This is a genomic window from Sphingopyxis sp., assembly GCF_965227415.1.
In the GTDB taxonomy this organism is placed as follows: domain Bacteria; phylum Pseudomonadota; class Alphaproteobacteria; order Sphingomonadales; family Sphingomonadaceae; genus Sphingopyxis.
Window position 1 is genome coordinate 4,039,724 of the sequence record NZ_OZ245749.1, and the last position, 56,275, is coordinate 4,095,998.

The 56,275-nt window shown below is 63.7% G+C and carries 55 protein-coding genes and 1 pseudogene (2 of these 56 cut by a window edge); 26 read left to right on the plus strand and 30 right to left on the minus strand.

Annotated features, from left to right (window positions below):
* A pseudogene (locus ACO055_RS19545) lies at window positions 1–395 on the minus strand (IS110 family transposase) (it extends 902 nt beyond the left edge of the window).
* Window positions 396–539: 144 nt separating this feature from the next.
* Here ACO055_RS19545 and ACO055_RS19550 point away from each other — a divergent pair.
* The 5 genes from ACO055_RS19550 (at window position 540) to ACO055_RS19570 (ending at window position 7,563) form a co-directional block, all read left to right on the plus strand.
* Window positions 540–1,619: a hypothetical protein gene (locus ACO055_RS19550; protein ID WP_422060512.1), complete on the plus strand. Its 1,080-nt coding sequence runs from the start codon at window positions 540–542 to the stop codon at window positions 1,617–1,619.
* A 73-nt stretch (window positions 1,620–1,692) separates the two neighbouring features.
* Window positions 1,693–3,063, plus strand: a complete 1,371-nt coding sequence (locus ACO055_RS19555) for a TolC family outer membrane protein (protein ID WP_422060513.1) — start codon at window positions 1,693–1,695, stop codon at window positions 3,061–3,063.
* On the plus strand, window positions 3,060–5,240 hold the full coding sequence (locus tag ACO055_RS19560) for a type I secretion system permease/ATPase (protein ID WP_422060514.1): 2,181 nt from the start codon (window positions 3,060–3,062) through the stop codon (window positions 5,238–5,240). Before ACO055_RS19555 ends, ACO055_RS19560 begins: the two co-directional genes overlap by 4 nt.
* Window positions 5,237–6,292 carry a cell wall hydrolase gene (locus tag ACO055_RS19565; protein ID WP_422060515.1) on the plus strand — a complete coding sequence of 352 codons (1,056 nt, stop codon included), beginning with the start codon at window positions 5,237–5,239 and terminating at the stop codon, window positions 6,290–6,292. The genes ACO055_RS19560 and ACO055_RS19565 overlap by 4 nt, the downstream gene beginning before the upstream one ends.
* Window positions 6,289–7,563 (plus strand): HlyD family type I secretion periplasmic adaptor subunit, encoded by a 1,275-nt coding sequence (locus ACO055_RS19570; protein WP_422060516.1) that lies wholly within the window; start codon window positions 6,289–6,291, stop codon window positions 7,561–7,563. Before ACO055_RS19565 ends, ACO055_RS19570 begins: the two co-directional genes overlap by 4 nt.
* A 133-nt stretch (window positions 7,564–7,696) precedes the next feature.
* On the opposite strand, the gene ACO055_RS19575 is transcribed toward ACO055_RS19570, so the two are convergent.
* Together ACO055_RS19575 and ACO055_RS19580 are read right to left on the minus strand one after the other, a co-directional pair.
* Window positions 7,697–8,410 carry a LuxR C-terminal-related transcriptional regulator gene (locus tag ACO055_RS19575; protein ID WP_422060517.1) on the minus strand — a complete coding sequence of 238 codons (714 nt, stop codon included), beginning with the start codon at window positions 8,408–8,410 and terminating at the stop codon, window positions 7,697–7,699.
* A gap of 583 nt (window positions 8,411–8,993) precedes the next feature.
* A complete protein-coding gene (locus ACO055_RS19580) occupies window positions 8,994–9,791 on the minus strand; it encodes a transglutaminase-like cysteine peptidase (RefSeq protein ID WP_422060518.1) in 798 nt (265 codons plus the stop codon).
* A gap of 190 nt (window positions 9,792–9,981) precedes the next feature.
* Here ACO055_RS19580 and ACO055_RS19585 point away from each other — a divergent pair, with 190 nt between their 5' ends.
* The gene (locus tag ACO055_RS19585; protein ID WP_422060519.1) at window positions 9,982–10,239 is read left to right on the plus strand and encodes a hypothetical protein; all 258 of its coding nucleotides are present in this window, start codon (window positions 9,982–9,984) and stop codon (window positions 10,237–10,239) included.
* A 44-nt stretch (window positions 10,240–10,283) separates the two neighbouring features.
* Here the strand turns inward: ACO055_RS19585 and guaA are convergent, their stop codons facing one another.
* A complete protein-coding gene (gene guaA / locus ACO055_RS19590; RefSeq protein ID WP_422060520.1) occupies window positions 10,284–11,855 on the minus strand; it encodes a glutamine-hydrolyzing GMP synthase in 1,572 nt (523 codons plus the stop codon).
* A gap of 195 nt (window positions 11,856–12,050) precedes the next feature.
* On the opposite strand from guaA, the gene ACO055_RS19595 reads away from it, so the two are divergent.
* Window positions 12,051–14,507, plus strand: coding sequence for an ABC transporter ATP-binding protein (locus ACO055_RS19595; RefSeq protein ID WP_422060521.1), 2,457 nt, complete (start codon window positions 12,051–12,053; stop codon window positions 14,505–14,507).
* On the opposite strand, the gene ACO055_RS19600 is transcribed toward ACO055_RS19595, so the two are convergent.
* The 6 genes from ACO055_RS19600 to ACO055_RS19625 all read right to left on the minus strand — a co-directional run bounded on the left by ACO055_RS19600 (window position 14,504) and on the right by ACO055_RS19625 (window position 21,136).
* On the minus strand, window positions 14,504–15,553 hold the full coding sequence (locus ACO055_RS19600; RefSeq protein WP_422060522.1) for a glycosyltransferase family 4 protein: 1,050 nt from the start codon (window positions 15,551–15,553) through the stop codon (window positions 14,504–14,506). The two genes, ACO055_RS19595 and ACO055_RS19600, sit on opposite strands and share 4 nt — an antisense overlap.
* On the minus strand, window positions 15,550–16,437 hold the full coding sequence (locus ACO055_RS19605; protein WP_422060523.1) for a UDP-2,3-diacylglucosamine diphosphatase: 888 nt from the start codon (window positions 16,435–16,437) through the stop codon (window positions 15,550–15,552). The genes ACO055_RS19600 and ACO055_RS19605 overlap by 4 nt, the downstream gene beginning before the upstream one ends.
* A 228-nt stretch (window positions 16,438–16,665) precedes the next feature.
* Window positions 16,666–18,105 carry an aldehyde dehydrogenase family protein gene (locus ACO055_RS19610; RefSeq protein ID WP_422060524.1) on the minus strand — a complete coding sequence of 480 codons (1,440 nt, stop codon included), beginning with the start codon at window positions 18,103–18,105 and terminating at the stop codon, window positions 16,666–16,668.
* 111 nt (window positions 18,106–18,216) lie between these two features.
* Window positions 18,217–19,863 carry an acetolactate synthase large subunit gene (locus tag ACO055_RS19615; protein WP_422060525.1) on the minus strand — a complete coding sequence of 549 codons (1,647 nt, stop codon included), beginning with the start codon at window positions 19,861–19,863 and terminating at the stop codon, window positions 18,217–18,219.
* Window positions 19,864–20,054: 191 nt separating this feature from the next.
* Entirely contained in the window at window positions 20,055–20,585 is a 531-nt protein-coding gene (locus ACO055_RS19620; RefSeq protein WP_422060526.1) for a hypothetical protein, read from the minus strand.
* The gene (locus ACO055_RS19625) at window positions 20,582–21,136 is read right to left on the minus strand and encodes a hypothetical protein (protein WP_422060527.1); all 555 of its coding nucleotides are present in this window, start codon (window positions 21,134–21,136) and stop codon (window positions 20,582–20,584) included. Before ACO055_RS19625 ends, ACO055_RS19620 begins: the two co-directional genes overlap by 4 nt.
* A gap of 122 nt (window positions 21,137–21,258) precedes the next feature.
* On the opposite strand from ACO055_RS19625, the gene ACO055_RS19630 reads away from it, so the two are divergent.
* Window positions 21,259–21,699, plus strand: a complete 441-nt coding sequence (locus ACO055_RS19630; protein ID WP_422060528.1) for a hypothetical protein — start codon at window positions 21,259–21,261, stop codon at window positions 21,697–21,699.
* A 53-nt stretch (window positions 21,700–21,752) separates the two neighbouring features.
* Here ACO055_RS19630 and cobT read toward each other — a convergent pair whose 3' ends face one another.
* Window positions 21,753–23,576 (minus strand): cobaltochelatase subunit CobT, encoded by a 1,824-nt coding sequence (gene cobT, locus ACO055_RS19635; protein WP_422060529.1) that lies wholly within the window; start codon window positions 23,574–23,576, stop codon window positions 21,753–21,755.
* Between the two features lie 364 nt (window positions 23,577–23,940).
* On the opposite strand from cobT, the gene ACO055_RS19640 reads away from it, so the two are divergent.
* Both ACO055_RS19640 and ACO055_RS19645 read left to right on the plus strand, forming a co-directional pair.
* Window positions 23,941–25,134: an MFS transporter gene (locus tag ACO055_RS19640; RefSeq protein WP_422060530.1), complete on the plus strand. Its 1,194-nt coding sequence runs from the start codon at window positions 23,941–23,943 to the stop codon at window positions 25,132–25,134.
* A complete protein-coding gene (locus tag ACO055_RS19645) occupies window positions 25,131–25,265 on the plus strand; it encodes a hypothetical protein (protein WP_422060531.1) in 135 nt (44 codons plus the stop codon). The genes ACO055_RS19640 and ACO055_RS19645 overlap by 4 nt, the downstream gene beginning before the upstream one ends.
* On the opposite strand, the gene ACO055_RS19650 is transcribed toward ACO055_RS19645, so the two are convergent.
* From ACO055_RS19650 to ACO055_RS19665, 4 genes are all read right to left on the minus strand, one after another.
* Window positions 25,262–26,443 (minus strand): alpha/beta hydrolase, encoded by a 1,182-nt coding sequence (locus tag ACO055_RS19650; protein WP_422060532.1) that lies wholly within the window; start codon window positions 26,441–26,443, stop codon window positions 25,262–25,264. The genes ACO055_RS19645 and ACO055_RS19650 overlap by 4 nt on opposite strands.
* Window positions 26,440–27,429: a cobaltochelatase subunit CobS gene (gene cobS, locus ACO055_RS19655; RefSeq protein WP_422060533.1), complete on the minus strand. Its 990-nt coding sequence runs from the start codon at window positions 27,427–27,429 to the stop codon at window positions 26,440–26,442. Before cobS ends, ACO055_RS19650 begins: the two co-directional genes overlap by 4 nt.
* A gap of 177 nt (window positions 27,430–27,606) precedes the next feature.
* Complete coding sequence (locus ACO055_RS19660) at window positions 27,607–28,044, minus strand: nuclear transport factor 2 family protein (protein WP_422060534.1); 438 nt, start codon at window positions 28,042–28,044, stop codon at window positions 27,607–27,609.
* A 10-nt stretch (window positions 28,045–28,054) separates the two neighbouring features.
* Window positions 28,055–28,546, minus strand: coding sequence for a J domain-containing protein (locus tag ACO055_RS19665; RefSeq protein ID WP_422060535.1), 492 nt, complete (start codon window positions 28,544–28,546; stop codon window positions 28,055–28,057).
* A 165-nt stretch (window positions 28,547–28,711) separates the two neighbouring features.
* Here ACO055_RS19665 and ACO055_RS19670 point away from each other — a divergent pair, with 165 nt between their 5' ends.
* From ACO055_RS19670 to ACO055_RS19700, 7 genes are all read left to right on the plus strand, one after another.
* Window positions 28,712–28,993: a BolA family protein gene (locus ACO055_RS19670; protein ID WP_422060536.1), complete on the plus strand. Its 282-nt coding sequence runs from the start codon at window positions 28,712–28,714 to the stop codon at window positions 28,991–28,993.
* Entirely contained in the window at window positions 28,993–29,361 is a 369-nt protein-coding gene (locus ACO055_RS19675; protein ID WP_422060537.1) for a cupin domain-containing protein, read from the plus strand. Before ACO055_RS19670 ends, ACO055_RS19675 begins: the two co-directional genes overlap by 1 nt.
* A complete protein-coding gene (locus tag ACO055_RS19680) occupies window positions 29,361–30,245 on the plus strand; it encodes a pirin family protein (protein WP_422060538.1) in 885 nt (294 codons plus the stop codon). The genes ACO055_RS19675 and ACO055_RS19680 overlap by 1 nt, the downstream gene beginning before the upstream one ends.
* A gap of 510 nt (window positions 30,246–30,755) precedes the next feature.
* Window positions 30,756–31,679 carry an alpha/beta fold hydrolase gene (locus ACO055_RS19685; RefSeq protein WP_422060539.1) on the plus strand — a complete coding sequence of 308 codons (924 nt, stop codon included), beginning with the start codon at window positions 30,756–30,758 and terminating at the stop codon, window positions 31,677–31,679.
* Between the two features lie 237 nt (window positions 31,680–31,916).
* Complete coding sequence (locus ACO055_RS19690) at window positions 31,917–32,687, plus strand: helix-turn-helix domain-containing protein (protein WP_422060540.1); 771 nt, start codon at window positions 31,917–31,919, stop codon at window positions 32,685–32,687.
* Window positions 32,684–33,904, plus strand: coding sequence for a low temperature requirement protein A (locus tag ACO055_RS19695; RefSeq protein ID WP_422060541.1), 1,221 nt, complete (start codon window positions 32,684–32,686; stop codon window positions 33,902–33,904). The genes ACO055_RS19690 and ACO055_RS19695 overlap by 4 nt, the downstream gene beginning before the upstream one ends.
* A 23-nt stretch (window positions 33,905–33,927) precedes the next feature.
* Window positions 33,928–34,179, plus strand: coding sequence for a hypothetical protein (locus ACO055_RS19700; protein ID WP_422060542.1), 252 nt, complete (start codon window positions 33,928–33,930; stop codon window positions 34,177–34,179).
* A gap of 3 nt (window positions 34,180–34,182) precedes the next feature.
* Here ACO055_RS19700 and ACO055_RS19705 read toward each other — a convergent pair whose 3' ends face one another.
* Window positions 34,183–34,611, minus strand: coding sequence for a hypothetical protein (locus ACO055_RS19705; RefSeq protein ID WP_422060543.1), 429 nt, complete (start codon window positions 34,609–34,611; stop codon window positions 34,183–34,185).
* Here ACO055_RS19705 and ACO055_RS19710 point away from each other — a divergent pair.
* On the plus strand, window positions 34,610–35,767 hold the full coding sequence (locus ACO055_RS19710; RefSeq protein ID WP_422060544.1) for a serine hydrolase domain-containing protein: 1,158 nt from the start codon (window positions 34,610–34,612) through the stop codon (window positions 35,765–35,767). The genes ACO055_RS19705 and ACO055_RS19710 overlap by 2 nt on opposite strands.
* On the opposite strand, the gene ACO055_RS19715 is transcribed toward ACO055_RS19710, so the two are convergent.
* Both ACO055_RS19715 and pdxH read right to left on the minus strand, forming a co-directional pair.
* Window positions 35,762–36,586, minus strand: coding sequence for a PhzF family phenazine biosynthesis protein (locus ACO055_RS19715; RefSeq protein WP_422060545.1), 825 nt, complete (start codon window positions 36,584–36,586; stop codon window positions 35,762–35,764). The genes ACO055_RS19710 and ACO055_RS19715 overlap by 6 nt on opposite strands.
* Window positions 36,583–37,161 (minus strand): pyridoxamine 5'-phosphate oxidase, encoded by a 579-nt coding sequence (gene pdxH, locus ACO055_RS19720; RefSeq protein ID WP_422062499.1) that lies wholly within the window; start codon window positions 37,159–37,161, stop codon window positions 36,583–36,585. Before pdxH ends, ACO055_RS19715 begins: the two co-directional genes overlap by 4 nt.
* Window positions 37,162–37,325: 164 nt before the next feature.
* On the opposite strand from pdxH, the gene ACO055_RS19725 reads away from it, so the two are divergent.
* The 5 genes from ACO055_RS19725 to ACO055_RS19745 all read left to right on the plus strand — a co-directional run bounded on the left by ACO055_RS19725 (window position 37,326) and on the right by ACO055_RS19745 (window position 42,710).
* Window positions 37,326–38,270: a DnaJ C-terminal domain-containing protein gene (locus tag ACO055_RS19725; protein ID WP_422060546.1), complete on the plus strand. Its 945-nt coding sequence runs from the start codon at window positions 37,326–37,328 to the stop codon at window positions 38,268–38,270.
* A 3-nt stretch (window positions 38,271–38,273) separates the two neighbouring features.
* Window positions 38,274–39,356, plus strand: a complete 1,083-nt coding sequence (locus ACO055_RS19730) for a YihY/virulence factor BrkB family protein (RefSeq protein ID WP_422060547.1) — start codon at window positions 38,274–38,276, stop codon at window positions 39,354–39,356.
* Window positions 39,353–40,180 carry an SDR family oxidoreductase gene (locus tag ACO055_RS19735; RefSeq protein WP_422060548.1) on the plus strand — a complete coding sequence of 276 codons (828 nt, stop codon included), beginning with the start codon at window positions 39,353–39,355 and terminating at the stop codon, window positions 40,178–40,180. The genes ACO055_RS19730 and ACO055_RS19735 overlap by 4 nt, the downstream gene beginning before the upstream one ends.
* A 36-nt stretch (window positions 40,181–40,216) precedes the next feature.
* Window positions 40,217–41,293, plus strand: a complete 1,077-nt coding sequence (gene aroC / locus ACO055_RS19740) for a chorismate synthase (RefSeq protein WP_422060549.1) — start codon at window positions 40,217–40,219, stop codon at window positions 41,291–41,293.
* A gap of 67 nt (window positions 41,294–41,360) precedes the next feature.
* Window positions 41,361–42,710, plus strand: a complete 1,350-nt coding sequence (locus ACO055_RS19745) for a dicarboxylate/amino acid:cation symporter (protein WP_422060550.1) — start codon at window positions 41,361–41,363, stop codon at window positions 42,708–42,710.
* Between the two features lie 9 nt (window positions 42,711–42,719).
* On the opposite strand, the gene ACO055_RS19750 is transcribed toward ACO055_RS19745, so the two are convergent.
* A complete protein-coding gene (locus tag ACO055_RS19750; protein WP_422060551.1) occupies window positions 42,720–43,574 on the minus strand; it encodes a hypothetical protein in 855 nt (284 codons plus the stop codon).
* 173 nt (window positions 43,575–43,747) lie between these two features.
* Between ACO055_RS19750 and ACO055_RS19755 the strand changes: the two genes are divergently transcribed.
* Together ACO055_RS19755 and ACO055_RS19760 are read left to right on the plus strand one after the other, a co-directional pair.
* A complete protein-coding gene (locus ACO055_RS19755) occupies window positions 43,748–45,142 on the plus strand; it encodes a cytochrome P450 (RefSeq protein WP_422062500.1) in 1,395 nt (464 codons plus the stop codon).
* 70 nt (window positions 45,143–45,212) lie between these two features.
* Entirely contained in the window at window positions 45,213–45,929 is a 717-nt protein-coding gene (locus ACO055_RS19760; protein WP_422060552.1) for an extensin family protein, read from the plus strand.
* A gap of 10 nt (window positions 45,930–45,939) precedes the next feature.
* Here the strand turns inward: ACO055_RS19760 and mddA are convergent, their stop codons facing one another.
* The 11 genes from mddA to ACO055_RS19815 form a co-directional block, all read right to left on the minus strand.
* A complete protein-coding gene (gene mddA, locus ACO055_RS19765) occupies window positions 45,940–46,674 on the minus strand; it encodes a methanethiol S-methyltransferase (RefSeq protein WP_422060553.1) in 735 nt (244 codons plus the stop codon).
* Window positions 46,675–46,731: 57 nt separating this feature from the next.
* Window positions 46,732–47,088, minus strand: a complete 357-nt coding sequence (locus tag ACO055_RS19770; RefSeq protein ID WP_422060554.1) for a HesB/IscA family protein — start codon at window positions 47,086–47,088, stop codon at window positions 46,732–46,734.
* Window positions 47,088–47,582, minus strand: a complete 495-nt coding sequence (locus tag ACO055_RS19775) for an SUF system Fe-S cluster assembly protein (protein WP_422060555.1) — start codon at window positions 47,580–47,582, stop codon at window positions 47,088–47,090. The genes ACO055_RS19770 and ACO055_RS19775 overlap by 1 nt, the downstream gene beginning before the upstream one ends.
* Window positions 47,579–48,760 (minus strand): aminotransferase class V-fold PLP-dependent enzyme, encoded by a 1,182-nt coding sequence (locus ACO055_RS19780; RefSeq protein WP_422060556.1) that lies wholly within the window; start codon window positions 48,758–48,760, stop codon window positions 47,579–47,581. Before ACO055_RS19780 ends, ACO055_RS19775 begins: the two co-directional genes overlap by 4 nt.
* Window positions 48,757–49,488, minus strand: coding sequence for a SufD family Fe-S cluster assembly protein (locus ACO055_RS19785; RefSeq protein WP_422060557.1), 732 nt, complete (start codon window positions 49,486–49,488; stop codon window positions 48,757–48,759). The genes ACO055_RS19780 and ACO055_RS19785 overlap by 4 nt, the downstream gene beginning before the upstream one ends.
* A gap of 109 nt (window positions 49,489–49,597) precedes the next feature.
* Entirely contained in the window at window positions 49,598–50,341 is a 744-nt protein-coding gene (sufC, locus tag ACO055_RS19790) for a Fe-S cluster assembly ATPase SufC (RefSeq protein ID WP_422060558.1), read from the minus strand.
* Window positions 50,342–50,343: 2 nt separating this feature from the next.
* Window positions 50,344–50,814: an endonuclease domain-containing protein gene (locus ACO055_RS19795; RefSeq protein ID WP_422060559.1), complete on the minus strand. Its 471-nt coding sequence runs from the start codon at window positions 50,812–50,814 to the stop codon at window positions 50,344–50,346.
* Window positions 50,811–52,298, minus strand: a complete 1,488-nt coding sequence (gene sufB, locus ACO055_RS19800; RefSeq protein ID WP_422060560.1) for a Fe-S cluster assembly protein SufB — start codon at window positions 52,296–52,298, stop codon at window positions 50,811–50,813. Before sufB ends, ACO055_RS19795 begins: the two co-directional genes overlap by 4 nt.
* 4 nt (window positions 52,299–52,302) lie before the next feature.
* Window positions 52,303–52,794 (minus strand): SUF system Fe-S cluster assembly regulator, encoded by a 492-nt coding sequence (locus ACO055_RS19805; protein WP_422060561.1) that lies wholly within the window; start codon window positions 52,792–52,794, stop codon window positions 52,303–52,305.
* 282 nt (window positions 52,795–53,076) lie between these two features.
* A complete protein-coding gene (locus ACO055_RS19810) occupies window positions 53,077–53,952 on the minus strand; it encodes a helix-turn-helix domain-containing protein (protein WP_422060562.1) in 876 nt (291 codons plus the stop codon).
* An 88-nt stretch (window positions 53,953–54,040) separates the two neighbouring features.
* Window positions 54,041–55,864, minus strand: coding sequence for a DUF885 domain-containing protein (locus ACO055_RS19815; RefSeq protein WP_422060563.1), 1,824 nt, complete (start codon window positions 55,862–55,864; stop codon window positions 54,041–54,043).
* A 68-nt stretch (window positions 55,865–55,932) separates the two neighbouring features.
* Here ACO055_RS19815 and ACO055_RS19820 point away from each other — a divergent pair, with 68 nt between their 5' ends.
* A protein-coding gene (locus ACO055_RS19820) for a quinone-dependent dihydroorotate dehydrogenase (RefSeq protein WP_422060564.1) crosses the window boundary here: on the plus strand, window positions 55,933–56,275 show its 5' end (the start). It continues 728 nt past the right edge of the window; the window shows 343 of its 1,071 coding nt (coding positions 1–343); the start codon lies at window positions 55,933–55,935; its stop codon lies beyond the right edge, outside the window.

The following is a 56,275-nucleotide window of genomic DNA, read 5'->3' on the forward strand; positions in this document are numbered from 1 at the left end:
AGCGGATCGACATAGCGCTGGGTCGCGCCGATCTTCAGCATGTGCAGGATGACTTGCGCGTCCTTGGAATCATTCTTGTCCCAGCCATTGTGCAGCGCTTCGCGTGTCCGGGCCAAGGCGACCGACGAAATCAGGCGCAGTTCGCACCCGGCGGACAGCAATCGATGCGCCAACGTGCGGTGATAGTTGCCGGTTGCTTCAAAGCCGACGATCACGGGCCTACCGATGGTCGTCAGATCGTCCGCCAGCCGGTCATAGTCCGCCTTCGTCGCCATTACGGTCATGCGGCGCCGGCGGCCGCCCTCCGGTCGTTCGAGAAGAACCTCCTGGCGATGCTTGGACATATCGATAGCTACCAGCACGGCGTCGGGTGGAGTAGAATGAAACTTGGTCATGATCGGTCAGCCTCCAAAGGGTTGTGTCGACAACATCTCTTTAGAGACCTGCTGGCTGGTCATGACTGCCTTGATGAAGCCGGCGGGCGCTACGCGCCCTTGTCTCCATCAAGGCATCGCGGCCCTTCGAAAGGCTGCTTCCCAATGTGCTACGGGACCGAGCTTGTGTTCGGCAAGCCCGGCGTCACTGATCTGCAGGGCTTGGCCGCTGCCTATGACAGCAATGGCGATGGCAAGCTCGACGCATCGGACAAGGATTTTGCGAAGTTCGGCATCTGGCACGATGCGAACGGCAACGGGGTGACCGATCCCGGCGAGTTCCGCTCGCTCATCGACGAAGGCATCGTCAGTATCGCTCTGGTCTCGGACGGCAAGGCTTACACCGCCGCGAATGGCGAGGTGCAGGTGCGGGGCGAGGCCATCTATACCCGCGCCGACGGCAGCACGGGAAAGCTCGCCGACGCGGCCTTTGCGACCAACTTCGCGTCCGAGCAGCAGAGAGCGGCGGCCGCAGCGGGATCGACGGGCCTTTCGGCGGCGATGCTGGCCGCGGGGCTGATCGCGGCGCCGCTCGCCGCCGAGCCGGTCAGCCCGTCGCCGGCAAAGGAAGTGCCGGTCTTCGCCGCTGCGATGACGGCGACGGCCGAAACGCATCCTGCGTCTGATATCCATCAATCGGATCGTGCGAGCGTGCTGACCCACGAGCTTTGGACCAGCCCCGCCGAAGCTCGGATTTCCGAAAATAGCGATGAGCATGGTCGCTTCCATGACGAACGCTCTGTCACCGATCATGCAAGCGGTCTCGAGGCCCCGGATTCCGACCGGTCGCTGGTCAGCCTCGCCGATGCTGACAACAAGGATCCCGCCCAGACACCTGCGCCAGCGCTGGGCGACGCTCACAGCGTTGATCAGGTCCAGATGGTGTTGCCCGAGCAGGCGGCTCCCGATCCGGCGGATACGCGGACGGCAGATTCGGCTGTCGGGACCGTCCATGTTTCGTCGCTTGCAACCGCAGCGCTCCAAGGTCCCGAAGTCGACCTGGATGCATTGCTGGGGCCGCAGCCCGAGGCGCGGCCGCTGCCGCAGATTGCCCTTTTGGGAGACGCCGGAAGCGGAGCTTTCGGGGAGATGAGCGGCCCAATGGGGCATGCCTTCATGATCGGTCTCGCCGATCAGCATGTCGCGGCACAGCTCGAGCAGGCGGCTGCCGCTGGCCACGCCTGAAAACGCGCCGCTAGCCGGCGAATGAAGAAGAAGCAGGGGGTAGAAGATGTCGAAGAAGCGTACCGCAATCCTGTTGCTGAGCGCGGCGGCGCTCGTCGTGATTGCCCGCCCTGCCGGAGCGCAGCGCCTCGAGCTCAAGTCGGCGGTCGAAAGTGCGATGCAGACAAACCCCGAGATCAACCAGGCGGTCGAGAACCGAACAGCGATCGAGTTTGAACGCGAGCAGGCGCAGCGCCTGTTCATGCCGCGTGTATCGGTTGAAGGATCGGCGGGCGTTCGCCGTCTTGAAAACGGCACGCGCCGGTCCCTCGGGATCGCGGACGACAAGCTCTTTCCGGTCGAAGCTGCGCTGAGGCTCGAGCAGACGCTCTTCGACGGAGGCGTGAAGCGGCAGGAAGTGAAACGGCAGGCCGCGCGCACCGATGGCGCCGCTTTCCGCGTTGAAGAGCGCTCGCAGTTCATCGCGCTTCAGGTGACCCGTCAGTATCTCGACTATCTGCTTCAGCAGCGGATCGTTGCGGCGTCGGAAGACAACATCGGTTTTCACAGCAAGCTTGTCACCGATCTGCGTGAGGGTGTCGCGAAGGGTTCGCTCAGTATCGCCGATCAGCAACAGGCCGAGGAGCGTCAACAGGCTGCGCAATCGCGCCTGACCGAGGCCAATCTCGATCTTGTCAACACGTCGGCCTCGTTCCGGACGTTGACGGGTCTGGACCTGGTGGACGGCGCAGCGCTGCCCCCCTCGCTGGCGAGCGCCATTCCGGCGACGCTAGAGGAAGCGCTGGCGCGCGCCCGCGAACGCAATCCGCGCATTCGGGAGGCAGAGGCCGATCTCGATGCCGCGCACGCGCTGGTGTCCAAGGCCAAGGCCGAGATGGTGCCGACGGTGTCGCTTGAGGGCAATGCGCGGATCGGTGACGATATCGATGGCTTCAAGGGCCAGACGAACGACCTGCAAGCGGGCGTCGTCATGCGCTGGGACGTCTTCAACGGCGGCGCAAAACGCTCGAAAGTCCAGGAGATGAATCGCCGCGAGCGCGAAGCTCGTTTCCGGCTCGATCAGATGACCCGCGAAGCCGAAGAGGATGTCCGGATCGCCTGGAACACCTGGGATGCGCAGGGCAGGCTGGTCAAGGAACTTGAAGAGCAGAGCCGCGTCTCGAACGAGCTGCTGCGGTCCTACCAGGCCCAGTTCAACGTCGGGCGTCGCTCACTGCTCGATGTCCTCGATGCGCAGAACACGCGCTACAATGTGCAGGTGCGTACCGAGACAGCGAAATTCGCGCAATTCTATGCGGAATTCAAACTGCTCGCTGCGTTGAACGACCTGCTGTACGCGATGGAGGTGACGCCGCCGAAGGCCGCAACGGCGAATTCCCGCGAGCGTTTCAATGTCAAACCCACGCCCGAGATGAACCCGGAATCGATCCGGGAACCTTCATGAATTTTCCATCGCATCCTCTCCGCTCGCGTCGCGCGCAGCCGCCGACCGCGAGCTTCGAGGCCTGGACGGCCGATCCGGCACCCGGCGACGAACTGCTCGGCGCGGTGGCGCGGATCGCAGAAATGTTCGAGCGTCCCTTTTCCGAAGCGCGGGTCAAAAAGGGCCTCGCTCTCGACGAGGATGGTCATCTTCCGGTAGATCAGCTCGACCATGCACTCGAAGCGGTCGGGCTGCGCTGTCACCTTGTTCGCCGCTCGCTTGCGGGCTGGAACGACCAGGATGTGCCGGCGATCCTGTTTCTGACCGACGACCGTCCGGTCATCGTGACGAGCATCGATGCCGAGCATTGCACCGTGCGCCTGCCGGCGGGCAGCCGCGATATCGAAATCGAGCGCGGTCATCTCGAATCGGCCTATTCGGGCACCGGCGTCATCGTGCGTCACGATCCCGAAAGCGAAGCCGCGCGCGAGCGTCCGTGGGACGAAGCGCCGCAGCGCCACTGGTTCTGGAGCGAGGTCCGCAAGGAGCGCGGCCCCTATGCGTGGGTCATGTTCGCTTCGCTGCTGATCAATCTTCTCGCCTTCGCGATGCCGTTGTTCACGATGAACGTTTACGACCGCATCATTCCCAACAAGGCTGCGTCGAGCCTGTGGGTCATGGCGCTGGGGGCGGTGTTCGCGATTGCCGTCGAATATTCGCTGCGGCTTGCGCGAACCGGACTGATCGACGAGGTCGGGCGCGGGATCGATGCGCGGCTATCGCAGCGCCTGCTCGACAAGGTGCTGAACCTGCCGCTGGCGACGCAGCGCGGGAGCACGGGCGCGCTTGCGCGGCGCGTTACCGAATATGAGCAGGTTCGCGACTTCTTCGCGTCGACGACCGTCGTGCTCGTAACAGACATTCTGTTCCTGTTCGTCTTCGTCGGCCTGATCGGCGTCATCGGCGGCTGGCTGGCGGTCATCCCGATCATCGCGGCCGCGATCATGCTCGTTCTCGGCTGGCGTCTTCAACGCCGGATGACCGCTGCGGTGTCGGACGCCCAGATCGACGCAAGCCTGCTCCAGACGACACTTATCGAATCGATCGGTAGCCTGGAAACGGTGAAGGCTTGCCGCGCCGAAGGCCGGATGCTCGGCAAGTGGCGGCGGCTGTCAGCATCGAATGCCTATACGCAGGAAGAAATGCGCAAGTTGACGGCAACTGCGGTCAACCTCGCCACGCTGTGTCAGCAGGGCACGAGCATCGCGCTGATCATGGGCGGTTTCTACCTTTTCAATGCCGGCTCGATCTCCATGGGCGCGATCATTGCGGTGGTGATGCTTGCGAGCCGTTCGCTTGCGCCCGTCGGCCAGCTCGCCTTCCTGATGACGCGCGGCCGCCAGGCCTTCGTGACGTTGAACAGTCTGCAGCTCCTGATGGACCAGGACGATGAACGCGACAAAGGCGCACATTCGATCGCGCCCGAGGTTCGCCAAGGTGCGTTGCAGCTCGAGCAAGTGGGGTTTCGCTACCCCGATACAGACCGCGAGTCGCTCGCCGACATCAATCTCGTCATCGCGCCGGGTGAGCGGGTGGGCCTGATCGGCCGCGTTGCTTCGGGCAAGTCGACGCTTGGCCGCCTCCTTTGCGGTCTCTATGACCCGGCCGCCGGCAGCTATCGCATCGACGGGCTCGAAAGCCGCCAATATGATCCGCATGACCTGCGTTCGACGCTCCGCTTCGTCGGGCAGGATGCCGAGCTGTTCAGCGGCACCGTGCGCGAGAATCTGCTCGTTGGCGCGAGCGATGTGAGCGATGCCGACGTGATCGACGCCGTCCAGCGTTCGGGCGCCGACGTCTTCCTGGGCCGCGATGCGACCGGTTTCGATTTTCACATCGGCGAACGTGGCGCGCGGCTGTCGGGGGGGCAACGAAGCTTTCTGGTTCTTGCCCGCGCGCTGATGACGCCGGCGCATCTTCTGTTTCTCGACGAGCCGACGGGAGCGATGGACAGCCAGACCGAACAGCTTTTCGTCGAGCGGCTGCGCTCGGCTCTTCCTGCATCGGGCACGCTGATCGTCGCGACGCACCGTATGGCGGTCCTCGGCCTCGTCGACCGCCTGATCGTGATGGATAATGGGCGCATCGTCGCCGACGGGCCGCGCGACGAAATTCTTGCCCATCGGACGATGGCATGAACGTCGCAGCCGCCAGATCCTATCGCCCGGCGCCGCGCGAGGATCATCGCCGTACCGCGCTGTGGCTCGTTGGCATTGCCGTGCTGGTGTCGCTGCTCACGTCGGAAACGATATGGGGACAGGTTCTCGATCTCTTCGGCGCCGAAGATCATGATTATTCGGAGCAGGCCTCGTCCGCGCCCTTCGTCCCCGATGCGCAGATGAAGGAACTCATCGAAATCACCGGCGACAATGCCGAGCTTCCCGCTTATGCGCCCGAAAAGGCGATCCAGCTGAACGAGGCCATTCCCTTCACCCATGGTCCCGTCGCTTCGGCGCGGCCGTTTGCGCCGCCCAATCTTGGCGAAGTGGCCAAGCTCACCGCGCTTCGCTGTCTGACGCAGGCGGTCTATTTTGAAGCCGGGTTTGAACCGATTGCGGGGCGCCGCGCGGTCGCGCAGGTTGTGCTCAACCGCGCCGCGCACCCGGCGTTCCCGAAATCGGTGTGCGGTGTCGTGTATCAGGGCGTGAACCGGCCCGTTTGCCAATTCAGCTTCACATGCGACGGATCGCTCAACCGCAAGCCCAACCCGCGTGCGTGGAAGGAAGCCGAGGATGTCGCGATCGCCGCGCTCAACGGCTATGTCGATACCGCGGTCGGATATTCGACCCATTATCACGCCAACTATGTGTCGCCCTATTGGGCACCGAAGCTGGTCAAGATCACGCAGATCGGCGCTCACATCTTCTATCGCTGGCCCGGCCGCTGGGGCATGCCCGGCGCTTTTTCCGGCCAGTATAGCGGGATGGAGGCCATCCCGGCGATCCTTCCGCGCAGTTCGGTGCGGAAGTCCGGCGCCGACGCAGGCGGTCTCGTGAAGGCTTCGTCGGAGGACGGGATGCGCGCGCTGCAGGATCGCCGCGCAGACAATGATGATGGCGGGCGCATCGACGCCGCCAAGGGCTGGGAGCTTGCACTGCCGCCGGTCGAGGAAAGCAGCCGCGCATCGCGCATGATGGCGTCGCAGCAAGCCGGCGAATATGAGATCAATGGTACGGGGAATGGTTCATGATCAGATCGCGCCCTTATGCAGGGACACGCCGCATCATCCTGTCAGCGGGCGTCGCGCTTTTTGTTTTCACCAGTTGGGCAAGCTTCGCGAAGGTCGATGAAGTCACACGCGGGCAGGGCCGCGTGATCCCGTCCAGCAAGGCACAGATCGTCCAGTCGTCCGAGCCAGCGACGATCCTCGACATCGTCGTGCGAGCGGGCCAACCGGTCCGCAAAGGTCAGCTTCTCGTTCGCCTCGACGACACCGAATCCTCTTCGCAGCTTGGTCAGATTGAAGCGGAAAATCGCTCTCTCGCGGCGCGTGCCGCGCGCCTCGGGCGCGAAGGAGCGGGAGGCGAAAGCGACGGGTGCGGCAGCGTGAGCGGCAAATCGGTCGCCGATTGCAACCAGGAAGCGGCGCTTCAGTCGGCGCGCGCTGCGACGCAGCGAAGCCGCAAGCTCGCGCTTGCGTCGGCCGTAGAGCAGCGCCGGCGCGACTATACCGAAGCCCAGGCGACGATCGCGTCCCTGAAATCGAGCCTTGGCCTTGCGCAAAGCCAGGTCGACATGCTCGAGCCGCTCGCGGCCAAGTCGATCGTGCCCCAAACCGAACTCCTCAGTGCAAAGCGCGAGGCCACCGAAATCAGGGGCAAGCTTGCCGCAGCCGAGCAGAGCGCATCGCGCGCGGCAGCGGCGATCAACGAAGCGATGGCGCAAGTTTCCGAGGCGGGAAATCAGTTTCGCCAGGAAGCGCTCGACGAGCGCAGTCAGTTGATGGCGAAAATGGCGGTGAATTCGGAATCGCTCCGCGGCGCTGCCGGACGCCGCCAGCGCAGCGAAATCCGCTCGCCGGCGAACGGAATCGTGAATGACGTCCAGGTCACCACCGAGGGCGGCTTCGTCCAGGCGGGCCAGAAGATCATGCAGGTCGTTCCGATCGGCGACAAGCTGCTCGTCGAGGCCCGGGTAGCACCGCGCGATATTGCCTTCATCAAGGTCGGTGACCGGGCCAACGTCAAGGTCACGGCCTATGATTTTGCCATATACGGCGGGCTCTCGGGTAAAGTCGTCCAGATTTCGCCCGACAGCATTTATGACGAAGCAGCGAAAGAGGCCTATTTCACCGTCGTCGTCGAGACCGATCTTTCCTATCTCAAGAGCGGGCGCCGGCGCCTCCCGATCACGCCGGGCATGATCTGTGATGTCGAGGTCATAACGGGAAAGAAAAGCGTGTTGAGCTATTTGTTCAAGCCGTTCCTGCGCGCGCGCTCCGAGGCCTTCACCGAGCGCTGACGCAAAAACGCCGCCCGGACGGGCGGCGCTGCTTATCCTTATAACGCGGAACCCGAGCCGGTCTGAGGCTTGCCGCTCAGGCGGCTTGGCGGAGGGGAGAGGGGCGTCGCCTCTCCCGCCCGAAATCGTGCCGTCAGGCGGCCCGGCCGTGTACCGGCGACAGCCTGGGGAGAACCCGCGCCGGCCTCACCTCCCGCAAATTGAGCTGCACCGGTTCACCTAAACCATTTTTCACTCCCCAAGTGGCGGCTTGGGTTCGGTTCTCGACGCCGAGCTTGCGAAGGATCGCTTTCACATGAACCTTGACGGTCGCCTCGCAGATGCTGAACTGCCGCGCGATCACCTTGTTCGCCATGCCAGCCATGATGCTTTCGAGAATCTCGATCTCGCGATCGGAGAGCCCGACCGCCGAAGCGGCGCCCTTCCAGTCGCCCGACGTTGCCGTAGGGATCCAGTTTTTGATGTTCGTGACGAGCTGCGAAGGAAAGACCTTCTCGCCCATCGCGATGAGCCGGATCGACTCCGCTAGCGGAGCGCACGATATTTCCTTGATGATGACACCGTCCGCGCCCAGCTGGAACGCCTCGACGACTTCTTCGAAGGAATAATGATCGAGGAGAAGCGCCATACGCGCTTCGGTTCGTCGCGCGGCGATCTCTCGGCAGGCGTCACGTCCATTGCCGCCTGCGCCATCGATGATGATGACGTGGTCGGGCTTGTCGCTGAGGATTTGCCCCGCTGCATTCAATAAGCCGGATACGTCGGACACGGACGCCTCGATCTCGAAGCTTTCCCCCGACAATATCTGCTTTAGCCCCTCGCGCGCGATTTCATTTTTCGCGAGCATAGAAATGGAAACTACCTTCGACATTCTCCGCCTCCCTGAATTCTCAGTTAAGGCAACCCTGTGAGGTTCGATCGACGGCGACCTTACGCCGATCCTCCTTTCTTTCTGTTAAGTTTTGTTAAGAACCCTGCTTTCAAAACTGATTACTGCAATAATGGTTATACCAGTAGCTTACGGAATCCATGCAGAATCGCACCATTACCTCCTTAGAGGTATCGCGGGATTCTGCCCGCTTGGCCAGCTCCTCCTCCCTCTCGCTAGGTGCGCTTTGGCATATCCGCAAGAATGCAATGACTTAGCGCTAGCACGTTCAGGCCATAAAGTGAAGGTACCGCAATCCTTTGGGGTGAGGGGAAGGACGTCGGAATGTCCCCAACCTGTCATACACTTATAATATTAGGGAAATATGTTAGTTATCTCGTTGCATTTAACCAAGCGGAGCTGAGAATCGGCCTTCCGAGTCGCGACGCTTTCGCAACAGATCGGGGCCGTTCCTTTTGCAACAGGCGTGGCGCATTCAATGCGATCACCGCGCCACTATATCGCCAGTTTTGAACTTTGTCGGTCCGGCGTGGGTAACGGGTCAGACCCCGCTGCCGAGCGGCCAGCTGATGAGCGCAAAGATGGCGCCCGATGCGAGCAGGTTCTCCTGATCCCCATCATATCGGGTCGCCTTGTAAGCGATCCTTGCCGCGCGCGCGGTCATGTCGTTTGTTGCCGCTGGCGCCAGCGGCCGGCTATCCGTCGCGATCCTCGTGAAGCGCTGCGCCGGCGGCGGATCGAGATAACCGTGCACAAAGCTGCGTTCGCCGCTGAACGACATGATCGGCCGCACTGCGATCGGCCGGCTGCCGTCATAGACGCGGTCGGTCATGTTATCGAGCGCAACCCACCCGGTTTCCGTCCGGACCAGGAGCAGCGCGTGATCGGCGCCAAGCGCAAGGTCGCGGAGGAGGACGAGTTTGACGCGGTCGTCGCCGATGCCTGCCGCGCGCAGCATTTGCATCTTGAGGATCGCAAAATCCTCACAGTCGCCGCTGCCGCGCGCAATCGTCTCCGACGCCGTAGCCCAGACATCGCCTTGGCCATAGTTGCGGTCATCGGTGACATAGGTGACGCGGTGGTTAACCCAGCGGTTCACGCGCTCGAGTATTTCGGTCTCTGCAAGGCCGCGGCGCGCGCCGGCCATTTGAAGTTCGATGCGCATCAGGCGGCCCGGCGCAGCGCGGCGTACCCGGTTCCACCGGTTATCGAAGCGCGTATGGTCGATGGCGATTGCCGCAGTCCCGAGCTCTGAAGCGCTGTCGTAACTCTGCTCGATCGCGATCATGGGGCAGGCCGGTTCGGACCCGCTCGGAAAATTGGCCGTTGCGTAGGCCATGATGGGCGCTGCTGAAGGGGCCGGCTCAAGCGGTTTCGCCAGTTCTGCGCCCGATCCTTCCTGGCTCATGCGCATGCGTTCGAGCGCGCTCGGTCGTTGTGGAGCCGCCGCCGGGGTGGCCTCGAGGGTTGCGGAACCCGTGCGAGCCGGCGTCTTTCGGCAGATGTCGCCGAGGAACGATGCCGGCTTTATGTTTGACGCCGGAAGCTCAGCGGTATCGACGGCGCACTGCGCGGCGGTCGGCACGGCCGCGGCAGCGATCATAACGGCCATAAACCATGCGCGGCGGCGGCGTATCGGAAGCGGCGGCAACATCATGAATCCGTCGATGCCAAAGAAGCATAAACATTCCGTCTATTGCGGATCCGATTTCAATACCGGCAACGTTAACCGTCGTACTGGTCTTGCCAGTGATGACGGTTTTTCAGATCTGGTCAGGTCAACCTAGCCGAGCAATCGATATGCTTCATGCCGATTGATCGATTGTCACCGTCACTCCCACTCGATCGTGCCCGGCGGCTTGGACGTATAGTCGTACACCACGCGGTTGATGCCCTTCACCTCGTTGATGATACGCGTCGCGCAGCGGCTCAGAAATGCCGCTTCGAAGGGATAGATGTCGGCCGTCATGCCGTCGGTCGAGGTCACCGCGCGCAGGGCGCAGACCTGATCGTAGGTGCGATAGTCGCCCATCACTCCGACAGTGCGGACAGGGAGCAGCACTGCAAAGGCCTGCCAGATATCGTCATAGAGGCCAGCGGCGCGGATCTCTTCGAGGTAGATGGCGTCGGCCTTGCGCAAGATGTCGCAACTGGCCTTCGTCACTTCGCCGGGAATGCGGATCGCGAGGCCGGGGCCGGGGAAGGGATGGCGGCCGACGAAGATGTCGGGAAGGCCGAGTTCCTTGCCGAGCAGGCGGACTTCGTCCTTGAACAGCTCGCGCAGCGGTTCGACGAGCGCCATCTTCATCCGCTCGGGAAGGCCGCCGACATTGTGGTGGCTCTTGATCGTGACGCTCGGCCCACCGGTAAAGCTGACGCTTTCGATCACGTCGGGGTAAAGCGTGCCTTGCGCAAGGAAGTCGGCGCCGCCCAGCTTTTTGGCTTCTTCGTCAAAGACGTCGATGAAAGTCTTGCCGATGAACTTCCGCTTGGCCTCGGGGTCGGAGACGCCGGCAAGTCCGGTCATGAACCGCTCTTCGGCATCGACCACGACCAGCGGGATATTATAATGATCGCGGAACAAACGCTCGACCTGCTCGCGTTCGTTGAGGCGCAACAGGCCATGATCGACGAACACGCAGGTCAGCTGATGGCCGATCGCCTCGTGAAGCAGTACCGCCGCGACCGCGCTGTCGACCCCGCCCGACAGGCCGCACAAAACCCGTTTGTCGCCGACCCGAGCGCGGATGTCGGCAATCTTGCTCGCGCGAAACTCGGCCATCGTCCAGTCGCCGGCGAGGCCGCAGATCTTGTGGACGAAATTGGACAGCAGCTTGGCGCCGTCGGGGGTGTGGACCACCTCCGGGTGGAACATCGTCGTGTAATAACGCTTCGCCTCGTTCACGCAGATCGCGAAGGGTGCGTTCGGCGACGTCCCGATGATCTCGAAGCCCTCGGGCGCCTCGGTCACGCGGTCGCCGTGGCTCATCCACACGGGATATTTTTGGCCGACGTCCCAGAAACCGTCGAAAAGCGGACTGGGCTTCAGGATCTCGACGTCGGCGCGGCCGAATTCGGCGGCATGACCGCCTTCGACCGTACCGCCAAGCTGGACGCACAAGGTCTGCTGGCCGTAACAGATGGCAAGGATCGGCAGGCCGCTGTCGAGAATGACCTGCGGCGCGCGCGGGCTGCCTTCGTCGGTGACCGACGCGGGGCCTCCCGACAAGATGACGCCCTTGGGCTGCATCCGCGCGAACGCTTCGGCGGCGCTGTTGAACGGGGCGATCTCGCTATAGACCCCCGCTTCGCGGACGCGGCGGGCGATCAGCTGGGTGACCTGGCTGCCGAAGTCGACGATCAGGATCGATTCAGGCGCGGCGGGAGAGTCGGGAGTCGGCATGGCTGGCCGATAAAGAGGCGCGCCGCCGCTGTCCAGCGGTCGATATGGGTCGTTCGTGGAACAAGCATGGTCCCGACACATTGTTGCGACAATTGCGACATAGCTGAACGACAGACAAAAACAGGCGTCAGCGCGCGTTAACGCCCGGCGTGGCAAGAAAAAACCAAGACAGAAAAGAAACAAGGCCTCTCCCCGATGAAAAAATATCGCTTCTCCCTTTCCACGCGTGCGCTGCTGCTGGCGGCGGGCGCTTCGCTTGCAGTGCCCGCGATGGCGGCAACCGAAGCCACTGCGGTTGCGGCTGCCGATACTGCGGGCCAGCCCGCCGAACCTGCCGTATCGGCGTCGGCCTCCGACGACATCTATGACGATGCCGATCAGAACGAGATCATCGTCACGGCGCCGCGCCTCGCGGGCCAGCTCGACACCGACATTGCGGCCGAGGCCGAACTCGATGAGGCGGCGATTGCAAGTTATGGCGTATCGAACCTGTCCGAACTGATCGACGCGCTCGCGCCGCAAACGCGCTCGGGGCGGGGGCGCGGCAGCGGACGTCCGATCATCCTCGTCAACGGCCGCCGCATCGGCGGCTTCGGCGAAGTGCGCAACCTGCCGCCCGAGGCGATCGCAAAGGTCGAGATCTTTCCCGAGGAGGTCGCGCTGCAATATGGCTATTCGGCCGACGAGCGTGTCGTCAACGTCGTGCTCAAGCCGAATTTCCGCCAGCTTGCCGTCGAGGCCGAGGGCGGTATTCCGACACAGGGCGGCCGTTTCCAGAGCGAAATCGACCCGAGCTTCCTGATGATCGGCAAGAACGGCCGCGTGAACCTCAATGCCGGCTGGGAACATGCGACGATGCTGCGCGAGAGCGAGCGCAACCTGCGCTATGATCCGGCGACGAACGACGCGGCCGAGGCGCCTGCACGCAGCCTCCTGCCGGCGACCGACACCTATTCGATCGACGGCACGATCCAGCGCAGCCTCGACAAGGTTACCGACGCATCGCTAAATCTGCGCTTCGACCAGACGGATTCGCTGTCGCTGCTCGGCCCCGGCGCGGGCGGCGTAGCCGACCCGCTGCGCCGCGACAGCCGCACCCAGAATATCGCCGCGACCGCGAGCGTGAACGGCATGCTTGGCGACTGGCGTTGGTCGGCAACGGGCAATTATGGCGATTCGGACCAGCGCATCCTGACCGACCGGCTGGGCACCTCGCGCGACCGCTTCGACAGCAGCAGCGAGAATTTCGGCAGCAACGTCAATCTGTCGGGCAGTCTTGGCGACGGCTGGGCCGGACCGATCCGTGCGTCGGTGACCGGCGGCTACAGCGGGCTGCGTTATGACAGCCGCTCGGAACGCGGCGCGACGATCACGACGACCGAATTGTCGCGCGACCTGCCCAGCGTGTTCGGCTCGCTCAATGTCCCGCTGCTCGATCCCGAATATCATGCCTGGCCGATCCGCCTTTCGGCGAATCTCAGCGCACAGGTCCAAAAGCCGAGCGATTTCGAGACGCTGAAAAGCTGGGGGGCGAGCCTCAACTGGGTGTTGTCGAAGAATTTCTCGATCGTCACCAGTTTCAACAGCGACGAAGCCGCGCCCAGCGTGACGCAGCTCGGCGCGGCGCCGTTGACCACGCCCGACGTCACCTATTACGACTTCGCAACCGGCCAGACCGTCCGCATTACAACGACGAGCGGCGGCAATCCCTTCCTGCTTACCGAGCGCCGCCGTGACCTCAAGATCGGGCTCAACTGGTCGCCGCCGATGCTCGAAGGGCTCGACCTGTCGGTCAATTACAACCGTAACAAAAGCTATGACACGGCGAACAATTTCCCGCTGCTGACGCCCGAGATCGAGGCCGCGTTCCCTGGCCGGGCCATCCGCGACGCGAACGGCGTCCTGATCGCGCTCGACCAGCGCCCGGTGAATTACGACCGCGCCGAAAATTCGCAGATCCGCTGGGGCTTCAACTTCGGCAAGAGCTTCGCGCAGCCGAAGCAGGGCGCCGGCGGCCCGGGCGGTCTTGGCGGCCTCGGCGGCCCCGGTCCCGGTGGGCCGGGCGGCCCGCCTCCCGGTGCCGGTGCCGGTCCGCGTGGGCCGGGTGGTCCCGGCGGCGGCGGAGGGTTTCGTGGTCGCGGTGGTCCCGGTGGCGGCATGTTCGGCCAACCGCAGGGGGGCCGCTGGCAGGTCTCGCTCTACCACACGATCAAGCTGACCGACAAAGTGCTGATCGGTCCCGGAATCCCCGAACTCGATCTGCTCAATGGCTCGGCAACGGGCAGCGGCGGCGGCAGCAACCGCCACCTCGTCGAGCTCGATGGCGGTGTCTTCTACAAGGGCATGGGCGCCCGCGTCAGCGCGAAATATGACAGCGGCAGCACGGTGGTCGGCGGCAGCGCGGGCGATCTGAAATTCGGCGATCTGGCGACCTTCAACCTGCGTTTCTTCATGGACTTCAGCCAGAAGCCCGAGATCACGAAATCCTTGCCGTTCCTGAAGAGCTCGCGCTTGCGTCTGTCGATCGACAATTTGTTCGACGCCCAGCGCAAGATCACCGACGCCAACGGTATCGTCCCGTTGAATTACCAGCCGGGCTATACCGATCCGCTTGGTCGCTACATCGAGCTGGAGTGGCGCAAGGCCTTCTAGGCCAGGCTGGGGGCGCCCGCCGCGACGTCGACCGGCGTTGCGGCGGGGACGAAGGTTAGCGCCCGCAGGAACTGCGCGGTGCACGCGGACCAAGTATAGCACGCGCTCACATCTGCGGCGTCGGCGCGGTCGCATGCAAGCGCGCCGACGATCGCCTTGTCGAGATCGTCGTCGAGCGCTCCTGCGCCGTCGCGTATGATATCGCCGGGGCCGGGGACCGGATAGGCGGCGACCGGCGTGCCGCACGACAGCGCCTCGATGACCACCAGGCCAAAGGTGTCGGTACGGCTCGGAAAAACGAAGACATCCGCGCCGGCATAGGCCGATGCGAGCGTCTCGCCGCCGAGTTTGCCGAGAAACATGGCTTCCGGATAGCGTGTCCGCAGGTCGGCGAGCGCGGGGCCGTCGCCGACGATCACTTTCGTACCGCGCGGTGCCGTGTCCAGAAACGCCTCGATATTCTTTTCGACCGAGACGCGGCCGACATAGAGCTGGATCGGCCGCGCGAAGCCATCGAACGCCGGATGAGGGGCGCGGTCCTTGTGGAACAGACTGTGATCGACGCCGCGTTCCCACATCATCGTCTGCGTCAGGCCCTGTCCGGCGAGCTCGCTGGCGAGGCTGCGCGTTGCGACCATGATATGCTGCGCAGGACGATGGAACCAGCGGATGAAGCGCCAAACGAACGCCGGCGACACCGGCAGCCGCGCTGCGACATATTCGGGAAAGCGGGTGTGATAGGCGGTGGTGAAGGGAAAGCCGTTGTCGAGGCACCAGCGCCGCGCAGCAAGACCAAGCGGACCTTCGGTCGAGATGTGGATGGCATGCGGAGCGAAAGCGCGGATACGTCGGCCGACGGTCCGGCGGCCGGCGAACGCCAACCGAATTTCTCCATATGTGGGGCAGGGGATCGATCGGAAGAGGTTGGGCGAGATCACCTCGACGTCATGCCCGCCCGCCTGCAATTCGGCGATCGTCGCCTGCAACGTCCGCACCACGCCATTCACCTGCGGCTCCCAGGCGTCGGTGACGATCAGGATTTTCATGCAGCGCGCGCGGGGGCGGGGGCAGGCAGTTGGAGCGTGGCCGGCGCCGACCGCGCGGCAACCTCTTCGGCCCAATGCAGGATCTCCATCGTGCCGTCATGATGCTCGACGAGCGCGGTGCAGCCTTCGACCCAATCGCCGTCATTATAGTAAGTGACGCCGTCGATCTCGCGCATCTCGGCGCTGTGGATATGGCCGCAGACGACGCCGTCGACGCCGCGTGCGCGCGCGGCGTGCGCGACGACCTCTTCATAATGGCCGATGAATTGGACCGCGTTCTTGACCTTGTGCTTGGCGACCATCGACAGCGACCAATAGGGCAGGCCCATCTTATTGCGGACCCAGTTCACCACGACATTGCATTTCATCAGCGCGGTGTAGGCAGCGTCGCCGACGAAGGCGAGCCAGCGGTGCGCCAGCATCACCGCGTCGAAATCATCGCCATGGACGACCAGCAACCGCTTTCCGTCGGCGGTCTCGTGGATCGCTTCGCGGCGGATTTCGACGCCGCCGAAATCGAAGCCATCAAAGGGTTTGATCATCTCGTCGTGGTTGCCGGGGACATAGACGACGCGCGTCCCGCGCTTCGCGCGCTTCAGCACCCGCCAGACGACGTCATTATGCTCGGGCGGCCAGAAGTGGCGCTTCTTGAGCCGCCAGCCGTCGATGATGTCGCCGACCAGATACAGCGTCTCGCAATCGACATGGTCGAAAAAGTCGATCAGCATCGCGGCGTTGCAGCCGCGCGTGCCGAGGTGGATGTCGCTGACCCACACGCTGCGGTAATTGCGGCGCTCGCCGATCACACGTTCGGGAATATGCGGATCGGTCGTGAAAGGGTCGGGGAACCGGGCGGGGATCGGCAGGGTCGAAATCGAGGCCATGTCGTACTCCGTAAACAGCTTGCGGCTGCCCACGGCATAGACAGGAGTTTTGTTACAGGGTGGGAATCGAAGCCGCGACAGTTCGGAGAAAGTTTTGCGGCGGTTTGGTGACGATGCGGGCGGCCTTCGTCATTGCGAGCGAAGCGAAGCAATCTCCGGCTATCGACGTATCATGACGCTCGCGGGAGATTGCTTCGCTTCGCGCGCAATGACAAATTTCTTCGGCGACTAAACCCGCCGGATCACCAAATTCCTGATCTCGCTCATATCCTCGATCGCAAAGCGCACGCCCTCGCGGCCAAGGCCCGAATCCTTGACCCCGCCATAAGGCATGTTGTCGACGCGATAGGAGGACACGTCGTTGACGACGATGCCGCCGACGTCGAGATGATCCCACGCCTCGAGCACCTTGTGGATATCGCGCGTGAAGATTCCCGCCTGAAGGCCGAACTTGCTGTCGTTGACCTCTGCCAGGGCGTCTTCCCATTTCGAAAATTTCGACAGGACCACCACCGGGCCAAAGGCTTCTTCGCGGACGACGTCGGTGTCGCCGGGAACATTTTCGAGCAGGGTCGCTTCCATCATGTTGCCGCCGCATCCGCCGCCCGCGAGCAGGGTCGCGCCAGCCGCCACTGCGGCATCGACCCAGCCCTTGAGTCGCTGCGCTTCCTTTTCGGAGATCATCGGGCCGATGAAGGTGTCGCGCAACTTCGGGTCGCCCGATTTCAACGTCTTGACCTTCGCAGCTAACATGTCGCGGAACTGGTCGTAGATATCTTCGTGGATGATCGTGCGCTGCACATGGATGCAGCTTTGTCCCGATTGATAATAGCCGCCGAAGATGATCCGCGCGAGCGCATGGTCGAGGTCGGCATCCTTGTCGACGATCACCGCGGCGTTGCCGCCGAGTTCGAGCACGACTTTCTTCTTGCCCGCCTTGGCCTTCAGATCCCAGCCCACGCCTGGCGAGCCGGTGAACGACAGCAGCTTCAGCCGCTCGTCGGTCGTGAACAGGTCGGCGCCGGCACGGCTTGCAGGCAGGATGCTGAACGCGCCTTCGGGCAGGATGTCGCACTCGGCGAGGACTTCGCCCATGATGATCGCGCCCAGCGGCGTCATCGACGCGGGCTTCATCACGAAGGGACAGCCGATCGCGATCGCCGGCGCGATCTTGTGCGCGGCGAGGTTGAGCGGAAAGTTGAACGGCGAGATGAAACTGCACGGGCCGATCGGCACGCGCTTCCACATCCCCATATAGCCCTTGGCGCGCGCCGAGATGTCGAGCGGCTGGATCTCGCCATAGTTGCGCACCGCTTCCTCGGCGGCGATGCGGAAGGTATCGATCAGGCGGCTCACTTCGCCTTCGCTGTCGGCGATCGGCTTGCCCGCCTCGACGCACAGCGCATAGGCGAGTTCGTCGAACCGCTCGCGAAAGCGTTTGACGCAATGGTTCAGGACATCCTGCTTCTCGAAGCTCGCGAGCCGCGCCATCGGCTCGGCGGCGCGGACGGCCCCCGCGATCGCTTCGTCGATCACGTCGGGCGTTGCGAGCGCGGTGCGGAATGCGACCTCGCCGGTATATTTGTCGATCACCTCGAGATCGGTGTTCGGCTGCACCGCCTTGTTGTTGAGATAGAGCGGATAGACGTCCTTCAACTTCACAATCATTCTCCGACGCAGTCATCCCCGCGAAGGCGGGGACCCAGGGCTATAACGCGCAACGCTGGCGCTGGATCGCTCTGGACCCCGGCCTTCGCCGGGGAACAGGAGCTGAGAGAATTAAAGTTCCTTCGACAGCTTCTTGATGTCGATGTTGAGGATCTGGTCGTTCTCCGAATAATCGACCGGGCAGTCGATCAGGTGCACGCCGGGCGTGTCGCGCGTGTGCGCGAGCAGTTCCTTCAGATGCGCGGCGCTTTCGACGCGGTGGCCGTAGGCGCCATAGCTTTCGGCATATTTGACGAAATCGGGGTTGCCATAGGTCAGGCCCCAATCCTTGAAGCCCATGTTCGCCTGTTTCCAGCGGATCATGCCATAGCTGCTGTCGTTCAGGATCAGCACGGTCAGATTGAGGCCAAGGCGCACCGCGGTCTCCATCTCCTGGCTGTTCATCATGAAGCCGCCGTCGCCGCAGATCGCCATGACCTTGCGGTCGGGATAGACCATCGACGACATCATCGCCGACGGCAGGCCCGCGCCCATCGTCGCGAGCGCGTTGTCGAGCAGCACGGTGTTCGGCTTGCATGCGGTGTAGCCGCGCGCGAACCAGATCTTATAGACGCCATTGTCGAGGCATATGATGCCGTCGTCGGGCATCGCATCGCGGATCGATTGCACCAGATGCGGCGGAAAGATCGGGAAGCGCGCGTCGGCGGCAAGCGGCGCGGTATGATCGACCTCGGCTTTGCGGAAGGCGAGCATATGGTCGAATTTCCAGCCGCCGTTGGGGACGATGTCCTCCTTCATCTGCCACACGGCATTGGCGATATCGCCGATCACCTCGATGTCGGGGAAATAGACCGGATCGACCTCGGCGGTCTTGCTCGACACATGGATCACCGTCGGCCCGCCCTGCTTCATGAAGAAGGGGGGCTTCTCGATCACGTCATGGCCCAGGTTGACGATACAGTCCGACGCCTCGACCGCGCGATGGACGAAATCGCCCGCCGACAAGGCCGCGCAGCCCAGGAATTTCGGGTGCCGCTCGTCGATCACGCCCTTGCCGAGCTGCGTGGTCAGGAAGGGGATGCCGGTCTTTTCGATGAATTGCAGCAGCATCCGGCTGGTCATCGTGCGGTTCGCGCCCGCGCCGATCACCAGGACCGGCGACTTCGCCGCTTCCAGCGCCTTCACCGCTTCGCGGATCGACTTCACATCGGCGTTCGGACGGCGCGAATGGCTGCGCTTGATCGGGGTGCTGTCGGTATGCTCGTCGGCGATATCCTCGGGCAGTTCGATATGCACCGCGCCTGGCTTTTCCTCCTCGGCAAGGCGAAAGGCTTCGCGCACGCGGCTCGGAATATTGTCCGACGACGCCATCTGGTGCGTATATTTGGTGATCGGCCCCATCATCGCGACGACGTCGAGGATCTGGAACCGGCCTTGCTTCGACTTCTTGATCGGCTTCTGCCCGGTGATCATCATCATCGGCATGCCGCCAAGCTGCGCATAGGCGGCCGCCGTCACGAAGTTCGTTGCACCGGGCCCCAGCGTTGCCAGGCATACGCCGGTCTTGCCCGTATGGCGGCCATAGGTCGCGGCCATGAAGCCCGCACCCTGTTCGTGGCGGGTCAGGATCAGCTTGATCTTCGTCGAGCGCGACAGGCTGTCGAGAAAGTCGAGATTTTCTTCGCCCGGAACGCCGAAAATATACTCGACGCCTTCTTCTTCCAGGCAATCGATGAACAGGTCGGATGCTTTTTTCACAGTCAGTCGCCCCCTATGGCAACGCACCTTGTTCGGTGCGGCTCGCAGTCCGTGCCGGCGACCTTCAGCACAATGATGATGCAGCGGTGCTCGTCGTAGCCCCGCGAGTCCCTGCTGCTCCGGAAGGGTTTGTAACGAGGGCAGAACGGGTTGTCACCTGCGGGCGGTCACGCCGGCTGTACCGCGATCGGTCAGCGTCTCTCGATCCACAGATCGCGATCGAGTTTGCCCGATACTTCGGAACCGACGGGAATTTCCGCGCTGCGCCCCGTCGCAATGAAGGGCAGCGCCAGAAAGGCGAGCGCGGTCGCTGCGCCGTCGCCGGCATCCTTCTTGCCGCGAACGCCCAGCGTGCCGCTCATGCGGACGGTGCCGCCGGGCAGCTCGGCGTAAAGGAGCGCCAGGTCGAGCTTGCCCGACCGCCCGAATGCGCCGCGGGGATCTGCCGAAGTCAGCTGCGCGACGACTATTGTTCCTTCGGGGATCGCCGCGATGCTGTCGATGAGTACGGGCGCCGCGACCTTCAGGTAGAGGAGGTCGCCTTTGACGCTCCTTTTGCTCGACAGGGCATTGGTGGTGACGAGGTCGACAACCGTTCCGGCGGGAATCAATATCCGTGTTGCCTTTGGCGCAGGCGCCGCGACGACGACCATGTCCTGACCGCCGGCCGGCAGGGCGACCGCGAGGGCGCCAACCGCCAACGCTGCGTAAAGTCTCGTCACTGCGCTGCCAGCGTCGGTCGCGGCAGCTCGATGTCCTGCTCGACGAAGCCCGTCATCAACTCGCCGGCCTTGATCTTGGCGTTATTGCCTTTTGCAAACAGGCCGAGCGGACCCAGCGCGAGCACGCCGAGAGCGGTCTCGCCCCCGGCGCTGGCGCCCTTGGCCGTATTGGTGCCGCTGACCGGCACGCGGATGGTGCCGCTTTCGATATAGAGAAGCCGTGCTTCGAGCGATCCGCCCTTGCCGACGTTGCCGCTCTTCTTGGCGTCGAGCACCTCGCCCCACGCGGTCGCTCCGACGGGTATGACGATCAGGCCGTCGATCGTCACCGGCTTGTCGACGCGCAGTTTGAAGCGGTGCCCGGCAAGATGGGTTTTCGTGGTCACTTCGGACACGACCATGAAATGCACCGGCGTGTCGCGCCGCAAGACGATCGGAGCGACTGCGTCATCGCTTGTCGCCCCGACCGGCGTGATGATGGCATCGGTCGGCACCTCCTGCGCTGCGGACAGAAGCAACGCCGCAGCGATTGCAGCATTTATCGAAAACATGATTGTCCCCCTTAACCCAGCGGTTCTTAGGCCATGAACTGAAGGAAATGCCAAGGCAGAATTCTGTTGACCTGCGCAGTTTCGCGGACAAACTAGAAGGCTCGTATTGGGGGAGCAAAAGCATGAATAAGATGGGTATTATTGCGGCGATGGCCATTGCCTCGGCGGCGGTTTCATCGCCTGCGATGGCAAAGAAACAAGCGACCTATGTCATGGTTAACGAAGAGATGGGCGTGCCCGTCTTTCCCTATGATATCACCGACAAGCCGTACAAGATCGTCGGCGTCGTGACCGCCGGGGTTCGCAAGGCGACGATCTTCAGCAAAGAGCCCTCGCAGAAAAAGATTTATGCCGAAATCTGGGAGCGCGGCGAGAAGATGGGCGCGGATGCCGTCATCGGCGCCAAATATGGCGACAGCCACATCACGGCACTGAGCTGGGGCAACACCAAGGCTGGCGGCGTTGCAATCAAGTTTCTCACCGAGGCCGAAATTGCTGCGGGCGCGAAGAGCGACACCCTCGAAGGGTTCAATCCCGAGACGTGGAGCGGCAAGAAGATGTAAGTTGCCCTGTCACGGGACGAACAGGGGATCGGCATTGCCGGTCCCTTTTTTGTTCAATCGATATCGAACAGACCCGCCAACTGTTCGACCATCGTTCCGCCCAGTTGTTCGGCATCCATGATGGTCACCGCGCGGCTGTAATAGCGCGTCACATCGTGCCCGATGCCGATCGCGCAGAGCTCGACCGGTGATCGGCTCTCGATCCATTCGATCACCTGGCGCAGATGCTGGTCGAGATAGGCGCCGTGGTTGACCGACAGCGTGCTGTCGTCGACCGGCGCGCCGTCGCTGATCACCATCAGGATGCGGCGTTCCTCGGGGCGGTTGATGATGCGGTGGTGCGCCCACATCAGCGCCTCGCCGTCGATATTTTCCTTGAGCAGCCCCTCGCGCATCATCAGGCCGAGCGACTTGCGCGCGCGGCGATAGGGCTCGTCGGCGGGCTTGTAGATGATGTGGCGCAGATCGTTGAGGCGGCCGGGATGCGCGGGGCGCCCCGCGGCGAGCCAGTCCTCGCGGCTCTGCCCGCCTTTCCACGTCCGCGTGGTGAAGCCCAGGATTTCGGTCTTCACGCCGCAGCGTTCGAGCGTGCGCGCGAGGATGTCGGCGCTGATTGCGGCAATGCTGATCGGGCGCCCGCGCATCGACCCGCTGTTGTCTATCAGCAGCGTGACGACGGTGTCGCGGAAATCGGTATCGCGCTCGATCTTGTAACTGAGCGACTGGCCGGGCGAGACGATGACACGCGCGAGGCGGGCGGCGTCGAGCTGGCCTTCCTCCTGGTCGAAGTCCCACGCGCGGTTCTGCTGCGCCATCAGGCGGCGCTGAAGCCGGTTCGCCAGCTTGGTCACGGCGCCCTGCAGATGCGCCATCTGCTGGTCCAGATAAGCGCGCAGCCGCGTGAGTTCGTCGGCGTCGCACAGCTCGGTCGCCGCGACGATCTCGTCATGCTTTTCGGTGAAACGCAAATAGTTGAAATCGGGGACATCGGTCGGCAGGCGGTTGGGACGCACCGGCAGCATGCCTTCGTCGCCTTCGCCGCCCATCTCGGGCTCGCCGTCGGCTTCCATTTCCTGCGCGTCGGGATCGCTGTCGCCATCGTCGGCCTGGTCACCCGCCATTTCGGCGCGAGCGTCGACCTGGCTCTCGCCGCTGCCGCCGTCTTCGCTTTCCTGTTCTTCCTGGCTCTCTTCGGCCTCGGACTGATCCTCGTCGCCGCCGTCTTCGGCGCCCTCTTCCATCGGCTCGTCGCCATAGATAAGGTCGAGGTGGCGAAGCGCCATCTTCGCGGTCTCGGCAAAGGCGGCCTGATCGTCGATCAGCATCGCCAGCGCGTCGATGTCGCCGCCGGCTTCGTTGGCGATCCATTCGCGAACGAGCGACAATCCGGTCTCGGTACCCTGCGGCGCTCGTTCGCCGGTCAGCGCTTCGCGCAACATCAACTCGAGCGCGCTCGAAATCGGCACGTCGGCGCGCTCCTGCGCGCGGCTGATCGGGTCGCTGCGCATCCGCATGGTCAGCGATGCCGACAGGTTCTGACGCATACCCGCCATGTTGCGCGCGCCGAGCGCTTCGATCCGCGCTCGCTCCATCGCGTCGAACGCCGCGGCGGCAAGCGGTTCGGCCGGACGAGCGGCATTATGCACCTTGTCGCTGTGATGCTTCATCCGCAGCGCATAAGCGTCGGCGAACCCGCGCGCTTCGGCGACCTGATCGCGCGGCAGCGTGCGCGACGGCGTCGGCACCTTGATCGCCTTGCCGATCTGGACGGGCGCGTCGGCAGTAAAGCCGACCTCGACTTCGGGATCGCGCGTCACCGCGCGCGCAACGCTCGACAGCGCGGCTTTGAGATCGTCGAGAGGGGATTGGGCAGACATTTCGAGTCGGCTCTAACCAGCTTTGGCCGGCGAAGAAACTCCCTTTCATCGTCATGCCGGACGGGATCCGGATATGTCCGATGGGGGCAAGTATGTGTTCCCCCGCGAAGGCGGGGGTCCAGCTGCCGGGACAGACGCGCGCGGCAGCGCACCCTTCGACGCTTCGCGTAAACGCTGGAGCCCCGCCTGCGCGGGGGGGCACGCCTTCCTTGTCCCATTGGGATAATTGCCGATCGAGGAAGAGGTGACGAAGAGAGAATGGGTCTCGCCATAGCTAAGCTCGCTTGACGAAAATGGGAGGCGGGAGCATCGCCGCGCCATGTCCTCCCCCCGCAGTCTCCCCCATGAAACGACCCTGGCCCCGATGAAACGACCTTGGATCGTGATCGTTTGCGCCGCCTTCATCGTCACGCTGGCGATGGGGGTAAGACAGAGCTTCGGGCTGTTCCTGCCGCAGATGAGCGTCGACATCGGGATCAGCCGATCGGACTTCGGCCTCGCCATGGCGTTGCAAAACCTGCTCTTCGGGCTGGTCCAGCCTTTTGTCGGCGCGCTGGCCGACAAGCATGGGGCGGGGCGTGTCGTGCTCGCGGGGGCCTTGCTCTATGCGGCGGGGCTGGTTGGCGCGGCGTTCGCGACCGACGCGATCGGCCTTCACATCAGCTTCGGCCTCTTCATCGGCATGGCGCAGTCGGCGACGACCTTCGTCGTCGTCCTCGGCGCTGTCGGCCGCGTCGTCAGCCCGGAAAAGCGCAGCAGCGCCTTCGGCATCGTCACTGCGGGCGGATCGCTCGGACAGTTCCTTGTCGTGCCGCTTGCATCGATGCTGCTCGGCACGATCGGCTATCACGAAACGCTGTGGATCATGGCGGGGCTCGTCGCGCTGTGCGGCTTGCTCGCGATCGGCGTGGCCGGACGCCCCGAAATCGCGGGGACGCGGGAGGTCGAAGAGCAGACCGCCCGCCAAGCGCTGCGCGAGGCGATCGGACATCGCGGTTATTGGCTGCTCAACGCGGGCTTCTTCGTCTGCGGATTCCACATCGCCTTCATCGCGACGCATCTGCCCGCCTATCTCGACGACAAGGGGCTCGGGATCGGCGTCGGCGCACAGGTGCTGATGCTTGTCGGATTGTTCAACATTCTCGGCTCCTATGTGTTCGGCCGCGCCGGCGACGTGTTGCGCCAGAAATATGTGCTGTCGGCGCTCTATGTCGCGCGGTCGGCCGTGATCGCCCTGTTCCTGCTGCTTCCGCTCAGTCACGCGAGCGCGCTCGTCTTTGCCGGCGCGATGGGTTTCCTCTGGCTCGGCACCGTGCCGCTGACCAGCGGCATTGTCGGCCGTATCTTCGGTATCCGCCATATGTCGATGCTCTATGGCATCGTGTTCTTAAGCCACCAGATCGGCAGTTTTTTCGGCGCGTGGATGGCGGGGCTGATCTTCGACGCGACCGGCAGCTACAACATCGCCTGGGGCTTTGCGATCGCCCTCGGCCTGTTCGCGGGCCTCGTCCACCTGCCCATCGCCGACGCGCCGGTCAAACGGTTGCAACCGGCGTGAGGCTGTCTCGGCAGGACGGGATAGCGGCCGCGCTGTTTGCCGCCATCGCAGTCGCCGGGCTGTGGCTATGGACGGGCGAAGGCCCGGTCGTATGGCTCGCCAATTTCGCGATCATGTGCGGTTTTGGTTAGTCGGCCGTCCGATTGCAGATCGTCTGGTCGAGTTCCTTGGGCGCGGCCGGGTCGGGCCTGAGCAGGAACACATGGGCCAGACGCGTTGCAGCGCGCGCGGGCCACGACTCCTTGCGCGCGATGGCATCGACGAAATCGCGGCACGCGACCGCGCTGCGCAGGAAATTGCTGTGCCCTGTCGATCCGCGCGACACGTCGGTCGTGTCGACGACGGTTATGCCGGGGATCGCGCTGGCATAGCAGCGCTCGGGAAGCCCCTTGGCCTTCAGATCGGCCGCCTCGAACGGGTTGAAGCAATAAGGCGAGCCGAGCCGCGGATAGCCGTGCACCGCGCGCGACACCGCCAGCGCCTTGTCCTTCGCCGAGACATAGATGGTGATGTGCCGACCTAGCGCGACGCGGTCGGGCGCCAGCACTTCGTCGACGATATCACGCTCGAAAGTCTCGCGATCGATATCGGGTGAAGCGAGGATGATGTTGGAGATATTGCCCGTCCGATCAGCCCGCCGCGACATGCGGTCCACCGACCCAATCGCGGGGATCACCAGACGCGCGCCGAGCGAGTGCGACACGATCACGATTTCCTTTACCCACGGCTTGTCGGCAAGGCTGCGCAGGAATTCGCGGAAATTGCGCACGTCGTGATACATGTTGGTCTCGTCGGCGGCATATTTCAGCACCTCGCCCTGCGACGGCCAGCTATATTCGATCACCGGACCATCGAAGCCCGTCATGCGTGCGATTTGCGCCGCATCCTTCGACGTCGTCTCGAACGTCTCGCGATAGCCGTGGACATACAGCAACACGCGGCCCTGTCTGCGGTCGGTTTCGGCCTGCAGTCCTTGCCACCAGTCGCCTTCTTGCTGGAAGGCGATGGGCGTGAGCAGCTTTTTCTTGCCGGCAAGCTCCATTTCGCGCGGCGCGGCGAAGCGGCCATAGCGCACAACGTCGGCGCGGTGATGGAGCAGTTCGATCGTGTCGTTGCGGCAGTCGGGAAGCCGGCTGGTCACGACAAAGAGCGGCAGTCCGGCCTCGTCGATCGCCGCTCCCGGCTGCGCCGTGCAGCGCGGATCGGCGACATAGGCGGCGTGCGGAATCTTGCCATAGTCGACCGGTGTCACACAGCCGGTCAGCCCCAGCGCGGCAAGCGCCACCGCGAGGTGGCGCCTGTATGTCACTTGCCGACGACGCTTTCGGGCAGGTCTTCGCCGAACACGCGCTGATAATATTCGGCGACGATCATCCGTTCGGCCTCGTCGCACTTGTTGAGGAAGGTCAGGCGGAACGCGAAGCCCAGATTGTTGAAGATCGCGGCGTTCTGCGCCCAGCTGATCACGGTGCGCGGACTCATGACCGTCGATATGTCGCCGTTGATGAAGCCCTGGCGCGTCAGGTCGGCGACCTTCACCATATTGGCGACGGTCGCGTCGTTGGTGCCGGGCACCTTTTTCAGGATGATCTCGCTTTCGGTCGCCGCGGGCAGATAGTTCAAGGTCACGACGATGTTCCAGCGGTCCATCTGGCCCTGATTGATCTGCTGCGTCCCGTGATACAGCCCGCTCGTATCGCCAAGGCCGACGGTGTTGGCGGTCGAGAACAGGCGGAAATGTGGGTTCGGGCGGATCACGCGGTTCTGGTCGAGCAGAGTCAGCTTGCCCTCGGCTTCCAGCACGCGCTGGATCACGAACATGACGTCGGGGCGTCCGGCGTCATATTCGTCGAAGACGAGCGCGGTCGGCGTCTGAAGCGCCCAGGGAAGCAGGCCTTCGCGAAACTCGGTGACCTGCTGGCCGTCGCGAAGCACGATCGCGTCGCGGCCGACAAGGTCGATGCGGCTGATATGCGCATCCAGGTTGACGCGGATGCACGGCCATTTCAGCCGCGCGGCGACCTGTTCGATATGCGTCGATTTGCCGGTGCCGTGATAGCCCTGAACCATGACGCGGCGATTGAACTTGAAGCCCGCCAGGATCGCGAGCGTCGTGTCGCCGTCGAAGACATAGGCGGGGTCGAGGTCGGGGACGCGCTCGTCGGATTCGCTGAACGCCGGGACCTGCATGTCGATATCGACGCCGAACAGCTCGCGCGCATCGACCTCGATATCGGGCGCCGAAAGAAGCGTCGAACCATGATGGTCGGGAAGGCTGTTCGGAATATCGGTCATCATTGGCGTCCATTGATTTTCGTCATGCCGAACCTGTTTCAGCATCCATGGCCCGACATCGCGGCCTTGAACCATGGACCCTGAACCAAGTTCAGGGTGACGATGAGGAAGAGTCGGCGCGTTGTTGCCGACCGTCGGAGCGCGGTATCGTCATGGGTTGCGGCTTGCAACGCCTTTTCAGAAGAGGCCGAGCGCCTTCAGCACGGCGGACTGGTCATAATAGGGGCGCTCGCAGACGATCTTGTCGCTGCCCGGCGCAAACTCGAAGCTTGCCGCGATCCGGATGCGAAACGACTTGCCCGTCGGTTCGATCGTCCGCACGCCGAGCTTGAGCGGACCCAGATGGGTTCCGGTCAGCCAGAATTCGACCAGCACCGTGTCGGTCGCCGCGTCGGCCGCGATCGCGATCACCTCGTTCGCCTGGTCGGGGAAGGGCTCGCGCGACGCCGCGAAATAGGATCGCACCGCAACTTCGCCGTCAAAGATGGTGCCGGGCCCCATCAGTTCATAGCGCGGACGTTCGAAAGTCGCGATGACGCCGTCCCAGTCGTGCGATATCTCCAGCGCCATGTGCCGGCGCACCACGTCGATCCGTGCTTCGTCGAGTTCGCTCATCGTTCCTCTCCTATGCGAACGGCTTTGTCTTTCGCAGCAATTGATATGCCGCAACGACTTCGCCGAGTCTCGCCTCGAAACTGCGATCGCCGCCATTTCGGTCGGGATGATATTTGCGGACGAGCTCGCTGTAGCGGCGTCTGAGCGACGCGCGGTCGGCGTCGGCGGGCAAGCCGAGCAATTGCATCGCGCGATTTTCTTCGCGCGTCAGTCCCGGATTGGCGGCTTCGCGCCGCGCCTCGTCCATCCGCTGACGGAAACGCGCGCCCAGCGCGTCGATCGGGTCCCTGAAATCGGCCCAGCGCGGCGGCAGGTCGGCGCTGCCCGCGGCGCGGAAGGTCCGGCTTTCGGTTTCCCAGCCCGCAGTCGGCGACTGCGCTTCGATGATCTGGTCGGCGCTCATGCCTTCGAAGAAATTATAGCCCGCGTTGAATTCGCGGACATGGTCGAGGCACAGCCAGCGGTACTGCGGCGGCCCGTCGGGCGACCGGGTCCACGACATCGGCGCGCGAAATTCGCCGGGTTCGCGGCAGCCGGGCGCGGCGCACGGCTCTTCGCGGGGGACGCGGCCATGAAAACGGGACGGACGTGCAGAAGAAGGCACAACAGACTTTCTGAGGGCAGGGAGGTCTTATAATTTGGCGATGGAGCGATTATGGTCAACCCCATGAGCAGCAAAGGTCCCGTACAACAAGAGATGGAAAGCCTGCTGACCGCAGCCTTTCCTGACGCCAGTTTCGTCCTCAGCAACGACAGCGCGACGCATCATGGCCATGCCGGCGACGACGGATCGGGCGAATCGCATTTCAGCCTGGTGATCGAATGGGTGGGCTTCGCGGGTCAAAATCGCGTCGCGCGCCAGCGTGCGGTGAACAAGGCACTGGGCGACCTGCCCGGCCAGCGCGTCCACGCGCTCGCGATCAAGGCGACCGCGCCGGGAGAGAATTGATGGTCGACAAGGTCAACCTGGCCGCTGCCTTCGCCACCTTCAGCGATCATTGGAACCCGAGGGTTGCGGGCGACATCAACAATTTCCAGGTCAAACTGGTGAAATTCGACGGCAAGTTCGACTGGCATCATCATGTGGCAGAGGACGAGATGTTCCTCGTCGTGGCGGGACGGATGAAGATGGGCCTTCGGTCCGGCGACGTCATCGTCGAACCCGGCGAGTTCATCATCGTCCCGCACGGCACCGAACATTGTCCGGAAGCGATCGATGGCGAATGCCATGTGATATTGCTCGAACCCAATTCGACACGCAACACCGGCAATGTCGAAACCGAAAAGACCCGCAACGCGCTCGAAAGGCTCGTCTGATGTTCACTGTTATCACGCCCTCGACCCACGACATCGGCGCGTTCGACGTGCGGCGAACGCTGCCGAACAAGGAGCGGACGATGGTCGGGCCCTTCATCTTCGTCGATCAGTTCGGGCCCGCGCATTTCGACATCGGCCAGGGAATGGACGTCCGCCCGCATCCGCATATCAACCTCTCGACGCTGACCTATTTGTTCGAGGGCGCGATCGATCATCGCGACAGCCTGGGCACCTATGCGACGATCCGCCCGGGTGCGTGCAACCTGATGACCGCGGGGCGCGGTATCGTCCATTCGGAGCGCACGCCGCCGCCCGAGCGCGCGGCGGGATCGGGCATTTCGGGCATGCAGACCTGGCTCGCGCTGCCCGACGGCAAGGAAGAGATCGATCCGGCGTTCGAGCATGTCGCTGCGGGCGACCTGCCGCTCGTCGAGGACGGCCATGTCTCGGCGCGCGTCATCATGGGCAGCCTGTGGGGCGCGACCGCGCCGACGACGCAGCACAGCGCGACCATCTATGCCGACATCATGATGAACGCCGGGGCGTCGTTGCCGATCGAGGCCGAGGCCGACGAACGCGCGGTCGTGGTCGCGATGGGCGCGGCAAGCCTCGATGGCGAAGCGCTCGAACGGTACAGTCTCTATATTTTGAAGCCCGGACAGGCGATGACCTTGCGCGCCGATACCGAGGCGCGCGTGATGCTGCTCGGCGGCGAGGCGTTCACCACCCCGCGCCATCTCTGGTGGAATTTCGTGAGTTCGTCGCGCGACCGGATCACGCAAGCGAAACACGACTGGAAGGACAGGAAATTCCCGCTCGTCCCCGGCGACAGCGAAGAATTTATCCCGATCCCCGAGGCGCCGAAGACGGTCAGCTATCCGTAAGCGCCGGCTCGCGACCGGTTACCACTATTCCCCTTTCGTCACCCCGGACTTGATCCGGGGTCCATGACGACGGTGCAACTATGGATCCCGGGTCGAGCCCGGGAGCGAAGCGAGGCAACGTGCGCTTCCCTCGAAGCGGGCATCCGTCGCGCAAAAAAAACGCTGTCCTACAATATTCGGCTGTGCCAGCCTTGGTCTTGGCTCTTTCAATATGTGGACAAAAGCGATCGCCGCCTGCTGCAAGAACAGGGGCAGCAGCCGGACGCGGCATGTCCGCCAAGTATGGAAAATCGGGGGCTGCACGAGGCTGAACTTTCCTGAACTTTGGGCGTCCGCCGGCGCGCCGACAGAACCGCGGGACCAGCCCCGGATAACCGAAGGCGGCAACGCTCGCGGTCCACCCCGAAGACCTGGTCCGTCCGCCTTATAGCCCCAGCATCTGTTGCAGCTTGCCAGCCGATCCGGTCCCGGCCTAGTTGGTTTCGAAACGAAACTAAAGGAGCAGGGTGGATGATCGGCGATTTCGAGCAGGTGCGGCTGAAGCTTTCGACCGGGGTCGAGCTCGACGTGGTCGACATGGGCCCCAAAGATGCGCCCGCGCTGATCTTCCTTCACGGTTTTCCCGAATCGCATCGGACCTGGCGTTTCCAGCTGCCGCATTTCGCCGACCGTTTCCGCTGCATCGCGCCCGACCAGCGCGGCTATCGCGGTTCGTCGAAGCCGCAGGATGCGGAAAGCTATACCCCCGACAAGCTGATCGCGGATATCTTTGCGCTCGCCGATGCGCTCGATATCGGCGAGTTCGCGATCGTCGGACACGACTGGGGCGGGGTGATCGCGTGGGGGGTCGCGCTGGGAGGGCAGCCGGGCGGCCTGCATCCCGGATGGGCAGGGCGCGTGACGCGCGCGGTGATCGCCAACGCGCCGCACCCCGCGATCTTTCAGCGGCTGCTTATGACGGATGCCGATCAGCGCGCGGCGAGCCAATATATCCGGACCTTTCGCGATCCGGCGAGCGACGCGCTCATCGAGGAGCATGGCATCGCGGGCATCTTGGCGCACGCCTTTGCCGGACGCGTGCCGAGCGGCGGTATCCAGCCGCCCGACGAGATTGCGCGTCTGCTCAAGGATTGGGAGGATCGCGACACCTGTCGCGCGATGATCAACTGGTATCGCGGATCACCCGCCAACGTGCCTGCAATGGACGAACCCTATGGCGAGCCGCCGGCGGCGCCGTTCCCGAAATTGACGATTCCGACGCTGGTGGTTTGGGCACTCGACGATGTCGCGCTGCCGCAGTGCAATCTGGACGGGATGGCCGACCTCGTTCCGCAAGCGACGATCGTGACGGTGCCTGGCTGCGGCCATTTCGTGCCGTGGGAAAATCCCGATGCGGTCAATGCGGCAATGGATGAATTTCTCTCGAAATACTGATCGAGGGCCGCCCTTTTTCTCTCGCCAGGGAGAGAAAAAGGTGGCGGGCGGCAAGATCCGATGCCGCCCGCCGGGAGGGGTCTCGTGGTGGCGCGACCAGGCCCACCAAAGTCATGCATTTTCGCGCCGACCAGGGGTGCTTGGTCGACGTCCCCGGGAATTGGAGGGGCGATTTAACCATAGGATTCGCCTGGATTGCAGGCTTTCAGATTCTCCCATCTTTGCCATATTCGGGTCATGGACGTGGGGCGACTCAAGACGGCCTCGATTGTCGATAGGATCGATGGCCCCAGTAACTGGACGATTGAATGCGATGTCCATGTGCTGACGCTGCACGAGGCGGGCAGCTTTCATTACCTCGAAACATGGCTCGACGGACGGCGAACATCGCTCGGCGACCCGCTTCCCGGCGAGATGTGGCTTGCGCCGGCGGGCCGGCTTTTCGCCGCTGCCGCGCAGGGCGGCGCGGCGCGCTATCTGAGAGTCGAGATTCCCCCGGAGCTTCTGGCCGTCGCGCCCTATGCGCGCGTGATCGCGGCACATGAAGATGCGGCGCTTGCGGCGCTCGTGCGCGCGCTGGCGGGAAGCGACGATGCGGCAACCGGCCCGCTGCTCGCGGCGATCGCCGAGACACTCGAAGGCGGGGTGATGCGCCTTCCCGCTGCGCCGGACATTGGCCGGCGGCTCGACAATCTGATGAGCTTCATCGAAGCACGGATCGAGACGCATCTTTCGGTCGAGGAAATGGCGGCGGAAGCGGGCATGTCGATCAACAGCCTGATCGTCCATTTCGCGCGCGCGACGGGTCGCACTCCGGCGCAATATCTGTTGAATCAACGCTTGCGCCGCGCGCGATGGTTTCTGATGAACCGGCCGCTGACCGTGGCCGAAATCGCCTTCGCGACGGGTTTTTCCAGCCACGCGCATTTATGTGCGGCCTTCCGCAACAAGCTCGGTATATCTCCCGGAGCGTGGCGCCGCGAGGCGACGAGGGAGGGGCTTTTGTGATCCGCAGCAATTTGTTTCGCGCACGAGACGGGCACGGCCATGCGCCGGTCACCAATATCGAACTGTTTTTCGACCTCGTTTTCGTCTTTGCGATCACGCAATTGTCGCATGCCTTGCTGGAGCATCTGACCTGGCTCGGCGCGTTGCAGACGCTGTTTCTGCTGTTCGCGGTGTGGTGGGTGTGGATATTCACGACCTGGGTCGCCAACTGGCTAGACCCCGAGCGCGCCAATGTCCGGTTGATGCTGATCGCCTTGATGCTGGGCGGACTTGTCTTGTCGAGCGCCATTCCCCACGCCTTCGACAAGAATGGCTGGCTCTTTGCCGCCGCCTATTGTTCGATGCAGATCGGCCGCACGCTCTATATGGTCTGGGCGAGCTGGGGCGTTCATTCGGCGCGCGCGCAGAACTTCATGCGCATCGCCTTCTGGCATCTGCTGTCCTTGCCGCTGTGGGTCGCCGGCGCGTTGGTGACGCCCGATCAACGATTGCTGCTTTGGGGCGGAGCGCTGCTCGTCGACTATATGGGACCGATCACCTTCTTTCCCACGCCCGGGCTGGGCCGGTCGAAGGGCACCGACTGGGATATTTCGGGCGCGCATATGGCCGAACGATGCGCCCTGTTCGTCATCATTTCGCTCGGCGAGGGCGTTTTGATCACGGGCGCGACGTTCGCCACGCTGCCGCAGGACGGCATTCACTGGCTCGCTTTCGCGACCTGCTTCCTCGGCTCGGCGGCATTGTGGTGGCTCTATTTCGACACCGGCGCGCGGCGCGGCAGCGAAGTCATCGAAGCGAGCGAGCAGGCGGGGCTGATCGCGCGCAACGCCTATACCTATTGGCATATTCCGATCGTGGCGGGGCTTGTCGTGTCGGCGGTCGCGGACGAAATGCTGCTGATGCATCCCTATGGTCACATCGAGGCGCCCTTTCTGGCCGTCACGATCGGCGGGTCGCTGCTGTTCCTGATCGGCAATATGGGCTTCAAGAAAACGACGAACGATCGCCGGTTTCCGCCTTTTTCGCATATGCTGGGCAGCGCTTTGCTGCTCGTCGTCGGCGCGGCCGCGTGGTTCGGTCACTGGCAGCCGGTCACGCTCGGCATCGCGGCCTTTGGCGCGCTCCTGTTCACGGCGGTCTGGGAGTGGAGCAGCTATAATGGCGGTTGGCGCCGCTGGGCGCCGTGGCTGGAGCGTTTCAACCGCGCCGACGCATAATTCATCCGGGGGAGAACAGGACCATGTCGCACACCACCATCATGTTGATCACCGGCCTTGCGCTGCTGATCGCCTTGCGCATCCTGATCCGCGACAAGACGCGTGCGACGCGGGCCTTCCTTGCGCTCTGGCTGGTGGTGTCGGTGGGCAATCTGCTCTTTGGCGTGCTCTCCGCCGGCTATGGCTGGCGCGAGGAAGCAGTCGTCTGGCTGCTCGTCTTCGGGGCACCCGCGGCGCTTGCGCTGATCGCGGCCCGGCTCGGGCGTCCGGGCTAGGCCCTAATTCGCCGGATTGATCAGGCAGCCGCTCGCACCCGCATAGCGCGCGCTGCGCGACGCGAGCAACGGCACGCTGCCGGTCACGGTCCTGGTCGCGGGATCGTCGCTCAGCGAGATCATGTCCATCCCCGGCTCGAAATCGGTCTGGCAGCTTTCCAGGCTGCGGCCCTGCACATAGCGGCACGAACAACCGACGCGCGCGGCATAGGCCGAACCCAGCTCGGCCTGCGCCTTGAACGAGGGGAATTTCCAGATCAGGAAGATGGCGAGCAGGACGCCGATCGCGATCACCCATGCCAGGCAACCGCCGCTCTTGCCGCCCTGCCGTTTGCGCCCGCGCAGATGCGGCGGCACCTCGGGCGGCGGCGTGGCCGGTTTCTGGTCTGCCGTTGCCGGATCGGTCGGGTTGGTGTTAGTCACTGTCGCCATGATCACGAAAAAAGCCATGCTGGCAAGTGCCGCGCTGATGATGCTCGGGGGCTGGTCGCTGACGCAGGCAGCGGGGCAGGGCAATATCGCGCCCGGCGCGCCGGGGCCAAAACTCGGCGCGTCGCTCGACAATGTGCAGGCGGTCGATATGTCGGAAGCGCTGCCCGCGCTCGACCCGATGATCAAGGCCAAAGCCGACGCGCTCTTCGCCGACGACAGTGAAGTGGGGGAGACGCGCGCGCTGTATGTTCTGCGCGACGGCGAGCCGATCTATGAACGCTATGGCGCGGGCTTCGGGCCGAATTCGAAGCTGATCAGCTGGTCGATGGCCAAAAGCATCACGGCCGTGCTCGCCGGCATCATGGTCTCCGACGGCCAGTTGTCGCTCGACGGCCCGGCACCCGTGGCGGCGTGGGAACGCAGCGGCGATCCGCGCGGCGCGATTGCCCTGCGCGATCTGCTCCACATGGCCTCAGGGCTCGAGCATGTGGAAAATGGCGACCCGGTGTGGAAAGGCGACACCGTCGAAATGCTCTTTGGCAGCGGCGCGCAGGATATGGCGGGTTTTGCCGAGGCGAAGCCCGCGGCGGCGCGCCCCGGCGAGCTGTTCAACTACAGCTCGGCGACCAGCGTCATCCTGGCCGACATCATGACCGATACGCTGACGCCCTCGCAGAATCCGGACGCGCGGCGCGAGGCGATGCGCGATTTCATCCAGGGCCGTCTCGCCGAGCCGCTCGGCATGACCAGCCTGACGCCCGAATTCGACGCGCGCGGCACGATGATCGGCGGCTCGGTGATGCATGCGACCGCGCGCGATTATGCGAAATTCGGCGAGTTCCTGCGCAACCATGGTGTCGTGAACGGCCAGCGATTGCTGCCCGAGGCGTGGATGCAGTTCATGCTGACGCCGTCGCCGAACGATGCCGGCTATGGCGGGCATATCTGGCTCAACCGTCGCCGTCCGGCGGGCGCCGACGCGGCGCTCTGGCCCGATCGCGGCCCGAACGATCTGTTCGCCTGCATCGGGCATCGGGGGCAATATATCATCGTCTCGCCGTCGCAGCGCGTGACGGTCGTGCGGCTGGGCATCACCGACGACGACGAGTTCCCGGCGCTCCGCCGCCGCCTCGCCGACCTGATGGCGAGCCTATAGCAAGAACTCGCCGATCAGCGTAGTGACGCAGCGGCCGGTCAGTTCGACCTGCTCGCCGTCGAGGCGGCACCCGATATGGCCGCCGCGCGTGCTCGCCTGATAGGCTGCGAACTGATCGCGGCCCAGGCGCGTGGTCCAATAGGGTGTCAGCACGCAGTGCGCCGATCCGGTCACCGGATCCTCGTCGATCCCGGCCCCCGGTGCGAAAGCACGGCTGACGACGTCGGCGCCCGAGGGGTCGTCCGCGCCCGGCGCGGTGGCAATATAGAGTATGTCGCCGCCGCTGCGCAGCGCCCGGAAATCGGGGGTCAGCGCGCGGACTTCCTCTGCGCTGTGATAGGCGATCAGCGCATAGCCGCCTTCGTGCCACAGCGTCTCGACCGGGGTTCCGCCGATCGCGCGCGCGGCGTCGGGCATCGCTTTTGCTTTGGCGCGAAACGCGGGAAGGGCCATGCGATAGCCATTGTCGTCGTCGCCATCGCGCGACACCTGCAAAATCCCCGCCTTGCGCGTGCGAAACCGCATCTCGTTCCGCCATTGCGCCGCCGACAGCAGCACATGCCCGCTCGCCAGCGTGGCATGGCCGCACAGCGCGACCTCGACCGTCGGCGTGAACCAGCGCAGCTCATAGTCGGCCTCGCCGCTCTCGTCGGGAACGACGAACGCAGTTTCGGCGAGATTATTCTCGGCCGCGATCGCCTGAAGCAGCGTATCGCTCAGCCACTCCTCTAGCGGCATCACCGCTGCGGGATTGCCTGCAAAAGGCCGGTCGGCGAACGCGTCGACGCGCGTGATCGGAAGCGAGCGGAGGGCACTCATGGATAGAGAAGTCCTTTCGTCCAGTGTTCGCCGTCGCGCACGAACAGGTTGCGTTCGTGCAAGCGATGTTCGCGGTCCTGCCAATATTCGATGGCGGCGGGCGTCACGCGCCAGCCCGACCAGCGCGGCGGGCGCGGGACATCCTGTCCATCGAACCGCGCCTGCATTTCGGCGAAGCGCGCCTCGAACGTCTCGCGGCTGCCCAGCGGTCGAGACTGATCGCTCGCCCATGCGCCAAGCTGGCTGTCGCGGCTGCGCGTTGCGAAATAGGTGTCGGCGGTGGCGTCGTCGACCGGCGTCACCGGCCCCTCGATCCGGACCTGCCGCCGCAGCGATTTCCAGTGAAAAAGCAACGCGACATGCGCATTCGCGGCAAGTTCCGCGCCCTTCCGGCTGTCCAGATTGGTATAGAAGATGAATCCGTCCGGGCCGTGCCCTTTCAGCAGCACCATCCGCAGCGACGGATGGCCATCGAGCGTGCTCGTCGCGAGCGCCATCGCGTTGGCGTCATTGGGCTCGCTGGCACGCGCTTCGGCGAACCACGCATCGAACAGGGCAAAGGGGTCGGTCTCCATGCGCGCGGTCATAAAGCGCGGTGCCATCGGGGAGCAAGCAATAAGCCCCTCCCTTGAACGAGAGGGCGCGAACCCGTCGGAACTTGACCGCCTCCCGCCATGTTCCCACATCGCGTACCAATCAGGCCTTCACGGCCAGTCACTTATCGGGCTACAGGAGCAAAATGGCCGATCCCTATTCCACCCTGGGCGTTGCGCGGACTGCGACCGAAGCGGAAGTCAAATCCGCGTACCGCAAGCTCGCCAAGGAACTGCATCCCGACAAGAACAAGGACAACCCGAAGGCGTCGGAGAAATTCTCCGACGTGACGAAGGCGTATGACATCCTGTCGGACAAGACCAAGCGCGCGCAGTTCGATCGCGGCGAAATCGACGGCGAGGGCAATCCGGCGATGCCGTTCGGCTATGGCGGCGGCGGTGGCGGTTTTCGCGGCGATCAGCGTACAGGCCCTGGCGGTTTCAGCGGCTTCGGCAATGAAAGCGCCGATTTCGGCGATATTTTCGAGGGCCTGTTCGGCGGCCGCGGCGGCGGTGGCGGCGGTGGAGGGCCGTTCGGTGGCTTTGGCGGCCGCGGCAATGCGCCGCCGGCCAAGGGGGCGAATGTTGCCTATCGCCTGTCGGTGTCCTTCATCGACGCTGCGACGCAGGCGATGCAGCGCATCACGCTCGGCGACGGCAAGACGATCGACCTGAAACTTCCTGCCGGCGTCGAAACCGGCACGCAGATGCGCCTCGCCGGCAAGGGGCAGCCGGGCCCGGGCGGCAACGGCGACGGCATCGTGACGATCACGATCAAGGACCATCCCTTTTACGATCGCGAGGGCGACAATATCCGCCTCGACTTGCCGGTCACGCTGAACGAGGCGGTCAAGGGCGCGAAGATCAAGGTTCCGACCGTCGACGGCCCCGTCATGCTCTCGATCCCCGCGGGCTCGACCTCGGGCAAGGTCATGCGGCTCAAGGGAAAGGGCTTCAGCCAGAAGAGCGGCGGGCGCGGCGACCAGCTGGTGCGGTTGATGGTCGATCTGCCCGCGGAAGACAGCGATCTCGCCAAGCTGGTCGAGACATGGACCGACGGCCGCTCGGTACGGGCGGATCTCGGCGTGTGATGCGTGGCTGATCGCAACGAGAAAAAGATCGTCGCCGCGCTCGAGCGCGAAGTGGCCGTGGAAGTCGGCCAGGAGTTTCTTGCCGAGGGCCATTCGCCGCATTCGCCCGAAGCGCGCGCCGAGCGGGCGAAGCGCATCAAGCTGCGCGCGCGCGCGCAGGGCGTCTTCGATCGCGGACGCGAAACGCTCGGCCCTGGCACGCGCGCGTTCAGGATCCTGCGCCGCGTTGTCGTCGGCACCTATACCGACGGCTTCATCCACGCTGGCAATCTTGCTTATCTCGCGCTGATTGCGCTCTTTCCCTTCTTCATTCTTGTCGCAGCGGTGCTGAGCGTTCTGGGCGGCAGCCAGGGCGGCGAAACGGCGATCGAGGCGGTCTTCTCGCTGATGCCCCCCTCGGTCGCGAAGGCGCTCGCCGGGCCGATTCGCGAGGTGATGAGCGCGCGCACCGGCATTTTCCTGTGGATCGGCGCGCTCGTCGCGCTGTGGACGGTGGGCAGCTTCATCGAGACGATGCGCGACATTCTTCGCCGCGCCTATGGCACCCATTTCAGCCGCGGCTTCTTTCACTACCGGCTGCTCTCGATCGGCATCATTACCGGCGCGGTCGTGTTGATGATGCTCTCGTTCAGCATGCAGGTGCTGATCGTCGGGATCGAACAGTTCATCGCGCGCGTCCTGCCCCCCGCTTATCAGTCGGCGGGGACGGTCGCGATTTCGCGCGGCGTGTCGGGCGTCGGCCTGTTTCTCGCGATCTATCTGCTTTTCTATTCGCTGACCCCGTCGAAATACCGGCGGCGGCAATTTCCCAAATGGCCGGGCGCGCTGTTCACGACGCTGTGGTGGATCGCCGTCACGCTCGCGCTGCCGCCGTTGCTTGCCAGCCTGCTGAGCTACGACGCAACCTACGGCAGCCTGGCGGGCGTGATGGTCGCGCTTTTCTTTTTCTACCTCGTCGGATTGGGTATGGTGGTCGGGGCCGAACTCAACGCGGCGCTCGTCGAGGTTGAGGATTTGGGCCATGACGCTATTGGGCGCATCGACGACGTAATTATTGAAGACAAGAAGGCCGGAGAAGAAAAATGACGGGTCTGATGAAGGGCAAGCGGGGGCTGATCATGGGCCTCGCCAACGACAAGTCGCTCGCATGGGGCATTGCAAAGGCGCTGCACGGCGCCGGCGCGGAACTGGCGATCTCGTATCAGGGCGACGTGATGCTGAAGCGGGTGAAGCCGCTCGCCGACGAACTCGGGTGCGATTTCCTGATCGATTGCGACGTTGCCGACATGGACAATCTCGATGCCGCCTTCGCGACGCTGTCCGCGCGCTGGCCGACGATCGACTTCGTCGTCCATGCGATTGGCTATACGAACAAGGAAGCGCTGCGCGGGAAATATGCCGACGTCGGGCTCGACGACTTCCTGATGACGATGAACATCAGCGTGTACAGCTTCACCGCGGTTGCCCAGCGCGCGTCGGGGATGATGACGCCCTATGATCCCGAAACGGGCAATGGCGGCGGCTCGCTGCTGACCCTGTCCTATTATGGCGCCGAAAAGGTCATTCCGCATTACAACGTGATGGGCGTCGCGAAGTCGGCACTCGAAACCAGCGTCAAATATCTCGCCAATGATTATGGTCCGCAGGGCGTGCGCGTGAACGCGATTTCGGCGGGGCCGATCAAGACGCTCGCCGCCTCGGGCATCGGCGACTTCCGCCTGATCCTGAAATGGAACGAGTTCAACGCGCCGCTGCGCCGCAACGTCACGATCGACGATGTCGGCGGGTCCGCGCTCTATCTGCTGAGCGATCTGGCCTCGGGCGTGACGGGCGAGACGCACCATGTCGACGCGGGTTACCATACGATCGGCATGAAACAGGAAGACGCGCCGGACATCGCGCTGGCGTAATGGGGGCCTCTCCCCTTGGGGGAGAGGGAGGGAAGTATGAGTTTCAACAGCTTCGGACGCGTTCTTCGCTTCACGACCTGGGGGGAAAGTCATGGCCCCGCGCTCGGCGCGGTCGTCGATGGCTGCCCGCCGCGCCTGTCGCTGTCCGAGGGTGACATTCAGCCCTTTCTCGACAAGCGCCGTCCCGGCCAGTCGCGTCATACGACGCAGCGGCAGGAGCCCGACCAGGTGCGTATCCTGTCGGGGGTGTTCGAGGGCAAGACGACGGGCACGCCGATCAGCCTGATGATCGAAAATGTCGACCAGCGCTCGAAGGATTATGGCGAGATCGCGCAGGCCTATCGCCCCGGCCACGCCGATTACAGCTATGACGCGAAGTACGGCATCCGCGACTATCGCGGCGGCGGCCGGTCGAGCGCGCGCGAGACCGCGGCGCGCGTCGCTGCGGGCGGCGTCGCACGGCTCATCATTCCCGAAGTCCCGATCCACGCCTGGGTTGCCGAAATCGGCGGCGATGCCATCGATCCTGCAAACTTTGACCTCGAAGAAATTGATCGCAATCCCTTTTTCTGTCCCGACCCCGCTGCTGCCCAGCGGTGGGAAGGGATGATGGACGCGGCACGCAAGGCCGGCAGCTCGCTCGGCGCGGTGATCGAATGCGCGGCGAGCGGTGTTCCCGCGGGCTGGGGCGCGCCCATTTATGCCAAGCTCGACAGCGACCTTGCCGCGGCGATGATGGGCATCAACGCGGTGAAGGGTGTCGAGATCGGCGCGGGCTTCGCGGCGGCACGGCTGCGTGGCGAGGAAAATGCCGACCCGATGCGCCCGGCGACCGACGGCAGCAACCGGCCCGATTTTCTGTCGAACAACGCTGGCGGTATCGCGGGCGGCATTTCCACAGGTCAGCCGGTCGTCGTGCGCGTCGCGTTCAAACCGACGAGCTCGATTCTCACGCCCGTCGCGACGATCAACAAGGCGGGGGAAGCCGCCGACATCGTTACCAAGGGTCGCCACGACCCCTGCGTCGGTATTCGCGGCGCGCCGGTGGTCGAGGCGATGATGGCGCTCGTCCTTGCCGACCACAAATTGCTGCACCGCGCGCAATGCGGTTGAGCGCCGACCGTCAGACTGTTACCCCCGTTCCATAAGGACCCGCCGCGCGGGCCAGGGGAGTAATTTGATGGGCCATCGCCTGACGTTATATATTTTGATCGGGATGATCCTGGGGGTCATCACCGGCTATCTGGTGCGCGTCTATGTCCCCGCCGACAGCGAGGCCTTCACCTATTGGCTGCGCAGCTTCACCATGCTGTCGACGATCTTTCTCAACCTGATCAAGCTGGTCGTCGCGCCGCTGATCCTCGGCACGCTGATCGCGGGCATCGCGCATATGGGCGACAGTTCGGCGCTGGGCCGCATCGGCACCCGGGCGATCGCCTGGTTCATTCTCGCCAGTCTTATTTCGATCAGCCTCGGCCTGATCATGGTCAATTTCTTCGAGCCGGGCGCCGGATTGAACCTTACCGTCGGCACGCACTCGATCGCCGAAGTGGGCGAGGTCAAGAAACTCGATCTGTTCGAGTTCATCGAGCATATTTTTCCGAAGAATATCTTCCAGGCGATGGCGGAGAACAATGTTCTCCAGATTCTCGTCTTTTCGCTGTTTGCGGGCATCGGCCTCACCGCCATCGGCGACAAGGGCAAGCCGCTGGTACGCGGCGCCGAAGCGCTGGCGGAGTTGATGCTTCAGATCACCGGCTATGTGATGCGTCTGGCCCCGATCGCCGTGTTCGGCGCGCTTGCCGGCGTCGTCGCCAAATATGGCCTCGGCATCCTCGGCACCTATGCCGAGCTGGTGACCGAATTCTACATGTCGCTCGTCCTGCTGTGGGTCATCCTGCTCGGCATCGGCGCGATTTTCCTGCGCGGGCGCATCGTCCAGCTGATCCGCTACATCCGCGAGCCGCTGCTGATCGCTTTCTCGACCGCATCGTCCGAGGCCGCGATGCCCAAGCTGTTCGAACAGCTCGACCGCTTTGGCGTGCCGCGCCGTATTTCGGGCTTCGTGCTGCCCTTGGGATACAGCTTCAATCTCGACGGGTCGATGATGTACGCCAGCTTCGCGACGATCTTCATCGCGCAGGCCTATAATATCGATCTGTCGGTGACGCAGCAGATCCTGATCCTGCTGACCCTGATGGTATCGTCGAAGGGAATCGCGGCCGTGCCGCGTGCAAGCCTGGTCGTCATCACCGCGACGCTCGCGATGTTCGACCTGCCGGTCGAGGGCGTCGCGCTGATTTTCGCGATCGACCAGTTCCTCGACATGGGCCGCACCGCGACCAACGTCGTCGGCAATGCGGTGGCGACGAGCGTCATCACCAAATGGGAAGGCATGCTCGAAGAGCCCGAGCCCGCCGATCTCGATCGTCCGCACGCGCCGGCGCACACATCGCACCACGGCGCGCGCGGCCTCGATCTTCAGGAAGACATGGTCAGCGACAAGCGGACGCCGCCTGCCGACGCCTGACCGCGCGAATCAATCCTCTCGGGTGTGGTTCGGGCGGTCGACGCGCGGGGCGCGCCCCGTGGGTGCCGCGCGTGGTTCGGCGCGGACTGCTGGCGGCTCGCTCCGCACAACCGGCGTCGATGGCGCTGCCTGCGACGACGGGGCAGGGCGATAGCCGCCGGGCTCTCCCGTCGGCGCTTGCCGCGGCGGACGCCTGACCTCCGGACCACGCGGATTCCAGTTCCGGGGCGGCATCGCGGACGCACCGTCCGGACGGTCGGGCCGTCCGGGGTAGGTCGTCGGCGGGACGCCATTGCCCGTTCCGGGTGCAGGCGGGCGCCCGTGGTGCTGACCATCGCCGGGCCGGCCGTTCCAGCCCCCGGGACGTCCCGGGCGGCCGTCGCCATTGCCATCGCCGGGTCGGCCGTTCCAGCCACCGGGACGTCCCGGGCGGCCGTCGCTATTCCCATCGCTGCGGCCCGGCCGGTTCCAGTTGCCGTCGCCGTGCCCGCCATGATGCTTCCACCAGGCGCGGCGTCCGCCCCAATAGTTCAGATACTGGCCGCGAAGCGGATAGCGGTTGTTGTAACTGTCGAAGAGCCACAGGCCCGAGCCAGGGTAGTAATAATCGTCATACCAACCGCCGCCAAAGCCGATGTTGACGAACCCCCCGCCATAGTCCGACGAATCATAGCAGTCGTACCCATAGCCATCGTCATAGGCATAGCCGTCATAGTCGTAATAATTGGCGCCGTAGCGCGAGCTGCAATCGCCGCCCGAAGCATAGCTGGTGCCATAGACGTCGCCATAATAGCAGCCGCCAAGCGTCGTCGTCGCGAGCGCGGCGAGCGTGATCGAGAGGGGACGCCGGAAACTCTTCGCCATGGCATTATCCTTCAGGGTCCAAACGGATGCGGCCCGTCATCTTGCCACGAGAATGTACGAGTCGAGTTGAATTTGCGGTGAATGGAGTCCGCGATCGGGACAGGCGTTACTTGCATTGATGTCAGTAGTCCGATAGCCATGGGGTAATTGCAACGATGGACGAGGTCTCCCCGATGAATGCGCCAGCGAAAATCAACTGGTCCGAGGGCCGTTTCGGTCCCGACACTGCCCATTGGTTGCCGCGCAACCCCGATGCGATGCTCGATCATATTCCGGGCGAGGATGGCATGCCGGTGATCGGCAACACGCTCGAACAATTGCGCGATTATCCGTCTTTCACGCGGCGCATGGTTGCCAAATACGGCCGCGTCTATCGCAACAACAGCTTTGGCGGGCGCAGCGTCGCGCTCCACGGGCCCGAGGCGAACGAACTGGTGATGTTCGACCGCGAGAAGATTTTTTCGTCCGAACAGGGCTGGGGGCCGGTGCTCAACCTGCTGTTCCCGCGCGGCCTGATGCTGATGGACTTCGAAAAGCACCGCGCCGACCGCAAGGTGCTGTCGGTCGCGTTCAAGCCCGAACCGATGCGCCACTATGCGGACTCGCTCAACGAAGGGATCAAGGATCGTATCGGCGAATGGAGCGGCAAGACCTTCAAATTCTATCCGGCAATCAAGGAGCTGACGCTCGACCTTGCCGCGACCAGCTTCCTCGGCATCCCGTGGGGGCCAGAGGCTGACAAGGTCAACAAGGCGTTTGTCGACATGGTGCAGGCGTCGATCGGCGTTGTTCGCCGCCCGCTGCCGTTCACCGCGATGGGCCGCGGCGCGAAGGGTCGCGCCTATCTGGTCGGTTATTTCGGCAAGATGGTTCCCGAACGGCGCGACGGCGCGGGCGAGGATATCTTCAGCCAGATATGCCGCGCAAAGGACGATTCCGGCAACTATCTGAGCGTCGAGGCGATCGTCGACCATATGAACTTCCTGATGATGGCTGCGCACGACACCATCACCAGCTCGGTTACCTCGATGGTCTGGATGCTGGCCAAGCATCCCGAATGGCAGGACCGGTTGCGTGAGGAGATGTTGGCGGTCTCTCCCGCGGGCGAAGGCGTCGGACACAACGGCCTTGGTGAGCTCGAACTGACCGAATGGGCGTTCAAGGAATCGCTGCGAATGATCCCTCCGGTGCCGAGCTTCCCGCGCCGGGCGCTCAGGGATTTCGAGTTCGGCGGCTTTCGCATTCCCGCGGGCACCAGCGTCGGCGTCAGCCCCGCCTTCACGCACATGATGGAAGAGCATTGGCCCGAACCCGAAAAGTTCGACCCGATGCGGTTCGCTCCCGACGTGCAGCGCGATCGGCACAAATATGCCTGGGTTCCCTTCGGCGGCGGCGCGCATATGTGCCTCGGGCTGCACTTTGCGTACATGCAGGCGAAAATATTCTTCCACCATGTCGTGACGACGCACCGGATCGTGGTGCAGGGCGGGTACGAGCCCGAATGGCAGATGTTGCCGATCCCGCGACCGAAGGACGGGCTGACAGTTACGTTCGTGCCGCTGACCTGAACGACCCCCCCGGCCTTCGCAGAAGCGACGCACTATTGCCTGGATAATGTTCATGGCCCACTTGGAGCGCGTGAAGACTCTGCGGCCCTATTTGATCTGGTTTGGCGTGGCGGTGCTGCTGACTCTCGGCGCGATCCGCGCGATGGAGTGGGCGCGCGATCATCCCGAGCATTTTCCGGGCGCGCGTTTTGAGTTCTCCCACCCACAGGGCTGGGCGACGCATCGCAAGCTGATGAATCTTGCCGACGACAATGCGGCGTGCTTCGCCGCGTTCGACCGCGCTCGGGCCGGGTATGAACGACGGCCGGTTGTTGGCACCGGCCCATGCCGGGCAAGCCAGCGCGTCGTTCTCACCGGGAACAGCCTCGTGCCGACGATGCGTCCGGCGAATGCCGCGCCGGGCTGCGCCGTGACTGCCGCGATGGCGCTGTGGACGCGCGACGTCGTTCAACCCGCAGCGCAGAAATATTTCGGGCAAAAGGTCGCAAGTCTCGAAAATCTTGGCAGCTATAACTGTCGCAAGATTGCGGGACGCCAGGCGCAGAGCGAGCATTCGACGGCCAACGCGATCGATATCTCGGCCTTCGTGCTCGCCGACGGCACGCGCATTTCGCTCATCAACGACTGGAAGCCGGGCGACAAGCGGAGTGAGTTCCTCCACACCATCCGTGACGGATCGTGTGACCTGTTCAGTACGGTGCTGTCACCCGATCACAACGCGGCGCACGCCAATCACTTCCACCTCGATATGGCGGTACGCACGGGCGGATGGTCGACCTGCGACTAGGATCGGGCCGCTAGCCGCGGCGAAAGCGCGGGATCAGCATGCCAACGCGTTCGCGGTAGCTGACATAGGCTTCGCCGAAGATGCCCACGAGATCGCGTTCCTCCAGCTGGATCGCAATCAGCATATAGATCGACAGCCCGGCCGCGAGCAGCAGATGGCCGACCGTCATCACCGGCGTTGCCCAGAAGGCGATGAAGAAGCCGGTGTAGAGCGGATGACGGACGAATTTATAGAATAGCGGCTGGCGCAGCACGGGCGGCGCAGCGGCTTTCTCGCGCAGCGCGAACCACGCCTGTTGCAGCCCGAACAGCTCGAAATGATTGATCAGGAACGTGCTGGTCAGCACGATCGCCCAGCCACTGGCGAACAACGTCCACAGAATTGCCGCTCCGGCGCCGTGGGTGATGGTCCAGACCGGCGCCGTCAGCTGATACCAGAAGGCCATCAGCACGATCAGCGCCGCGCTGGCGAACAGCACATAGGTGCTGCGTTCGATCGGCGCCGGGACGATGCGCGTCCACCCCTCCTTGAACCCCGGCCGCGCCATGACGCTGTGCTGGATTCCGAACAGCGCGATCAGCCCGGCGTCGATCAGCGCCGCTTTGCCGGGTGCCGCGACGCGTGCGAAATCCACCGTGACCGGGACAACGGACAGATTGCCGACAAAGGCGATAAGATACAGAAAGGTCGCGAAAAAGATCGTGTAAGCGATCGCAGCATAGATCAGGTAGAGCGCACGCATCATGATTGGCCCCCTCTTTATGTGAGGCGACCTTAGCAGATTTCATACTGAAATGCAGGTCTAGACGGTGAAGCTCTCGCCGCAGCCGCAAGCGCCCTTCGCGTTCGGATTCTCGAACACGAAGCCCGCGGCGAAATCGTCCTCGACCCAATCCATCGTGCTGCCGATCAAATAGAGTACCGACGCGCCGTCGATGTAGAAGACGCCGCCGGGCGTCTCGATCTTCTCGTCGAACTTCACCTCGTCCGTGACATAGTCGACCGAGTAAGCAAGCCCCGAACAGCCGCGACGCGGAGTCGACAGGCGGACGCCGATCGCGCCCTCGGGCGCCAGCGCCATCAAATTCGCGATGCGCTCTTCGGCGCCGACGGTCAGCGTCACGGCCGCCGGGCGGGCGCGGGTTTTCGTTTCGGTCATCACAGCATTCCCAACTCAAGCCGCGCTTCGTCGCTCATATTCTGCGGCGACCACGGCGGATCCCAGACCAGATTGACTTCGGCGTCGCCGACCCCCGGCACTGCGCCGACGCGCAGTTCGACCTCGGCGGGCATCGATTCCGCGACCGGGCAATGCGGTGTCGTCAGCGTCATCGTGACGACGGCATGGCCCTCGTCGATCTCGACATTATAGATCAGGCCGAGGTCATAGATATTCACCGGAATTTCCGGGTCGTAGATATCCTTCAGCGCATTGATCACGGCTTCGTACAGGTCGCCGCCCACCGCGCTCGGTTCGACCGCGGCGGGTTTCGCCGCGAGGAAGCCCTCCAGATAATCGCGCTTGCGTTCCAGCTTCTCGCCCATCGTCTCCGGCGCGGTTTCGGCGTTCTCGACACGCGCCTTCGGCGGTGCCTCGACGCTTGCCACTTCCTCGACCCGAATCCCGGTCTCACTCATGCGGTCGTCGCTCATCCGAAAATCCTCTCGACGCGGGCGAGGCCATCGATCAGCGCCGCCACATCGTCGTCATTGCTGTATACGCCAAAACTCGCGCGCGCGGTCGCGGGCACTCCCAGATGCTCCATCAGCGGCTGTGCGCAATGGTGCCCGGCGCGGATCGCGACCCCGCTTTCGTCCAAGATAGTGCCGATGTCGTGCGGATGAACCCCCGCCATCGAAAAGCTTACGATCCCGGCGCTGTTTTCGGGGCCGAACAGCGTGATGCTGTTCTTGCGCGCCAGCGCCTCGCGCAAGCTGCCGACCAGCGAAACCTCATGCGCGTGAATCGCGTCCACGCCGATTGCTTCGACATAATCGACCGCAGCGGCCAGCCCGATCGCCTCGATGATCGCGGGCGTGCCCGCCTCGAAGCGCGTCGGCGCCGGGGCGTAGGTCGTCTTTGCAAAGGTCACGCGGTCGATCATCGACCCGCCGCCCTGCCAGGGCGGCAGGCGATCGAGCTTGTCGCTCCACAGCACGCCGATGCCGGTCGGGCCGTACAGCTTGTGGCCCGAGAAGACATAATAGTCGCAGCCGAGCGCCGCGACATCGACGGGCAGCCGCGGCACCGCCTGGCACCCATCGATCAGCAGCTCGGCGCCGACGCGGTGCGCCAGCTCGGCCGCGCGCGCGACGTCGAGTGGGCTGCCGAGCACGTTCGACACATGCGCAAAGGCGACCATGGTGTGTTCGGCGGTCAGCAGCTTTTCTGCCGCATCAAGGTCGATGCACCCATCGGCGGTCAACGGGCAAACATCGACCTGCCAGCCAGCGAGCTGCCACGGAACGATATTGCTGTGATGCTCCAGCACCGACAGCAGCACGCGACCTTTCTTCGGGTGCGAATAGGCGACCAGGTTGATCGCCTCGGTCGCGCCGCGCACGAACGTCACCTGCTCGTCGCGGGCGCCGATGAACGCCGCAATCCGCCGCCGTGCCGCCTCATAGGCAAGGGTCATATCGGCCGAACGCGCATAGACGCCGCGATGAACGGTCGCATAGTCACGGCCCATTGCGTTCACCGTCGCGTCGATCACCGCCTGCGGCTTCTGCGCGGTCGCCGCCGTGTCGAGATAATGCCAGCCGGGAGTCAGCCCGGGGAAGTCGGCGCGGACGTCGGGGAAGGTGCGCAGGGCAGTCGTGGTGCTCACACCAATTCTCCCAGTTTCGCCAGCGCCAGCGCCTGCAACTGTTGCTCATCCTCGGCGCCATCGAACACGCCGGCAACGAACGCCTGCAACATCAGCTTCTTCGCTTCGCCGGGCGGCAGCCCACGCGACTGGAGATAATAGAGCGCCATGGCGTCGAGCTCGCCGATCGCACAGCCATGCGCACATTTCACGTCGTCGGCAAAGATTTCGAGTTCGGGCTTGGCGTTGGCGGTCGCGCTGCGGTCGAGCAGCATCGCTTTCACATCCTGCGCGCTGTCGGTCTGCTGCGCATCGCGTGCGACGGCGACCTTGCCGAGATAGGTGCCCGTCGCGGTGCCGCCGAGCACCGACCGCACGACCTGCCGCGACGTCGCGCCCGGTTCGGCGTGGGTGACCGTGGTGACAATCTCCAGATTCTGCTCCCCGCCACCGATCTGCGCCGCACCGAGATGGAAGTCGGCACCTTCGTGCAGCGTCACGCTGAGTTCGATGCGGCCATAAGTGCCGCCGATGTTCAGCACATGCAGCGATGCCGCCGCACCCTTGCCGAGCACCAGCTCGATCTGCCGGATGCCGCCCGCATCCTGCACGATCGCGCGCGCGAACTGGCCGCCCGCAGGCACGATGATGCTCTCGGGTGTCGGCAGCGGCCACGCGGCGGTGACCGCGTCGATATCGCTATAGCGCCACGCTTCGTCACGTCGCGAGGGGAGGGTGGCGGTCGTCAAACCACGATCTCCCCCACTTCGTCACCCCGGACTTGCTCCGGGGTCCACGCGGTCATGGATGCCGGATCGAGTCCGGCATGACGATGGGTGGAAAGGCGCGTGTGGAAGGTCACGCCGCGATCTCCGCATAACCATGCGCTTCCAGCTCGCGCGCCAGTTCGGGCCCGCCCGATTTCACGATCCGGCCCGCGGCCAGCACATGGACGAAATCGGGCTGCACATAGTCAAGCAGGCGCTGATAATGCGTGATCAGCAACACCGCCTTGTCGGGGCGCCGCATGATCGCATTGATCCCGTCGCCAACGGTGCGCAGCGCATCGATGTCGAGGCCCGAGTCCGTCTCGTCAAGGATCGCGAGCTTGGGGTCGATGATCCCCATCTGCACCATCTCGTTGCGCTTCTTCTCGCCGCCCGAAAAGCCGACGTTCACGGGGCGTTTGAGCATGTCCATGTCCATCTTGAGCAGCCCCGCCTTCTCGCGCGCGAGCTTCAGGAAATCGCCGCCCGACAGCGGTTCCAGCCCGCGCGCCTTGCGCTGGGCGTTCAAGCTTTCTCGCAGGAACTGGACGTTCGATACGCCGGGAATTTCGACCGGATATTGGAACCCCAGGAAAAGCCCCGCCGCGGCGCGCTCGTGCGGCTCCATGTCGAGCAGATCCTGCCCCTCGAAGGCGACCGAACCCTCGGTGACCTCATAACCCGGCCGCCCGCCAAGCACATAGGACAAGGTCGACTTGCCCGCGCCATTGGGCCCCATGATCGCATGGATTTCGCCCGCATTGATGCCGAGCGACAGGCCCTTCAGGATCGGCTTGTCGGCAACGGTGGCGTGGAGGTTTTCAATTTTGAGCATTATCAACTTTCAAGCCCCTCCCCTTCAGGGGAGCGGTTGGGGTGGGGTCTCTCGGCCTTGCGTGAGGCTTCGGCGATGAACTGAAGCACGCCCCCCATATTGGACATCACATCGTGATTGGTAACATGGACGGTGCGGTAACCGTGCCCCGCCAGCGCGGCGTCGCGAGCCCGGTCTTTTACTTCCTCATGCGTATCGCCATCGACCTCGACGATCAGCTTCGCGGCCGAACAAACGAAATCCGCAATGTGCCAGCCAATGACGTGTTGGCGCCGGAATTTGTGCCCCTCAAGTTGGCCGTTCGACAAATGCCGCCACAGCCGCTTTTCCGGCTCCGTCGGGTTGTTGCGCATGTTACGCGCGCGGGCTTGCAACTCTTCGACGGTGGAGGCCGATAGACCCCACCCCCGGCCTCTCCCCTGAAGGCGAGGGGTGTTCAGTTGCTTTGCCTGATCGCGGAGGCTCCAGATCACCCGACCGATCCTTCCAAACTGATCCCCAGCAACTTCTGCGCCTCGACCGCAAACTCCATCGGCAGTTGCTGCAGCACTTCCTTGGCAAAGCCGTTGACGATCAGTGCCACCGCTTCTTCCTGTCCCAACCCGCGCTGCATGGCGTAGAACAATTGGTCGTCCGAAATCTTCGACGTCGTCGCTTCATGCTCCACGGTTGCGGTGGGATTGCGGACCTCGATATACGGCACGGTGTGCGCGCCGCTGAGCGATCCCAGCAGCAGGCTGTCGCACTGGGTGAAGTTGCGCACGCCCTCGGCATTCGGCGCGACGCGGACGATGCCGCGATAGGTGTTGTTCGATTGGCCCGCGCTGATGCCCTTCGAAACGATGGTCGATCGCGTGCGCTTGCCATTGTGGATCATCTTGGTGCCGGTGTCGGCCTGCTGGAAATTGTTCGTCACCGCGACCGAGTAGAATTCACCGACGCTGTCGTCGCCGTTGAGGACGCAGCTCGGATATTTCCACGTGATCGCCGAGCCGGTTTCGACCTGCGTCCACGACACCTTGCTGCGCTTGCCCTGACACAGCGCGCGTTTGGTCACGAAATTATAGATGCCGCCCAGGCCCTCGGCGTTGCCGGGATACCAGTTCTGCACCGTCGAATATTTGATCTCGGCGTCGTCGAGCGTCACCAGTTCGACCACCGCGGCGTGCAGCTGGTTCTCGTCGCGCATCGGTGCGGTGCAGCCTTCGAGATAGGAGACGTACGCGCCCTTGTCGGCGATGATCAAGGTCCGTTCGAACTGCCCGGTATTCTCGGCATTGATGCGGAAATAGGTGCTGAGCTCCATCGGGCAGCGCACCCCCTCGGGCACATAGACGAACGTCCCGTCCGAAAAGACCGCGCAGTTCAATGTCGCAAAATAATTGTCGTGCATCGGCACGACCTTGCCGAGCCACTTTTTGACCAGCTCGGGATATTCGCGGATCGCTTCGGAAATCGAGAGGAAGATCACGCCCGCGCGCTTCAGTTCCTCGCGGAAGGTCGTTGCGACGCTCACGCTGTCGAACACCGCGTCGACCGCGACCCTGCGCGCGCCCTCGACACCGGCGAGCACCTTTTGCTCCTCGATCGGGATGCCGAGTTTCTTGTAGACCTCGAGAATCTCGGGATCGACCTCGTCGAGGCTGCCGAGCTTGGGCTTCGGCTTCGGCGCCGCATAATAATAGGCGTCCTGATAATCGATCGGCGGCACGTTGAGCTTCGCCCAATCGGGCGTCTCCATCGTCTGCCAGTGCCGGAACGCCTTCAGCCGCCAGTCGAGCATCCACTCGGGCTCGTTCTTCTTCGCCGAAATGAAGCGAACCGTATCCTCGGTCAGCCCCTTCGGTGCGAAGTCGGTCTCGATGGTCGAGGACCAGCCATGTTCATAATCGGCGACCTTCGCCGCGGCGTCGTGCGCGGCCTGGTCCTTGACGGGGAGGTCGGTGTTGTCGGTCATATCTTTAACTCGTCGCCCCTGCGAAGGCAGGGGCCGTTGTCGGCTTACTCGGCGTCGCTGGCGTAGAATCTCCAGCGGCCCCCGCCTTCGCGGGCGCGACGCTCAATGTCGCCAGGCTGATTTCTTGCAGCGCACCGCGCACCGCGCCATTCACCACGCCCCAATGCGGCTGCACCTTGCAGTTCCCTTCGAGCGAACAGTCGTGCCGCCCTTCGGCGACGCAGCTGGTCAGCGCGATCGGCCCTTCGACCGCTTCGATGATATCGGCAACGCTGATCGCCGCGGCCGGCCGGGCGAGCCGCACGCCGCCGCCGCTGCCACGCGATGCGACCAACAGGCCGGCGCGCGCGAGGCCGCTCACCAGTTTCTGCGCCGTTGGCGCGGGGATGCCCGTCTGCTCGGCGAGCATGCCGGCGTGAATCGGCACCGACCCGCACTGGCGGGCGGCGGCGCTCATCAGCACCACGGCATAATCGGCAAGGTTCGACAGGCGCATTTGCGAACGATTCTTAACTGGAGTGATTTACTCCACTTATATAGTCGGAAGCTGCGCGGCGCGCAAGCAAGCGGCGGTTTCACGGGCCTAAGAAAATGCATAGCGCCAAAAAAAGCACCCGCTTGGCTAGTGCCAAACGGGTGCCAAGATGAAGGTCTCTATCCTCGTCAGAGGAAGAGCTCTTCTGGGTCGCAAGGCCGAACTATGCCTCCCCGACGATTCGCGATTGTACGAAAACGCCAAATCGTCGTTCGGCGCGTTTTTATTTCGTCCCGTCCTGGGTCAGGTGTCCGAAACGAGCGGGCTGACCTTGCCGGTCATCTGCTTGCGGCCCTTTGCCGTCGCTTCGGTGTAGCGCGAAGGCCTGGCAAGCTGGCCGGGCGTCGCTCCGGCGAAGCGCTTCATTTCGCGGATCAAATGCGACTGGTCGTAAAAGGCGTCGGCGTCCAGCTCTTCCCCGCGCGCCAGCGCCGATGCGGCGCGAACCGCGCGATATTTGCGCGCCAGCATTCGCGGGGGCAGACCGTAATAATATTTGGTCATTCGCTCGACCGAACGGATCGACATGCCCGTCGCCTCGACAAGGTCGGGAACCTGCGGCGAGAGCGCTTCGCTCAGCCACTGGTCGACGGTGCGGGTGAACCAGACCGGCGCGGGTTCATTCTGCTTCAGTATCTCGCGGACAAAATTATTGCCGATCACCAGCCGCGCTTCGGTATCCTCGGCTTCGACCAGCGCTTCGATCACGTCGTCGATCCAGTCGCCGAACAGTTCGGCGGCGTCCATCGCGCGGTCGGTCAGCTTGTCGGCATGCTCGCCCATCAGCGTCGCCCAGCCCGCGGGCATCATGCCAAAGCCATAGATGCGCAGCGGCCCTTTGCCGCGCGCCCGCACGCTGCCGCTCGTCGGGCCGATGATCGTTGCGCGCTTGGCCGGAAAGACATGCCCATCGGGAAAGATATATTCGCCCTCGGCGATGCTCATGATCCGGAATTGCGGGCGATCGGCCCGCTCGCTCTCGTCGAACAGCGGCATGTCGATGCGCACGAAATAGAAACTCGACACCATTTCCGCCAGATCGGGATCGGGCGGAAAATACTGCAGTTCGAACGGCGTATCGCCGTCGACGCCTGATGGCGAAGAGGTAACTTCCGTCATGACGAGACCGACCCCGGGCAGCTTTATTGCTGCCTTTTTCTATCCTGTATAATTTCCCATTTGTTACAGTGCGTCAACTCGCAATTGCCTAACCGGTTCCTTTCTCCTTCGCGATCCACGCATCGACCCGCCGCTCGAGGATGTCGAGCGGCACCGGTCCCGACTGCAGCACGGTGTCGTGGAAGGCGCGAATATCGAAACGCGGACCCAGCTCCTTTTGGGCGCGGTCGCGCAATTCCATGATCTTCAGCTTGCCGATCATGTACGCCGTCGCTTGCCCCGGATAGACGATGTAGCGCTCGATCGCCTTCTCGATATCGCCCTGCGGGTTTGGCGTATTCTCTTTCAGATATTGGATCGCCTGCGCGCGGGTCCAGCGCTTGTCGTGGATGCCGGTGTCGACGACCAGGCGGCACGCGCGCCACAATTCCATGCCGAGCCGGCCGAAATCGCTGTACGGATCGGTGTAGAAGCCCATGTCCTTGGCGAGTTCTTCCGAATAAAGGCCCCATCCTTCGGTATAGGCCGTAAAGCCACCGAAGCGGCGGAAGGGCGGCAGGCCGGTCAGTTCGGTCTGCACCGCGCGCTGAAGGTGGTGGCCGGGAACGCCCTCATGATATGCCAGCGCTTCGAGCTCGGTCTTGGGCATGTCGCGCAGATCATACAGGTTCACATAATAGGTGCCGGGACGCGATCCGTCGGGCGAGGGCGATTGATAGAAGGCCTTGCCTGCCGACTTCTCGCGAAAGGCTTCGACCGCCTTCACCTGCAAGGCCGCCTTGGGCAGCGTGTTGAAGAAAGCGGGCAGGCGCGCTTCCATCGCCTTCACCTTCGCCGCGACTTCGGCAAGATAGGCCTCGCGGGTGGTATGATAATATTGCGGGCTCGTCCGCAGATGGTCGAAGAATTGCGGCAGCGTGCCCTTGAAACCGACCTGCTTCATGATCGTCGTCATCTCGCCGTGGATGCGCGCGACTTCGGCTAGGCCAAGGTCGTGGATCTGCGCCGCGGTCATGTCGGTCGTCGTATAATTCGACAACAAGGCTTCATAATAGGCTTTGCCATCGGGCATCCGCCACACGCCGTCCTGCGTCGGCGCGACGGCTTGCTGGCGCTTCATTTCGGTCTGGAGCCGCGCATAGCCAGGGCCCGCGCTCTCGGCCCAGGCGGCCTTTGCTGCTGCGATCAGTCGCGCCTTTTCCGCGGCGTCGATCTCAAGCTTTCCGACCTTTGCCGCAATGTCCTCGATCACGGCATTGTCGGGTTTCGTCAGATTGCCGATGTCCGAAATGACATAGGCATAGACCCACTTCGGCGGCGCAAAGCCCTTTGCCGCGCGCTCGGCCGATTGCGCCGAGAGTGCGTCGAGCAGCGGGCCGAGGTCGCGGATGCGCGACACATAAGCCTCGGCCTCGGCGACGTTTGCGACGCGATGGATGTTGATCAGAAAGGCTGGCAACTGGCTCTGCGCGCCGTTCATCTGGTCGAACAGATAAGCATGATCGCGAAAGGCGAACAGCTTGTCGGCGCGCTCGGCCTGCGCATTGAACAACTCGAAGGACAGGGCTTCGTCCTCGGACAGCGTTTTGGGATCGAAGCTGCCGCGCATCGCTGCGGCGCTCGCTTGCTGCAGTTTCTGGCTCGCGACCTGGGCCTCGTCGCTGACGTCGTTCCAGCGACCGTAATCGCCGTCGCGGATGCCGCGATAGGCCTTGCCTTGCGGCGAGAGCGAGAGCTGCGCTGCGTCATAATTGTCGAAAAATTGCGCCAGCGTCGCACCTGCGGGCGCGGCAGGGGGCGCTTCGGTCGAAGCCGTTGCGGGCGCTTCGCTGACAGCAGCCGGGGTACAGGCGGCCGTCGCGATCACGAACAGCGCGGTGGACAGACGGGCGGCGATACGAAGCTGCGACACAATTTTCTCCCTGTTTTTCCGACAGGCACGGGCTTGCCATAGCGCCCCGGCGCGCGCAATGGCGGGCCATGTCGCTCTTCGCTTCCGCCGCTGATGCCGCCTACGCGCTTGTCCGTCCGTTGGTCCAGGCGACCGATGGCGAGGCCGCACACAATCTGACCCTGAACGCGCTCCAGCCACTGCCGCGCGCGCGCCATGCGCTGACGAGTCCGGTGCTGGCGACCGAATTTGCCGGTTTGACCTTTCCCAACCCGATCGGCCTTGCCCCCGGCTTCGACAAGGACGCGCGTGTCGCGCATGCGATGCCGCATTTCGGTTTCGGCTTCGTCGAGGTCGGCACGCTGACCCCGCTGCCCCAGGAAGGCAATCCGCGTCCGCGCCTGTTCCGGCTCGTCGAGGACAGGGCGGTGA

Excerpts from the sequence above, each read along its gene's own strand:
- ACO055_RS19550 (WP_422060512.1), top strand. The coding sequence starts at position 540 with ATGTGCTACGGGACCGAGCTTGTGTTCGGCAAGCCCGGCGTCACTGAT.
- ACO055_RS19560 (WP_422060514.1), top strand. The coding sequence starts at position 3,060 with ATGAATTTTCCATCGCATCCTCTCCGCTCGCGTCGCGCGCAGCCGCCG.
- ACO055_RS19565 (WP_422060515.1), top strand. The coding sequence starts at position 5,237 with ATGAACGTCGCAGCCGCCAGATCCTATCGCCCGGCGCCGCGCGAGGAT.
- ACO055_RS19570 (WP_422060516.1), top strand. The coding sequence starts at position 6,289 with ATGATCAGATCGCGCCCTTATGCAGGGACACGCCGCATCATCCTGTCA.
- ACO055_RS19575 (WP_422060517.1), bottom strand. The coding sequence starts at position 8,410 with ATGCTCGCGAAAAATGAAATCGCGCGCGAGGGGCTAAAGCAGATATTG.
- ACO055_RS19580 (WP_422060518.1), bottom strand. The coding sequence starts at position 9,791 with ATGGCCTACGCAACGGCCAATTTTCCGAGCGGGTCCGAACCGGCCTGC.
- ACO055_RS19585 (WP_422060519.1), top strand. The coding sequence starts at position 9,982 with ATGTTTGACGCCGGAAGCTCAGCGGTATCGACGGCGCACTGCGCGGCG.
- guaA (WP_422060520.1), bottom strand. The coding sequence starts at position 11,855 with ATGCCGACTCCCGACTCTCCCGCCGCGCCTGAATCGATCCTGATCGTC.
- ACO055_RS19595 (WP_422060521.1), top strand. The coding sequence starts at position 12,051 with ATGAAAAAATATCGCTTCTCCCTTTCCACGCGTGCGCTGCTGCTGGCG.
- ACO055_RS19600 (WP_422060522.1), bottom strand. The coding sequence starts at position 15,553 with ATGAAAATCCTGATCGTCACCGACGCCTGGGAGCCGCAGGTGAATGGC.
- ACO055_RS19605 (WP_422060523.1), bottom strand. The coding sequence starts at position 16,437 with ATGGCCTCGATTTCGACCCTGCCGATCCCCGCCCGGTTCCCCGACCCT.
- ACO055_RS19610 (WP_422060524.1), bottom strand. The coding sequence starts at position 18,105 with ATGATTGTGAAGTTGAAGGACGTCTATCCGCTCTATCTCAACAACAAG.
- ACO055_RS19625 (WP_422060527.1), bottom strand. The coding sequence starts at position 21,136 with ATGTTTTCGATAAATGCTGCAATCGCTGCGGCGTTGCTTCTGTCCGCA.
- ACO055_RS19630 (WP_422060528.1), top strand. The coding sequence starts at position 21,259 with ATGAATAAGATGGGTATTATTGCGGCGATGGCCATTGCCTCGGCGGCG.
- cobT (WP_422060529.1), bottom strand. The coding sequence starts at position 23,576 with ATGTCTGCCCAATCCCCTCTCGACGATCTCAAAGCCGCGCTGTCGAGC.
- ACO055_RS19640 (WP_422060530.1), top strand. The coding sequence starts at position 23,941 with ATGAAACGACCTTGGATCGTGATCGTTTGCGCCGCCTTCATCGTCACG.
- cobS (WP_422060533.1), bottom strand. The coding sequence starts at position 27,429 with ATGACCGATATTCCGAACAGCCTTCCCGACCATCATGGTTCGACGCTT.
- ACO055_RS19660 (WP_422060534.1), bottom strand. The coding sequence starts at position 28,044 with ATGAGCGAACTCGACGAAGCACGGATCGACGTGGTGCGCCGGCACATG.
- ACO055_RS19665 (WP_422060535.1), bottom strand. The coding sequence starts at position 28,546 with ATGTCGTGGACCCGGTCGCCCGACGGGCCGCCGCAGTACCGCTGGCTG.
- ACO055_RS19670 (WP_422060536.1), top strand. The coding sequence starts at position 28,712 with ATGAGCAGCAAAGGTCCCGTACAACAAGAGATGGAAAGCCTGCTGACC.
- ACO055_RS19675 (WP_422060537.1), top strand. The coding sequence starts at position 28,993 with ATGGTCGACAAGGTCAACCTGGCCGCTGCCTTCGCCACCTTCAGCGAT.
- ACO055_RS19680 (WP_422060538.1), top strand. The coding sequence starts at position 29,361 with ATGTTCACTGTTATCACGCCCTCGACCCACGACATCGGCGCGTTCGAC.
- ACO055_RS19685 (WP_422060539.1), top strand. The coding sequence starts at position 30,756 with ATGATCGGCGATTTCGAGCAGGTGCGGCTGAAGCTTTCGACCGGGGTC.
- ACO055_RS19690 (WP_422060540.1), top strand. The coding sequence starts at position 31,917 with ATGGACGTGGGGCGACTCAAGACGGCCTCGATTGTCGATAGGATCGAT.
- ACO055_RS19700 (WP_422060542.1), top strand. The coding sequence starts at position 33,928 with ATGTCGCACACCACCATCATGTTGATCACCGGCCTTGCGCTGCTGATC.
- ACO055_RS19710 (WP_422060544.1), top strand. The coding sequence starts at position 34,610 with ATGATCACGAAAAAAGCCATGCTGGCAAGTGCCGCGCTGATGATGCTC.
- ACO055_RS19705 (WP_422060543.1), bottom strand. The coding sequence starts at position 34,611 with ATGGCGACAGTGACTAACACCAACCCGACCGATCCGGCAACGGCAGAC.
- ACO055_RS19715 (WP_422060545.1), bottom strand. The coding sequence starts at position 36,586 with ATGAGTGCCCTCCGCTCGCTTCCGATCACGCGCGTCGACGCGTTCGCC.
- pdxH (WP_422062499.1), bottom strand. The coding sequence starts at position 37,161 with ATGGAGACCGACCCCTTTGCCCTGTTCGATGCGTGGTTCGCCGAAGCG.
- ACO055_RS19725 (WP_422060546.1), top strand. The coding sequence starts at position 37,326 with ATGGCCGATCCCTATTCCACCCTGGGCGTTGCGCGGACTGCGACCGAA.
- ACO055_RS19735 (WP_422060548.1), top strand. The coding sequence starts at position 39,353 with ATGACGGGTCTGATGAAGGGCAAGCGGGGGCTGATCATGGGCCTCGCC.
- aroC (WP_422060549.1), top strand. The coding sequence starts at position 40,217 with ATGAGTTTCAACAGCTTCGGACGCGTTCTTCGCTTCACGACCTGGGGG.
- ACO055_RS19745 (WP_422060550.1), top strand. The coding sequence starts at position 41,361 with ATGGGCCATCGCCTGACGTTATATATTTTGATCGGGATGATCCTGGGG.
- ACO055_RS19750 (WP_422060551.1), bottom strand. The coding sequence starts at position 43,574 with ATGGCGAAGAGTTTCCGGCGTCCCCTCTCGATCACGCTCGCCGCGCTC.
- ACO055_RS19755 (WP_422062500.1), top strand. The coding sequence starts at position 43,748 with ATGAATGCGCCAGCGAAAATCAACTGGTCCGAGGGCCGTTTCGGTCCC.
- mddA (WP_422060553.1), bottom strand. The coding sequence starts at position 46,674 with ATGATGCGTGCGCTCTACCTGATCTATGCTGCGATCGCTTACACGATC.
- ACO055_RS19770 (WP_422060554.1), bottom strand. The coding sequence starts at position 47,088 with ATGACCGAAACGAAAACCCGCGCCCGCCCGGCGGCCGTGACGCTGACC.
- ACO055_RS19775 (WP_422060555.1), bottom strand. The coding sequence starts at position 47,582 with ATGAGCGACGACCGCATGAGTGAGACCGGGATTCGGGTCGAGGAAGTG.
- sufC (WP_422060558.1), bottom strand. The coding sequence starts at position 50,341 with ATGCTCAAAATTGAAAACCTCCACGCCACCGTTGCCGACAAGCCGATC.
- sufB (WP_422060560.1), bottom strand. The coding sequence starts at position 52,298 with ATGACCGACAACACCGACCTCCCCGTCAAGGACCAGGCCGCGCACGAC.
- ACO055_RS19805 (WP_422060561.1), bottom strand. The coding sequence starts at position 52,794 with ATGCGCCTGTCGAACCTTGCCGATTATGCCGTGGTGCTGATGAGCGCC.
- ACO055_RS19810 (WP_422060562.1), bottom strand. The coding sequence starts at position 53,952 with ATGACGGAAGTTACCTCTTCGCCATCAGGCGTCGACGGCGATACGCCG.